The 57,671-nt window shown below is 57.1% G+C and carries 51 protein-coding genes (2 of these 51 running past the window's edge); 21 read left to right on the top strand and 30 right to left on the bottom strand.

Translation table 11 applies throughout. The annotated features are described in order from the left end of the window. A protein-coding gene (gene sulP, locus I9188_RS05335; RefSeq protein WP_209504378.1) for a sulfate permease crosses the window boundary here: on the top strand, positions 1-1,676 show its 3' portion. The gene continues 61 nt to the left of window position 1, outside the view; 1,676 of the gene's 1,737 nt are visible here — the last part of the coding sequence; its start codon lies off the left edge, out of view; its stop codon occupies positions 1,674-1,676. 133 nt (positions 1,677-1,809) lie between these two features. On the opposite strand, the gene I9188_RS05330 is transcribed toward sulP, so the two are convergent. Then, entirely contained in the window at positions 1,810-2,715 is a 906-nt protein-coding gene (locus I9188_RS05330) for a LysR substrate-binding domain-containing protein (protein ID WP_209504911.1), read from the bottom strand. 122 nt (positions 2,716-2,837) lie between these two features. On the opposite strand from I9188_RS05330, the gene I9188_RS05325 reads away from it, so the two are divergent. Together I9188_RS05325 and I9188_RS05320 are read left to right on the top strand one after the other, a co-directional pair. Then, positions 2,838-3,851, top strand: a complete 1,014-nt coding sequence (locus I9188_RS05325; RefSeq protein ID WP_209504377.1) for a D-cysteine desulfhydrase — start codon at positions 2,838-2,840, stop codon at positions 3,849-3,851. A 3-nt stretch (positions 3,852-3,854) separates the two neighbouring features. Beyond that, complete coding sequence (locus I9188_RS05320) at positions 3,855-4,562, top strand: amino acid racemase (protein ID WP_209504376.1); 708 nt, start codon at positions 3,855-3,857, stop codon at positions 4,560-4,562. A gap of 83 nt (positions 4,563-4,645) precedes the next feature. On the opposite strand, the gene I9188_RS05315 is transcribed toward I9188_RS05320, so the two are convergent. The 5 genes from I9188_RS05315 to I9188_RS05295 are packed head-to-tail and all read right to left on the bottom strand — an operon-like array spanning position 4,646 to position 9,445. Beyond that, positions 4,646-6,124, bottom strand: coding sequence for an aldehyde dehydrogenase (locus I9188_RS05315; protein ID WP_209504375.1), 1,479 nt, complete (start codon positions 6,122-6,124; stop codon positions 4,646-4,648). A 9-nt stretch (positions 6,125-6,133) separates the two neighbouring features. Next, entirely contained in the window at positions 6,134-7,168 is a 1,035-nt protein-coding gene (locus tag I9188_RS05310; protein ID WP_209504374.1) for an LLM class flavin-dependent oxidoreductase, read from the bottom strand. 3 nt (positions 7,169-7,171) lie between these two features. Then, a complete protein-coding gene (locus tag I9188_RS05305) occupies positions 7,172-8,089 on the bottom strand; it encodes a flavin reductase family protein (RefSeq protein WP_209504373.1) in 918 nt (305 codons plus the stop codon). After that, positions 8,086-8,874, bottom strand: coding sequence for an alpha/beta hydrolase (locus I9188_RS05300; RefSeq protein ID WP_209504372.1), 789 nt, complete (start codon positions 8,872-8,874; stop codon positions 8,086-8,088). Before I9188_RS05300 ends, I9188_RS05305 begins: the two co-directional genes overlap by 4 nt. Continuing rightward, positions 8,846-9,445 (bottom strand): amino acid synthesis family protein, encoded by a 600-nt coding sequence (locus I9188_RS05295; RefSeq protein WP_209504371.1) that lies wholly within the window; start codon positions 9,443-9,445, stop codon positions 8,846-8,848. Before I9188_RS05295 ends, I9188_RS05300 begins: the two co-directional genes overlap by 29 nt. Before the next feature lie 107 nt (positions 9,446-9,552). Between I9188_RS05295 and I9188_RS05290 the strand changes: the two genes are divergently transcribed. From I9188_RS05290 to I9188_RS05250, 9 genes are all read left to right on the top strand, one after another. After that, entirely contained in the window at positions 9,553-10,425 is an 873-nt protein-coding gene (locus I9188_RS05290; protein WP_209504370.1) for a LysR family transcriptional regulator, read from the top strand. Positions 10,426-10,504: 79 nt separating this feature from the next. Continuing rightward, the gene (locus I9188_RS05285) at positions 10,505-11,548 is read left to right on the top strand and encodes a pyridoxal-phosphate dependent enzyme (RefSeq protein WP_209504369.1); all 1,044 of its coding nucleotides are present in this window, start codon (positions 10,505-10,507) and stop codon (positions 11,546-11,548) included. Further along, positions 11,545-12,690 carry a Xaa-Pro peptidase family protein gene (locus I9188_RS05280; RefSeq protein ID WP_209504368.1) on the top strand — a complete coding sequence of 382 codons (1,146 nt, stop codon included), beginning with the start codon at positions 11,545-11,547 and terminating at the stop codon, positions 12,688-12,690. Before I9188_RS05285 ends, I9188_RS05280 begins: the two co-directional genes overlap by 4 nt. Continuing rightward, complete coding sequence (locus tag I9188_RS05275; protein ID WP_209504367.1) at positions 12,687-13,394, top strand: aspartate/glutamate racemase family protein; 708 nt, start codon at positions 12,687-12,689, stop codon at positions 13,392-13,394. Before I9188_RS05280 ends, I9188_RS05275 begins: the two co-directional genes overlap by 4 nt. A gap of 139 nt (positions 13,395-13,533) precedes the next feature. After that, positions 13,534-14,634 (top strand): ABC transporter ATP-binding protein, encoded by a 1,101-nt coding sequence (locus tag I9188_RS05270; RefSeq protein ID WP_209504366.1) that lies wholly within the window; start codon positions 13,534-13,536, stop codon positions 14,632-14,634. Between the two features lie 103 nt (positions 14,635-14,737). Next, on the top strand, positions 14,738-15,829 hold the full coding sequence (locus I9188_RS05265; protein ID WP_209504365.1) for an extracellular solute-binding protein: 1,092 nt from the start codon (positions 14,738-14,740) through the stop codon (positions 15,827-15,829). 70 nt (positions 15,830-15,899) lie between these two features. Beyond that, the gene (locus I9188_RS05260; RefSeq protein ID WP_209504364.1) at positions 15,900-17,174 is read left to right on the top strand and encodes an ABC transporter permease; all 1,275 of its coding nucleotides are present in this window, start codon (positions 15,900-15,902) and stop codon (positions 17,172-17,174) included. A 5-nt stretch (positions 17,175-17,179) separates the two neighbouring features. Further along, the gene (locus I9188_RS05255) at positions 17,180-18,391 is read left to right on the top strand and encodes an ABC transporter permease (RefSeq protein WP_209504363.1); all 1,212 of its coding nucleotides are present in this window, start codon (positions 17,180-17,182) and stop codon (positions 18,389-18,391) included. Positions 18,392-18,553: 162 nt separating this feature from the next. Beyond that, entirely contained in the window at positions 18,554-19,774 is a 1,221-nt protein-coding gene (locus tag I9188_RS05250; protein WP_209504362.1) for an aminopeptidase P family protein, read from the top strand. A gap of 32 nt (positions 19,775-19,806) precedes the next feature. Here I9188_RS05250 and speB read toward each other — a convergent pair whose 3' ends face one another. From speB to I9188_RS05190, 12 genes are all read right to left on the bottom strand, one after another. Further along, positions 19,807-20,784, bottom strand: a complete 978-nt coding sequence (speB, locus tag I9188_RS05245) for an agmatinase (protein ID WP_209504361.1) — start codon at positions 20,782-20,784, stop codon at positions 19,807-19,809. Positions 20,785-21,082: 298 nt separating this feature from the next. Beyond that, entirely contained in the window at positions 21,083-22,363 is a 1,281-nt protein-coding gene (locus I9188_RS05240) for a flavin-dependent oxidoreductase (RefSeq protein WP_209504360.1), read from the bottom strand. A gap of 69 nt (positions 22,364-22,432) precedes the next feature. Beyond that, entirely contained in the window at positions 22,433-23,962 is a 1,530-nt protein-coding gene (locus tag I9188_RS05235; protein WP_209504359.1) for an acyl-CoA dehydrogenase family protein, read from the bottom strand. A 100-nt stretch (positions 23,963-24,062) separates the two neighbouring features. Beyond that, positions 24,063-24,938, bottom strand: a complete 876-nt coding sequence (locus tag I9188_RS05230; RefSeq protein WP_209504358.1) for an amidohydrolase family protein — start codon at positions 24,936-24,938, stop codon at positions 24,063-24,065. 15 nt (positions 24,939-24,953) lie between these two features. Beyond that, positions 24,954-26,771, bottom strand: coding sequence for a feruloyl-CoA synthase (locus I9188_RS05225; RefSeq protein WP_209504357.1), 1,818 nt, complete (start codon positions 26,769-26,771; stop codon positions 24,954-24,956). A 2-nt stretch (positions 26,772-26,773) separates the two neighbouring features. Beyond that, positions 26,774-27,256 (bottom strand): MarR family transcriptional regulator, encoded by a 483-nt coding sequence (locus I9188_RS05220; RefSeq protein WP_209504356.1) that lies wholly within the window; start codon positions 27,254-27,256, stop codon positions 26,774-26,776. 4 nt (positions 27,257-27,260) lie between these two features. Beyond that, positions 27,261-28,028: a crotonase/enoyl-CoA hydratase family protein gene (locus I9188_RS05215; protein WP_209504355.1), complete on the bottom strand. Its 768-nt coding sequence runs from the start codon at positions 28,026-28,028 to the stop codon at positions 27,261-27,263. Positions 28,029-28,038: 10 nt separating this feature from the next. After that, entirely contained in the window at positions 28,039-28,803 is a 765-nt protein-coding gene (locus tag I9188_RS05210; protein WP_209504354.1) for an SDR family NAD(P)-dependent oxidoreductase, read from the bottom strand. Between the two features lie 91 nt (positions 28,804-28,894). After that, positions 28,895-30,208, bottom strand: a complete 1,314-nt coding sequence (locus tag I9188_RS05205; protein WP_209504353.1) for a TRAP transporter large permease — start codon at positions 30,206-30,208, stop codon at positions 28,895-28,897. After that, complete coding sequence (locus tag I9188_RS05200) at positions 30,205-30,789, bottom strand: TRAP transporter small permease subunit (RefSeq protein ID WP_209504352.1); 585 nt, start codon at positions 30,787-30,789, stop codon at positions 30,205-30,207. Before I9188_RS05200 ends, I9188_RS05205 begins: the two co-directional genes overlap by 4 nt. A 58-nt stretch (positions 30,790-30,847) precedes the next feature. Continuing rightward, positions 30,848-31,828, bottom strand: coding sequence for a TRAP transporter substrate-binding protein (locus I9188_RS05195; protein ID WP_245223700.1), 981 nt, complete (start codon positions 31,826-31,828; stop codon positions 30,848-30,850). Between the two features lie 398 nt (positions 31,829-32,226). Further along, complete coding sequence (locus I9188_RS05190; protein ID WP_209504350.1) at positions 32,227-32,670, bottom strand: MarR family transcriptional regulator; 444 nt, start codon at positions 32,668-32,670, stop codon at positions 32,227-32,229. A 135-nt stretch (positions 32,671-32,805) separates the two neighbouring features. Between I9188_RS05190 and I9188_RS05185 the strand changes: the two genes are divergently transcribed. Then, positions 32,806-34,734, top strand: a complete 1,929-nt coding sequence (locus I9188_RS05185) for an FAD-dependent monooxygenase (RefSeq protein ID WP_209504349.1) — start codon at positions 32,806-32,808, stop codon at positions 34,732-34,734. A 163-nt stretch (positions 34,735-34,897) separates the two neighbouring features. On the opposite strand, the gene I9188_RS05180 is transcribed toward I9188_RS05185, so the two are convergent. Then, positions 34,898-35,908, bottom strand: a complete 1,011-nt coding sequence (locus I9188_RS05180) for an Ldh family oxidoreductase (RefSeq protein WP_209504910.1) — start codon at positions 35,906-35,908, stop codon at positions 34,898-34,900. A gap of 31 nt (positions 35,909-35,939) precedes the next feature. Beyond that, the gene (locus I9188_RS05175) at positions 35,940-38,369 is read right to left on the bottom strand and encodes an FAD-dependent oxidoreductase (protein WP_209504348.1); all 2,430 of its coding nucleotides are present in this window, start codon (positions 38,367-38,369) and stop codon (positions 35,940-35,942) included. Positions 38,370-38,712: 343 nt separating this feature from the next. On the opposite strand from I9188_RS05175, the gene xylB reads away from it, so the two are divergent. From xylB to I9188_RS05160, 3 genes are read left to right on the top strand one after another with little or no spacing between them, the layout of a single operon-like run. Beyond that, positions 38,713-40,170, top strand: coding sequence for a xylulokinase (gene xylB / locus I9188_RS05170; RefSeq protein ID WP_209504909.1), 1,458 nt, complete (start codon positions 38,713-38,715; stop codon positions 40,168-40,170). Beyond that, positions 40,167-41,117, top strand: a complete 951-nt coding sequence (locus tag I9188_RS05165) for an aldose epimerase family protein (protein ID WP_209504347.1) — start codon at positions 40,167-40,169, stop codon at positions 41,115-41,117. Before xylB ends, I9188_RS05165 begins: the two co-directional genes overlap by 4 nt. Continuing rightward, positions 41,114-42,418 (top strand): cytochrome c peroxidase, encoded by a 1,305-nt coding sequence (locus tag I9188_RS05160; protein ID WP_209504346.1) that lies wholly within the window; start codon positions 41,114-41,116, stop codon positions 42,416-42,418. The genes I9188_RS05165 and I9188_RS05160 overlap by 4 nt, the downstream gene beginning before the upstream one ends. Here the strand turns inward: I9188_RS05160 and I9188_RS05155 are convergent, their stop codons facing one another. Both I9188_RS05155 and I9188_RS05150 read right to left on the bottom strand, forming a co-directional pair. Further along, positions 42,419-43,930 carry a CRTAC1 family protein gene (locus tag I9188_RS05155; protein WP_209504345.1) on the bottom strand — a complete coding sequence of 504 codons (1,512 nt, stop codon included), beginning with the start codon at positions 43,928-43,930 and terminating at the stop codon, positions 42,419-42,421. Beyond that, positions 43,920-45,137: an ROK family transcriptional regulator gene (locus I9188_RS05150; RefSeq protein WP_209504344.1), complete on the bottom strand. Its 1,218-nt coding sequence runs from the start codon at positions 45,135-45,137 to the stop codon at positions 43,920-43,922. The genes I9188_RS05155 and I9188_RS05150 overlap by 11 nt, the downstream gene beginning before the upstream one ends. Before the next feature lie 191 nt (positions 45,138-45,328). Between I9188_RS05150 and xylF the strand changes: the two genes are divergently transcribed. From xylF to I9188_RS05125, 5 genes are all read left to right on the top strand, one after another. After that, positions 45,329-46,309, top strand: coding sequence for a D-xylose ABC transporter substrate-binding protein (xylF, locus tag I9188_RS05145; protein WP_245220480.1), 981 nt, complete (start codon positions 45,329-45,331; stop codon positions 46,307-46,309). 76 nt (positions 46,310-46,385) lie between these two features. After that, positions 46,386-47,684, top strand: a complete 1,299-nt coding sequence (locus I9188_RS05140) for a sugar ABC transporter permease (protein ID WP_209504342.1) — start codon at positions 46,386-46,388, stop codon at positions 47,682-47,684. Beyond that, entirely contained in the window at positions 47,684-48,481 is a 798-nt protein-coding gene (locus tag I9188_RS05135; protein WP_209504341.1) for an ATP-binding cassette domain-containing protein, read from the top strand. The genes I9188_RS05140 and I9188_RS05135 overlap by 1 nt, the downstream gene beginning before the upstream one ends. Positions 48,482-48,491: 10 nt before the next feature. Continuing rightward, a complete protein-coding gene (gene xylA, locus I9188_RS05130; protein WP_209504340.1) occupies positions 48,492-49,799 on the top strand; it encodes a xylose isomerase in 1,308 nt (435 codons plus the stop codon). A gap of 199 nt (positions 49,800-49,998) precedes the next feature. After that, on the top strand, positions 49,999-51,354 hold the full coding sequence (locus I9188_RS05125; RefSeq protein WP_209504339.1) for an MATE family efflux transporter: 1,356 nt from the start codon (positions 49,999-50,001) through the stop codon (positions 51,352-51,354). Between the two features lie 9 nt (positions 51,355-51,363). Here I9188_RS05125 and I9188_RS05120 read toward each other — a convergent pair whose 3' ends face one another. The 8 genes from I9188_RS05120 to I9188_RS05085 form a co-directional block, all read right to left on the bottom strand. After that, on the bottom strand, positions 51,364-52,461 hold the full coding sequence (locus I9188_RS05120) for a M56 family metallopeptidase (RefSeq protein WP_209504338.1): 1,098 nt from the start codon (positions 52,459-52,461) through the stop codon (positions 51,364-51,366). Further along, a complete protein-coding gene (locus I9188_RS05115) occupies positions 52,448-52,843 on the bottom strand; it encodes a BlaI/MecI/CopY family transcriptional regulator (RefSeq protein WP_209504337.1) in 396 nt (131 codons plus the stop codon). The genes I9188_RS05120 and I9188_RS05115 overlap by 14 nt, the downstream gene beginning before the upstream one ends. A 65-nt stretch (positions 52,844-52,908) precedes the next feature. Continuing rightward, complete coding sequence (locus tag I9188_RS05110) at positions 52,909-53,313, bottom strand: DUF2160 domain-containing protein (protein ID WP_209504336.1); 405 nt, start codon at positions 53,311-53,313, stop codon at positions 52,909-52,911. Between the two features lie 8 nt (positions 53,314-53,321). After that, positions 53,322-54,119 (bottom strand): carbohydrate ABC transporter permease, encoded by a 798-nt coding sequence (locus I9188_RS05105; protein ID WP_155139158.1) that lies wholly within the window; start codon positions 54,117-54,119, stop codon positions 53,322-53,324. Continuing rightward, entirely contained in the window at positions 54,116-54,979 is an 864-nt protein-coding gene (locus tag I9188_RS05100; RefSeq protein ID WP_209504335.1) for a sugar ABC transporter permease, read from the bottom strand. Before I9188_RS05100 ends, I9188_RS05105 begins: the two co-directional genes overlap by 4 nt. Continuing rightward, positions 54,976-56,052 (bottom strand): ABC transporter ATP-binding protein, encoded by a 1,077-nt coding sequence (locus tag I9188_RS05095; RefSeq protein ID WP_209504334.1) that lies wholly within the window; start codon positions 56,050-56,052, stop codon positions 54,976-54,978. Before I9188_RS05095 ends, I9188_RS05100 begins: the two co-directional genes overlap by 4 nt. Before the next feature lies 1 nt (position 56,053). Continuing rightward, positions 56,054-57,103 carry an ABC transporter ATP-binding protein gene (locus tag I9188_RS05090; RefSeq protein WP_209504333.1) on the bottom strand — a complete coding sequence of 350 codons (1,050 nt, stop codon included), beginning with the start codon at positions 57,101-57,103 and terminating at the stop codon, positions 56,054-56,056. Between the two features lie 62 nt (positions 57,104-57,165). Continuing rightward, positions 57,166-57,671, bottom strand: partial view of an ABC transporter substrate-binding protein gene (locus I9188_RS05085; protein ID WP_209504332.1) — the final stretch only. 1,234 nt of this gene lie beyond the right edge of the window; only the last 506 of its 1,740 coding nucleotides appear in the window; its start codon lies beyond the right edge, outside the window; it ends in the stop codon at positions 57,166-57,168.

Here is a 57,671-nt window from a genome sequence, read left to right as displayed (position 1 = left end):
CCCTCTCGAATGATCTGATCGCGGCTGTGATCGTCACGATCATGCTGATCCCACAGTCCTTGGCCTATGCCTTGCTGGCAGGGCTGCCGCCCGAGGCCGGGATATATGCTTCGATATTGCCGATCATCCTTTATGCGGTTTTTGGCACCAGTCGGGCGTTGGCGGTGGGGCCTGTCGCGGTTGTGTCGCTGCTGACAGCCAGCGCCGTGGGGCAGGTGGCCGAGCAGGGCACGGCCGGATACATGGTGGCGGCACTGACGCTGGCTTTCCTGTCGGGTGGGTTTCTGGTGCTGTTGGGCGTTTTTCGACTGGGCTTTCTGGCCAATTTCCTCAGCCATCCTGTCATCGCAGGCTTTATTACCGCATCGGGTCTCCTGATCGCGACCAGCCAGTTGAAGCATATTTTGGGTGTCGACGCCCATGGGCATACCCTGCCGGGGATGTTAGGTTCAATCTTCGAAAACCTCGGGCAAATCAGTTGGCTGACGGTAATCATCGGCGTGCTGGCCACTGCGTTTCTGTTCTGGGTGCGCAAGAACCTCAAGCCCGCGTTGCGGCGCATGGGGGTGCCGCCCCTGCTGGCTGACGTGCTGACCAAGGCCGGACCAGTGGCTGCCGTGGTGGTGACCACAGTGGTCGTCTGGGGGTTCGGGCTGGATGTGCGGGGCGTCAAGATTGTTGGCGACGTGCCCCAGAACCTTCCGCCGCTGACTTTGCCGGGGCTGTCCTCGGACCTCATCGGTGCATTGCTGGTGCCAGCGATCCTGATCTCGATCATCGGTTTTGTCGAAAGCATCTCGGTTGCGCAGACGCTGGCTGCCAAGAAACGCCAGCGCGTGGACCCCGATCAGGAGTTGATCGGTCTGGGTGCAGCAAACCTGGGCGCGGCGTTTACCGGCGGCTTTCCGGTCACCGGCGGGTTCTCACGCTCGGTGGTGAACTTCGATGCGGGGGCGGAAACTCCAGCGGCAGGCATTTACACCGCTGGTGGTTTGGCGATTGCTGCACTGTTCCTGACACCTCTGGTGTACTTTTTGCCCAAGGCCACGCTGGCCGCGACGATCATTGTTGCGGTGCTGAGCCTCGTGGACCTGTCGATCCTGAAAAAGACATGGGGATATTCGCGCGCCGATTTTACCGCCGTAGCCGCCACCATCGTTCTGACTTTGCTGGCCGGGGTCGAAACTGGCGTGGCCAGCGGCGTGGCAATTTCGATCCTTCTGCATCTCTACAAAACCTCGCGCCCGCATGTGGCCGAGGTCGGGCTTGTGCCGGGTACGCAACACTTCCGCAACATCAATCGCCACAAGGTCGCCACCGAGCCGTCACTGGTGACGCTGCGGGTGGATGAAAGCCTGTATTTCGTGAACGCCCGTTTCCTCGAAGACCTGATCCAGGCGCGAGTGACCGAAGGCTGCGATATCCGCAACGTGGTTTTGATGTTCTCGGCGGTGAACGAGGTCGACTTTTCAGCCCTCGAAAGCCTTGAGGCCATTAACCATCGCCTGCGTGACATGGGCGTTGGTCTGCACCTGTCCGAAGTCAAAGGCCCCGTCATGGACCGTCTGAAACAGTCGCATTTCCTCGACGACCTCAACGGGCAAATCTTTCTGGCTCAGTACGACGCATGGCAGCGGTTGACCGCACCGGACAGAGTAACAGCAGCGGCAGAGTAACCGGAGACGCATTCAGGTCAGAGTCCCGCGGGAAGTGCCGATGCGGGTTTAACAATCGGGTTCAACTTGAATGGGTAGGATGCGGTGGGTGGCACTTATCCACGTTCAGGAAGGGATTTGCTACGACGTCAGATCAATAACGCAACGTAGCGAAATCGAGCGGAAGCGCATCAAAGCTTTGCCAGATTTGCTCACAATACTCGGACTGAGCAACCGCAAAACGAACCATCCTGATTGTCAGTTCCTGTGAAGGAAGCGTGCTGTCAGCGCGTTGAAGCTGACCTGTTGCCAGGGACGCAGCAACCAGAGAATGAGGTAACCAGGCAACGCCAATTCCATTCATGGCATATTGTTGCATCGCAAGTGTCAGGGCTGTTTCAGCTCTGGTCACAAGTGTGGTTTCCTCTGGTAATCGCGGCGCGATTTTCCGAGCGAAAACTTGACCCAAAAACACATCGGGCGGATAGCCTATGACCGGAAGTGCCGCACTGGTGATTTTGTTGCGAACAGAGGGCGCGCAAACGGGAATCAAAGTGTCCGTGCCAAGTGTCTTGGCTTCGAATGCGTCACCAATACTGCTTATTTCGTCGCCCGGAACCGAATACATGATCGCGAAATCGACCTGTTTTGAGATCAGGTTCAAAAGACATTCGTCCTGGTTCCCCGATCGCACGTGAATTGAGATATCGTCATTCTCGGTCAGCGTTTGCACGATCCTTGGCGAAATCGTGGTCGTCAAAGCATGTTGGCACACAAACGACAGTGACTTCCCGGTTTGGTCATTCGCTGTCTTCAGCACATGTCGCAGTTTGTGCAGCCGCGTACTAAGCTCTCTCAGTTCGGGCTCCAATGACTGAATGCCAGGCATAAGTGATACGGGCTTGCGGCGGCGGTCAAACAGGGTGGCTCCGACGCTGTTTTCGATAAGCCGTATCCGCCGGGTGAAGGCCGATTGAGTGAGAAGCCGCTTTTCAGCGGCTCGTGTCAACGAACCGCCATCCAAAACAGCCAAAATGTCATCGATCCATTCCAAGCGCATGGGGTTTAAATAGACCAAGGATATCTAATATGCAATTCATGCAAGTTATGAGTTGAATTTTGAATTAGATACGCGGTTCAAGCGATGATAAATTGCCGAAAGTCAATGTTAGGAGCCTCCACATGCATCTCGCCCGCTTTCCCCGTGTGCACCTTGCCCATCTGCCGACGCCGCTGGAGCCGATGAAGCGACTGTCCAAGGAGCTGGGGGTGGAAATCTGGATCAAACGCGATGACTGCACCGGTATGTCGACCGGTGGCAACAAGACCCGAAAGCTGGAATTCCTGATGGCCGAAGCCGAGGCGCAGGGCGCGGATATGGTCATGACGCAAGGGGCGACACAAACCAACCACGGACGACAGACAGCCGCTTTTGCGGCCAAGCTGGGATTTGATTGCCATATCCTGCTGGAAGATCGCACCGGTTATCAGGACGGAAACTACAACACCAACGGCAATGTCCTGTTGGATCACCTGCACGGTGCAACGACCGAAAAATTTCCCGGCGGGCATGACATGCCGGCCGAGATGGAAAAAGCAGCAGAGAAGAAAAGGGCAGAAGGACGCAACGTCTACGTCATCCCCGGCGGTGGATCAAACCCGACAGGTGCCCTTGGCTATGTGAACGCAGCTTTTGAGCTTTTGGGTCAAGCCAACGACCGTGGTTTGAGAATTGACCGGCTGGTGCACGCGACCGGCTCTTCGGGAACGCAGGCGGGGCTGGTGACCGGCATGTGCGCCATGAACGCGAAGGTGCCGGTTATGGGGATCGGGACCAGGGCGCCCCAGCCTAAACAGGAACAAATGGTTTACGATCTAGCCTGCAAAACAGCCGAGAAGCTGGGATGCGCAGGCGTCGTGAACCGCGAAGACGTGATGGCCAATACCGACTATGTCGGGCAGGGTTATGGCCTGCCAACCGAAAGTGGTATCGAGGCAATCCGAATGTTTGCCGAGTTGGAGGGGATACTTTTGGATCCCTGCTATTCGGCAAAAGGTGCGGCAGGTCTTATTGATCTTGCACGCAAAAGCGAGTTCCAGGACCAGCGTGTCGTATTCCTGCACACCGGCGGTGCAGCGGCCCTGGGAGGGTATGACTTTGTATTCGATCATCAGAACCGCTGGGTCAATATCTGACCAATGACGCGGGCCCCGATCGGTATTCTTGGTGGCATGGGTCCCGAGGCGACTATCCTCCTCCAGCGCAAGCTGGTGGAGGCAGTGCCGGCAAGCGATGATCGCGACCATATCCCGTTGTTGATCGATATGAACCCGCAGGTGCCGTCTCGCATTGCTCACCTGATTGACGGAACGGGCGAGGATCCGGGGCCTGTGCTTGCTGCGATGGCACGTCGTCTTCAAGCTGCCGGGGCTGTGGCATTGGCTATGCCGTGCAACACCGCACATTACTATGCTGCTGCGATTACGGATGCCGCGACTATTCCCTTGTTGAACATGGTGGAATTGGCAGTGGATCGTGCCGCCCGGATGATCGGACCGGGTGGGTGTGTCGGGATGCTGGCGTCGCCCGCGCTGCAGCGCGTAGGTCTTTTCGACACGGCGTTTCAGGCGCGGGGAATGTCAGTTGTCTGGCCAGCAGATGAGGGCAAGATGCTTGCGGCCATCCGCAGGATCAAGGCCGGTGACTCTTACAATGAGGCACGCCAAACTCTGAATACAGTATCTGCGGAACTGATTGGTGCCGGGGCAGATATGCAACTTATCGCGTGTTCAGAGTTTTCGATAATCGCCGACAGTGTCGCCGCGGACGTAATTGCCGTCGATACGATTGACCTGTTGGTTGATGCAATCATCGCGTTTTCCCAAGCAAATCGCACCCACCCTTGATCTGGCTGAAAGTGGGGCAAGTGATAAGGCTGGAAGACAGCGGTTCTGTGCAGTTGCGATCGTTGATCGTCTTGCAGATCACCTCAGCGCATAACAAAGGGGTTCGACATCGGTTTTTCCGATGTATTCAGCCAAACGGTCTTGGTCCGCGTGTAGTCGTGAATGGCCTCTAATCCCGCTTCCCTGCCATAACCGGATTGGTTGAAGCCGCCAAAGGGCGCGATGGGTGAGACGGCGCGGTAGGTGTTGATCCAGCAGATGCCCGATTGCAGGCGGGATGAAACACGGTGAGCACGGGCGACATTTTCGGTGAAGATACCCGAGCCAAGCCCGAATGGCGTGTCATTGGCCAGGTTGATTGCCTCTTCTTCAGTGTCGAAGGGCAGCAAGGACATGACGGGACCGAACATTTCGACCTTCAGGGTCTCTGTCTCGGCACTGGTGCATTCCACCAGCGTTGGGGCCATGAAATGACCAGACCGATCCAGTGGCGCGCCTCCGAAACGAATACGGGCGCCCTGTTCCTTGGCCTTGGCCAGCGTCGCCTGAATTCTGACAATCTGGGCGTTTGTGCACAGCGGGCCAATATGAGTTTCAGGTTCCAATGGATCGCCGATGACAATGCCCGACATCTTTTCTTCGATTTTGGCGATAAGAGATTCCATAATTGGACGATGGATCAGCCCGCGTGATCCTGCGACGCAGCTTTGACCTGAAGCACCGAAATTGCCCGCGATCAGGCCGTTGGCGGCGCCATCCAGATTGGCATCATCGAAAACTATGATTGGGGATTTTCCACCCAACTCCAATGTGGTTACGGCAAAGTTCTCAGCCGAGTTGCGCACCACATGGCGCGCCGTTTCCGGGCCGCCAGTGAACGCGATCCGGTCCACGTCAGGATGCCGGGTGAGAGGGATCGCACAGTTTCCTGCGTCCCCGGTAATGACGGAGACGACGCCGGGTGGGAAACCCGCTTTGTCGATCAAGCGGGCGAACTCCAGCATTGGGGCGGGCGCAATCTCTGACGCCTTCAGCACAACCGAGCACCCCGCGGCAAGAGCTGGCCCAAGCTTGGTAGCTGTCAAAAACATCTGCGCGTTCCAGGGGACAATTGCGACCACCACGCCAATGGGCTCGCGCCGCGTAAAGACATGCATGTCTGGTTTGTCGATCGGCAGAACCGCGCCTTCGATTTTGTCCGCCAGCCCCGCATAGTAGCGATAATAATCGCCGACATATGCCGTTTGGGTCGCGGTTTCCGCCAGCAGCTTGCCACTGTCCTTTGTCTCGATCTCGCCAAGGCGTTCTGCGTTCTGTTCGATCAGTTCTGCAAGGCGGAATAACAGTTTGCCACGTGCGGTTTGCGTCATGTCCCGCCACGCCGGATCATCAAGTGACCGGCGCGCTGCAGAAACGGCGTGCTCTACGTCTTCGGGTGCCGCGCAGGCGAAACTGGCCCATTCCTCACCCGTTGCCGGATTCAACGAGGCCATCACTTGCCCACGTGCGCCTTCGGTCCAAGTGCCGTCGATAAATAGCTGGTAATGTGGCTTCTGGTGCATTGCGGCCCCTCACTGAAACTTTGGCATTACATCGTCGATGAACCGGGCAAGCGATGCGCGTTTGCGTTCGAAGCTCATGCCGCTGTCAATCCAAAACGAGTATTCATCATATCCAAGGTCTTCATAGCGTTTCAGACGCTCTGTCACTCCGTCCGCCGTGCCGATTGTCAGATCACGCGCCAGATTTTCGGGTGTCATCATTGCGTTGGCCGCCATTTCTTCTTCGGTCAGCGCCTGAATCAATCCCTGTCGGACTGGTCGCTTGTTTTGGAACCACGCGCCGAAATAGTTATAAAACTGGGACAAATCCCGCGCTGCCTGATCCAGTTCAGCGTCATCGCGCCCGACATAGGTGTGGTGAAGCAGCATGATCTTGGGGCGCGCTCCATCGTGATTGGCGCAGGCGGTCTCAAAACGGGTCATCAGTGTTTCGATTTCTTCGATGCCTTGCCAGAGCGGGGTGACCTGAATGTTGAATCCGTTCTGAACGCCGAACTCGTGGCTGTTCGGATCCCGCGCGGCAATCCAGATGGGCGGGCCGCCGGGTTGAACCGGCTTTGGGGCCGAACTGGTGGCGGGAAACTGAAAGAACTCACCGTCATGCGCGCAGTCGCCTTCCCACAATTTGGGCAGCAGAGGAGCGATCTCTCGCATTCGCTGACCGGCGGTCCATGCGTCCAGACCGGGCATAAGCCGCTCATATTCATAAGAGTAGGCCCCGCGCGCTATGCCCAGCTCGATCCGGCCGCCGGTCATGAGATCCGCTGCGGCTGTCTCGCCCGCCAGTTTGATCGGATGCCAGAACGGCGCGATTACAGTGCCGGTGCCAAGGCGCACGTTTTTGGTATGATGCGCGATGTCCACCAGCGACATCAGAGGGTTGGGTGCGATGGTGAAATCCATCCCGTGATGTTCACCAGTCCAGACCGCACGCATTCCTGCCTGATCCGCCATTTTGCACAGCTCGATGAACTCTTCATGCAGTTTCTCATGCGACTGTTCGGGGCCCAGCCGTTCCATATGGGCAAAAAGGGAAAACTCCATTCTTCAGGTCCTTTCCGACAGGCTGTGCACATCGCCCCGCTGGGCGTCACCCAGATAAAGCGAGAAATTGCGTGTTCGGCTTTCCAGCGCAAAACGAGCCATCATGGTCGCGATAGGTGCTGACGCGTAAGGCAGGGTCGCCAGGTCTTTGATTGCGATTGCCTGTAGCGTGCCATGCCGGGGCAGGGCGGGCGCAGACGCAAGAATGTAAACATGATGCGTGGTGGCATCGTCATAGACGGAATACGCGACGCCAAGGCGCGCATTGATACCCCTGGCCGTCAGGTTCTGCACAAGGCTGTTTCGCAGGTCCTGCCGATCTGACAGCGAAATTTGCGGCGGGAGGAAACCGGCATCTGTTTTCTCCAGCAAGATGTGCCCGTTCTGTTCGATGATTGCGCCGCAGACCACATTTCGCCCGGACGGTTCCAGCGCGCCACGTTCCAGCCCGAGGCTGAAATACTGCCCGTTCGCATAGCCGAGGCCGGGGGCATCGTTCTGAGAATACGTTTCGACCTGTCCGATCAAAACGCAATGGTCCCCGGCTTCGATAATTTGATGGGTTCGGCAGGAAAACATTGCGACTGCCCCTCTGATCAAAGGGATGCCATGCGTATCCAAGCAGTGATCGACTTTGGCAAATCGATCACCTTTGAACCCGGCAAACGTATTGGATACATCTTCCTGCCCCTCGGCCAGAATGTTCACCGCGAAACGGGCGCAGGTTGCAAATTCGTGATAGGAAGACAGGTTTTTTCCCGGACAGACCAAAAGCAGCGGCGGGTCGAGAGAAACCGAAGTGAACGAATTGGCCGTAAAGCCGAGTGGAGTACCTGCGTCATCGCGCGTCATCACAACCGTCACACCGGTCATGAAGCGACCAAAAGCACGACGAAGGTCACGAGGATCAAGAGCGGTCATGGGCGCAGCTCATTCAGAAAGCTGGAAATGGCGGCGTTGACCTGATCTGCATGCGTCATCGGCATCATATGTGCAGCGCCTTCAATGATTTGCGCGCGTCCGCTCATCGCGGTGTCCGCCATGACACGTGACATCTCCGGGGTCGAACTGGGCTCAAGACTGCCGGTTAGAAAAAGCGCCGGGCAGCTTAGCTTCTCCAACGTATCGCGTCGGGGGCATCGGCTGTGGGCGAAGACGGAATAGGCCGATTTGTACGCAGCCGGGTCCATGGCCGTCAGCCATCTACGGCAGGCATCGCGCTCGGCCGAGGCGACGTCTCCGAACCATCGATGCAATGTGCTGGTGGGATCAGCGATCGACTTGCCATCCAGCTGCGCCGCACGGTCGCGCACGGCCTGTGCCGCATTCGCGTCTCTCTCGAAAACCGCGTTCAATGCGACGACCCCACAAACCCGGTCTGACGTTTTGGCGGCAAGATCCAGCGCGATCATGGCCCCCATCGAATGGCCGGCCAAAACGACCGGACCACTCAGGCAGTCCAGAACACCCCGTGCCGCTTCGGTGTACGCCGAAAGCCTGATGCTCAGGTCAGTTAATGGGCTGTCTCCATGACCGGGCATGTCCGGGGCGGTCAGGCAACCCTCGGAAGCCAGCCCGTCCAATTGTGCGCCCCAGGCTTCAGCCCGCAAGCCAACACCATGCAACAGAATGATATTCTGTCCCGAACCAGTCTGGATGGCCGCCAGCCCACCGATCTCAGACCGCGGCCGGGTTGTCCAGGTCATGGCCCAAATCCTTGAGATCCTGATAACGGTCACCGATACGGTGGTGCGGTCTGCCCGAGGTTGCTGCGCCCAATACGACCACAACTTCGTCATCGCGCGGTGCGTCAGAAATCGAGAACTGAATTGTCAGGTAGTGCGACCGCCGCCCAGCATCGTTTTTATCCATCAACGGCACCATGATCGGCGCGTTTGCCGGACCACGTGTGTTGGTGAACGCCAGATAGGATTTCGCGCCGACGGCCTCACGGTAGTGATTGCCAAAGCGCAACGTGTGAATAAGACCCGAAGCGTGCTCGACCTCACCATTCAGCCCGACCACAGCGGCTTTGCCATAGGCTTCGATTGCCTCACCACTCCCGGCCAGTTTGATCATGCGTTTCGTCATCATCTCGCCCAGAACAGGGCCGTAGGCTTGAATCTCGGGTTTAAGGTCTTCCACAAACCGGCCCGCCCAAGGGTTGTGAACCACTGCGGCCACGGCAAACATGCGCCACGGGGTCTTGGCGGCTCGGAAGCCCTCGACAAGGACCTCCTCATCGTAGGTGACGATCTTGCGTATTTCCGGTTGCATGAAAATTCTCCTGTCGCGCTCGCAATCGTTAAAAACGGACGGGGTTTTTGACAAATGATTGAATTATGTGCTTTGCCATTAAAAAGACTAATGGATAGCTTGATCAAATGGGCAAATCTCTTCCACCGCTGACATGGATCCGATCCTTCGAAGCAGCAGCACGAACCCTTAGCTTTACGGCGGCTGCCGAAGAGATTGGGTTGACGCAATCGGCGGTCAGTCAACAGGTGAAATCGCTTGAGATGCGTTTGGGAACAGCCCTTTTTGTGCGGCGCCCCAGAAGCTTGGCGCTGACGGATGCGGGGCGCAAACTATTGCCCGAGGTTGGCAGCGCGCTTGAAGCGCTTGCCGCGGCTGCCGGGCGCGTGGACGCCAGCGCGTCCGGAGACATCTTGACCGTCGCAACGTCTGTTAGCATCGCCCAGTGGGTTATTGCCCCATATCTGTCAGATTTTACCAGACGCCATCCTGAAGTTCGCGTTCGGCTTCTCAGTGCGATCTGGCCCGACGATTTCCACGCATCCCACGCTGATGTTCAGGTTCGGTTCGGGTCAAAGAAACAGGTGGGGCAGGGCGCGGTGCGCCTGATGCCTGATCGGCTGGTTCCCGTGAAATCCCCGACGGTCGCGGGAGATGTGTTTGACCTGCCTCTGATCGAGGCTGTCGGGACATCAAGCGGATGGGGCACGTGGTTTGAAAAACAGGGCTTACGCCGCCAACCTGGCGTTTTTGTCGATACATTTGGGATGGCTCTGCAACTGGCCGTTCATGGCAGCGGTGTCGCTTTGGTCAGCGAATTACTGACGACCCACGCGATTGCCGCTGGTCTGGTCGAACGCGCGCATGCGTGTTCGGTTGACAGCAACGAAGGGTACTACCTTTCGTCCAACGCCGCCAACCCGGCTGCCCGTTTGTTTCACGACTGGCTGGTGGCGTTGGTTGCAGAACAAGCCCCAAAGGTCGCCGACGTCTCTGACTGACGTCAGACATTGGCAGACATTGGTTGACAGGGCTCCACCGATGGGATCACGTCAACGGGCCTAAACTCAGGGGAGAAGTATGCAGGTCATCACCAATCCACATCGCGCGGGCCAAAAGCTTGCACCATCTGCACCCTATCCTTCGACCGATGCAGCCCGGGTTGCGGATTTGCTTGCTCAGTGTCCTGTCGCGAAAGAAACACCGATGGTGGATGCCGGGAAACTTGCCCCTGTATCCCAGCTTTGGGTGAAGGATGAACGGGCGCGTATGAACCTTGGTTCGTTCAAAGCTTTAGGTGCAGCATACGTAATTGCGCGTCATGCGGCCGAGCGGTCAAGCGAACCGGATGAACAAACACTGGCTGGCACAACCTATGTGACCGCCAGCGCGGGAAACCACGGCATGAGTGTTGCGGCGGGTGCCAGAATTTTCGGCGCGAAGGCTGTCGTCTACATTTCTGAAACGGTGCCCGAAACCTTTGCGGAACGTCTGAAAGGCCAAAAAGCCGAGGTTGTTCGAAGTGGTGCTGACTATGCTGCCAGTATGGAGGCAGCGAGAACGGCTGCTGACGAAAACGGATGGATATTGCTGTCGGACAGTTCGTGGGATGGATATTTTGACCTGCCATGGACTCTCATGGAAGGGTATTTGCAAATGGCGGCAGAGGCTGTCAGGCAGTGCCCCAAGGTTCCGACGCATATTCTGTTGCAGGCAGGCGTGGGTGGTTTGGCTGGAGCTGTTGCGGCTTATGCGCGAAAAACCTGGGGCGACGCACCGAAGATCGTTGTGGTTGAACCCGAAGCGGCACCTGCGTTGCAGGCCAGCATAGCTGCCGGAGAATGTGTTTTCGCGGATGGCCCGGACAGCATCATGGGGCGTCTGGATTGCAAGGAACCGTCGTTGATCGCGTTAAACGGATTGGCCCGCGATGCAGACCTGTTCCTGACCCTTTCAGATGACGATGTGGCAGCAAAGCTTGACGCGATGGCTAAGATCGGGCTGGCCACCACGGCATCCGGTGGGGCAGGCCTTGCGGCGGTGATGAACGAAACCGCACGGAATGCCATGGGGATCGCCGAACACTCACGCGTGTTATGCTTTCTGTCGGAGATCGCGGAATGAGAGGGTTCGATCAGGCAGAGTTCGAGGTGCGCACCAAACGCGCGCAGGAGCTGATGCGAGCCGCGGATTTGTCGGCGCTGCTGCTGACGACGGAAACTGACGTACGTTATTTTACCGGCTATCTGACCCGATTTTGGGAAAGCCCAACCCGACCATGGTTTCTGGTTGTGCCGGTCACGGGCAAACCGGTGGCTGTGATCCCTTCGATCGGAGCCGCGCTCATGGGACAGACCTGGATCGATGACATCCGAACCTGGAGCGCGCCCGATTTGCAGGACGACGGTATCTCGCTTCTGGCCGATGTCCTGGCCGAACTGACGCCGGTTTCGGGCAATGTCGGTATGCCGGACGGACATGAGACACATGTGCGGATGCCCATGGCGGACATTGAACACTTGCGCGGCGCTCTCGGTGCGCGTCGCATCACCGGAGATCAGGGTATCTTGCGCCGGTTGCGCATGATCAAATCCGAGGCTGAAATTGCCAAGATCCAAACAGCCTGTGATATTGCCGGACGCGCCTTCGTCCGCGTGCCCGAGATGGCCCGCGCCGGGGTGCCTCTGGACACGGTTTTTCGCCGCTTCCAGATCCTCTGCCTTGAGGAAGGGGCCGATTGGGTGCCGTATCTTGCAGGCGGGGCAGAGCAGGGTGGCTACAGTGATGTAATATCACCTGCAACTTCGGTGCTGTTGGAAACTGGCGACGTGCTTATGCTGGATACAGGGCTGGTTTGGGATGGGTATTTCAGTGATTTTGATCGCAATTGGTCTGTAGGCCCTGCCCGGCCCGAGGTGAGATCAGCGCACGCCCGACTGGTAGAAGCCTCAGATGCCGCGTTCGAGATCGCCCGACCCGGTGCAACTGCCTCGGATTTGTTTCATGCCATGAACACGGTACTTACCAAAGACGCCGAAGGCACAGATGCAGGGCGGTTGGGTCATGGGTTGGGGATGTCACTGACAGAGTGGCCTTCCCTTATTCCGGCAGACCAGACCGTGCTGGAACCCGGCATGGTTTTGACGTTGGAACCGGGCATTGCCGTTGGTACAAAAATACTTGTCCATGAAGAAAACATTGTCATCACCGAAGGTGCCCCACGTTTTCTAAGCCCACGCATCGGGCCGGAGGTGATCGCAATATGACCCGGATCCATTACGCCCTTGATGAAGACGATCCCGAGGCCAGCCCGCTTGGTCTGATCGTGTTGCAGACCGATGAAACGTTGGAGCCTGAGTTCAGCTCGTATTTTTCGGACCGCAAATATCCAATCTACGTGACGCGTATTCCCAGCGGGATCGAGGTGACGACTGAAAGCCTTGCGGAAATGGAGCGGGCACTGCCAGCTGCCGCCGGATTGCTGCCCAGTGCGCGATCTTATCGCGTTGTCGGGTATGGGTGCACGTCTGCAAGCTCGGTTATCGGGTCCGACCGTGTGGCAGAACTTGTCAAGCAGACCTGTCAGGCTGCCGAGGTTACAAACCCTTTGCGTGCTGCTTTGGCCTGTGCGCGACACTTGGATGTTTCGAAATTCGCGCTGCTGTCGCCCTATATTGAAGAAGTAAACCTACCCCTGCGCCGGGCATTTGCCCAAGGCGGAGTGGAGATGGATGTTTTTGGGACATTCGGGGAATCAGAAGAGGCTAAAGTTGTTCGGATTTCGGTGCAATCCGTCATCGACGCCGCCACGAAACTGGGCTCGGACCCGTCGGTTGATGCGGTTTTTCTGAGTTGCACAAACCTTCGCACGCAAAAGGCTATTCCCGAGATACGCGCACGGATTGGCAAGCCAGTTTTGTCGAGTAATCAAAGTCTTGCGTGGCACATGCGTGTTCTGAACGAGACCTGATGAAATATTATGTCCGGATATTGTACAACAAAACCGGAATTCATTGTTGCAATGTGAACATCGCTTGGTCTTAACTGTCGGATACAGATCAATGAAATCCGCAGAAGACGGGTAATCATTTGACGTAACAGGGGGTCTTGTGGCCGATACAACGAACGACGCCGCGTTTGTCGAATTCCAACGCGTACAGAAGTCTTATGACGGCGAGAACCTCGTCGTAAAAGACCTAAACCTTGCAATGCCCAAAGGTGAGTTTCTGACAATGCTTGGGCCGTCAGGCTCGGGCAAGACGACTTGCCTTATGATGCTCGCCGGATTTGAAACTGCCACACATGGCGAAATCCTTCTGGGCGGCAAGCCCATCAACAATATCCCGCCTCACAAGCGCGGTATTGGAATGGTTTTTCAGAATTACGCTTTGTTCCCGCATATGACGGTGGCCGAAAACCTCTCGTTTCCACTGGAAGTCCGTAAACTGGGCAAGTCGGAGCGGGATGAAAAGGTCAAGCGCGCACTGGACATGGTTCAGATGGGTGCCTTTGGTGGTCGACGTCCCGCTCAGCTTTCGGGGGGACAACAACAGCGGATAGCTCTGGCACGTGCCTTGGTATTCGAACCCGAGCTGGTCTTGATGGACGAGCCATTGGGGGCACTGGACAAGCAGCTTCGTGAACATATGCAGTTCGAAATCACGCGTCTGGCCCATGAGCTTGGGATCACAACAGTCTACGTGACCCACGACCAGACCGAAGCACTCACCATGTCGGATCGTGTGGCCGTCTTCGACGATGGCCGCATTCAACAGCTGGCGCCGCCTGATCAGCTTTATGAAGAGCCGGAAAACAGTTTCGTCGCGCAATTCATCGGTGAAAACAATACGTTGGAAGGCGTTGTTAAATCAATCGATGGCAACACTTGCGTCGTACGCCTGGATGATGGCTCGGAAATCGACGCTGTTCCGATCAATGTCCACAAGGCAGGCGACCGGACCAAAGTCTCGATCCGCCCCGAACGTGTGGAGTTCAACAAAGACCGCCTGCGCGCTGACGCGCATACTTTGAAAGCAAGGGTCGAAGAGTTCATTTACATGGGCGACGTATTCCGGTTCCGCATGTCCGTTGCCGGAAACAACGAATTCATCGCCAAAACTCGAAATGCGCCTGATGCCGTACGCCTGACCCCCGGTCAAGAGATCGATATTGGCTGGCTGGCACAGGATTGTCGTGCGCTCGACGCATAGACCAAACCGCGCGGGACAAGTGCGGTTAAGCTGAGGGACCGGCCGGTGAAAACCCGTGCATCGGCTGACCACCACATAAAACGGGATGAACTGGGAGTAACACATGAAACCAACCAAGATCATGCTCACTGCGGCTGCAATTGCGACGGCTGCGGGCACTGTTTCAGCCGAGGAGATGACCATCGTTTCCTGGGGCGGTGCCTATTCAAAGTCGCAGTTGAAGGCGTATCACGAGCCCTATTCGGAAAAGACCGGTATCACCATTCTGAACGATGACAGCTCGGCCGAAGCCGTTGCCAAACTGCGCGCAATGAACGAAGCGGGCAACATCACATGGGATGTGGTAGATGTTGTGGCAGCTGACGCGATCCGGCTTTGCGACGAAGGTCTGGCCCTCGAGATCGATTTCGACAGCCAATTGGCAGCAGCTCCGGATGGCACGCCCGCCTCTGAGGATTTCGGCGACCTGCTGGTCAGCGACTGCTTTATCCCGCAGATCGTCTATTCGACTACGTTCGGCTATCGTACCGATCTGGTAGGTGACACCCCACCAACCGACATCTGTGCGGTGTTCGATCTGGAATCCTACCCGGGTAAACGCTCGCTTGAGAAACGCCCTATCAACAACATGGAATGGGCGCTGCTGTGTGACGGTGTCGCCAAGGATGATGTCTATGACGTTCTGGCAACGTCGGAAGGTCAGGATCAGGCCTTGGCCAAGCTGGACACCATCAAAGACAGCGTTGTCTGGTGGTCTGCTGGTGCGGACACGCCGCAACTTCTGGCTGACGGTGAAGTTGTTATGGGTTCGACCTATAATGGTCGTCTGTTCAGCGTGATCGAAGAGCAGAAACAGCCGGTCGCAATGCTGTGGGACGCGCAGGTGTTCGATCTGGACGGCTGGATCATTCCTGCCGGTCTGAGCGATGAGCGCAAGCAGCGCGCGCTCGATTATATCATGTTTGCAACCGACACCCAGCGTCTGGCGGATCAGGCCAAGTACATCTCGTACGGTCCGGCCCGCGCCTCGTCAGCTCCGCTGGTAGGTCAGCACGCCGATCTGGGGATCGACATGGCCCCGCATATGCCGACCGATCCGGAAAATGCCAAGAACACGTTCTTGTATAACTACGAGTTCTGGGCGGATTACCGTGACGACATCGACGCCAAATTCCAGGCGTGGCTGGCGCAATAAACGTCTGATTTCATGACACAGTCGGGGGCGGTGCGCCGCCCCTGAACCAAGACAGATCCAAGGGGCTCCAATGACTGACGCAAGCCAAAACGCCGGACCCATGCTGGCAGCGGATGGAACACCGCTCAAGCTATCGCTGGCACGCTCGTTGCGGCGGCAAAAGCTGCGTGCCTTGCTGTTGATCGCTCCTTTGCTTCTGTTCGTTCTGTTTTCCTTTATTGTTCCAATAGCTGCGATGCTATTCCGTTCAGTAGAAAACAATATCGTCTCCGACACTCTACCTCTTACCGTCGAGGCGCTTCAAAACTGGGATGAACAATCTGGAGAATTGCCGGGCGAGGGCGTGTATGATGCCTTTGTGCGGGACATGATTGTTGCGATTGACAATAAAGAGCACACACGGCTTGGTTCGCGTTTGAACTACGAAGAAACCGGTATGTCTTCGATGTTCCGCAAGTCAGGTCGTCAGATCAAGAAACTGGATCCTGAAACGGATGGCCCGTTCAAAGAGCAACTAATAGATATTCACGACGGATGGGGCGATACACAAACGTGGCGCGTGATCAAAACCCATTCGCCGAAGATCACCAACGGGTATTTTCTGAATGCGGTAGATATGCGCAGAACCCCCGACGGCGCGCAGGCACAACCCGAAGACAAGCAAATCCTTGTTAAGCTGTTCGGTCGAACGCTGTTTATGTCTCTGGTAATAACGGGTGCCTGTATCCTGTTGGCTTATCCGGTCAGCTATTTGCTGGCGACGTTGCCGATGCGTGTCTCAAATCTGCTGATGATCCTTGTGCTTCTGCCGTTCTGGACGTCACTGCTGGTGCGGACGTCGGCGTGGAAGGTGATGTTGCAACAGCAAGGCGTGATCAACGAAACGCTGGTCTGGCTGGGGTTGGTGGCTGACGATGCACGACTGGTGATCATCAATAACCAGATCGGTACGATCACTGCGATGACACATATCCTGCTGCCATTCATGATCCTGCCCATGTATTCGGTGATGCAGACTATTCCGGAATCTTACACACGTGCCGCGAAATCCATGGGCGCGACCAACTGGACAACGTTCTGGCGCATCTACTTCCCGCAATCCATTCCGGGTATCGGCGCGGGTTCAATCCTCGTGTTCATTTTGGCGATTGGCTACTACATCACACCTGAAATCGTGGGCGGTACAAAAGGTGTCTTCATCTCGAACCGGATCGCCTATCACATCTCGTCCTCACTGAACTGGGGACTGGCGGCGGCGCTGGGAACGATACTTCTGGCGGTCGTTCTGCTGCTCTACTGGGTCTACGACAAGATCGTGGGCATTGATAACGTGAAGCTGGGATAATCGACATGGCCGCACTTACTCCGATATCCCGCAAACCTTTGTCCATGGTTCTGCCAAGTGTCGCGCTGGCAGGCGCCTTCGCCGGTGTCTTTGTCGGCGCGGGTAACGGCTCGGTTCTTTTGGGCATCATTGGCGGCGCTGTCCTGATTTCTGCGCTCGCTTGGGTCTACATCACCGTTTTGAAGAACGAGAAGATGGCCCGCTGGATCAACATCATTGGTTTTGGCATCGCGGGCTTATTGATGTCGGGCCCAATGGGCGGAGTACTTGGCCTGCTGGGCGGCTGGTTCTTCGCCTGGTTTACTTATTGGTTGTACGAAGGGCGATACCGGCGCAAGCTATTGCCATACCTGACCGCGCAGCAGGTGTTTTACCACTACCTGTTCCGGGTGATCTGCGGTGCGATCTTCGTTTTCCTGATCACACCGATCCTTGTGGTTCTGCCGCTGTCGTTCAATGCGCAGGATTTCTTTACCTTCACGCCCGAGATGTTGCGACTGGACCCTGAAGGGTATTCACTCAAGCACTACCGTGATTTCTTTACCAACAACGAATGGCAACGCAGCTTCAAGAACTCGCTGATCATTGCCCCGATTGCCACAATCATCTCGGTTTCGCTTGGCACTCTGGCTGCCATTGGCCTCAGCCAGAGCCACGTCCCCGGCCGCCGTGCTATCATGGGCATCCTAATTTCGCCGATGATCGTTCCGCTGATTATATCGGCCACTGGCATGTTCTTTTTCTACAGCGATATCGGACGGTTCCTTGAAGGGACGCTGGGCATGAACAAGAACTTTGTGGGCTATCTGAAAGTCATCCTGGCGCACGCCGTTTTGGGTATCCCGTTCGTGATCATCACTGTGACCGCCACGCTTGTGAGCTTTGATCGTTCGCTGACGAGGGCGGCTGCGAATATGGGGGCAGGGCCGGTGCGGACCTTCTTCAAGATCCAGATGCCGCTGATTCTGCCGGGTGTGATCTCGGGTGGCCTGTTCGCCTTCATCACCTCGTTCGACGAAGTTGTGGTGGTTCTGTTCGTTGGCTCAGCCAGTCAGAAGACTCTGCCGTGGCAGATGTTCACGGGCCTGCGGGAACAGATCAGCCCGACCATTCTGGCGGTTGCGACGATCCTGGTGGTTCTGTCGATTGCGCTGCTGACTACGGTTGAGTTGCTGCGGCGCCGGTCCGAACGTTTGCGGGGGCTTTCACCCGCTTGACGGAGCATTCTGTCTGATCTAACGATTCACGTGTTCATCTCCGCTGCGATGGCGTCGCGGCGTCTAAGGGGATGATCGGCTCTCGGACCCCGAGACCGCCTGTCCTGAACGCCGGGACATGTGGCCGGGATTTGTCGCCCGGCAAAGATGAGAGACCAAGTGATGACCGACACAACGAAACGCCCCGAATTCTTTACCTGCCACAATGGTGACAAAGCGCCTTTGCCGTTCAGCAAGGGGGAGTATGATCGCCGTCTCAGCAAGCTTCGCAGCATCATGGCCGCACGTGATATTCCTGCGATTCTGCTGACATCGATGCAGAATATCGCCTACTACTCGGGCTTTCTGTATTGTTCCTTTGGCCGTCCGTATGGCTGCGTGGTCACCCAAGAGGCCTGCACCACCGTTTCGGCCAACATCGACGCCGGGCAACCGTGGCGCCGGTCGGTCGAAGACAACGTGATTTATACTGACTGGAAGCGCGACAACTATTGGCGTGCGGTTGCAAGCCTGATCGGCAATGCTAAGCGGATCGGCATTGAAGGTGACCACATGACGCTGGCCGCCCGCGACACCGCCCTGCGGATGCTGGGTACCCCCGAACTGGTTGACATCGCGCCGGATACAATGACCGCGCGCATGGTCAAATCCGCCGAAGAGATTGAATTGATCAAGGGTGGGGCACGCACCGCGGACGTTGGCGGGGCGGCAATCCATGCGGCCATCCGTGAAGGCGCAACTGAGATCGAGATTGCCATGGCGGGCCGTGACGCAATGGAAGAGGAAATCGCGCGCGCCTATCCAGATGCCGAATATCGCGACACCTGGGTTTGGTTCCAGTCCGGGCTGAACACCGATGGCGCGCATAACCCGGTGACAAAACGCGCCCTGCAAAAAGGCGATATCCTGTCGCTGAACACTTTCCCGATGATCTCGGGCTATTACACTGCGCTGGAACGTACCCTGTTTCTGGGCGAGCCGGACGCTGACAGCTTGCGCCTCTGGAAAGCCAATGTGGCGGCCCATGAACTGGGTCTGAGCCTGATCAAACCCGGTGCGACCTGTTCAGGCATCACCGCCGAGATCAACCGTTTCTTTGCCGATGAGGGGCTGCTGCAATACCGCTCGTTCGGGTATGGCCATTCTTTCGGCATCCTCAGCCATTATTACGGGCGCGAGGCCGGTCTGGAACTGCGCGAGGATATCGACACCGTGCTGGAACCTGGCATGGTCGTTTCAATCGAGCCCATGCTGTGGATCCCCGAAGGGCAACCCGGTGCAGGGGGCTACCGCGAGCATGATATTCTGGTGGTGGGCGAAGACGGCGCCGAGAACATCACCGGCTTCCCATATGGGCCTGGCCACAACATCATCGATGCCTGATACAAAGAGGGGGGGAGCAAACGCTCCCCCCTTCATTTCTCGCGACCGGCGCGTTCGTGAAAGATAAAACCCAGGAAATTCAACAATAGCTGCGCGGCCAGTATCTGCGTGCTTTCGCTGGGGTCATAGGCTGGCGCCACTTCGACAAGGTCAATGCCGACGACATTGCCGCGCCTAGCGAGGCCCTGAAGGATTTCCAGTACGTCATAATACAGAAACCCCCCATGGCTGGGCGTCCCCGTCCCTGCCGCGATAGAGGGGCAAAAGGCGTCGATATCTATTGTCACATAGTACCGAGCACCTTCAGGAATTCGCTCAAGAACAGCCTCGGTTCCCAGCTTTCTCACCTGACGCACGGACAAGATGTCTGATCCACGTGCGCGCGCGTCCTCGTATCCTTCCTTGGCGGTTGACGAGACGTTTCGAATACCCAACTGGGTCATCCCCGAGACATAGTCTTTCTCGATTGCCCGCCGCATGGGGTTGCCGTGGCCATTGGTGACACCGTGACGCTCGTCCACGAAATCCAGATGCGCATCAATTTGAACCACGTGGATCGGGCCGTTTTGTGCACAATCATCTTCAAACGCGGAAATGCAGGGAATGTTGACAGAGTGATCGCCGCCGATCACAAGCGGCAGCGCCCCGGCGGCAAGAATTTTGCGAACACCATAGGCGATGTTTTCGTGGCTGGCCTCGGTCATTGTGTGGACGATATCAGCATCCCCCAAGTCCACGATACGCACGGAACTGTCCAGATAGGTTGCATCGTCTTCGTGGTCATATGCTCCAGCATGTCCAAAACTGAACAGGGTCGAAGCCTCGCGCACGGCCCGAGGGCCGAACCTTGCCCCAGCGCGCCATTGGGTGCCGAAATCAAAGGGGGCACCAAGAACACAAACATCCGCATCAATATTGTCCCAATCCTCGACATACGGCGATTTTCCAAAGGTCGATATCCCAACGAAAGGTAGGTTCAGTCGTCCTGACGCATATCCATGATCCTGCATTATCAATCCTTTCAGTGGCCTTGCCGCCCTGTGTGCAATTGAACATGAGAAGGCGGTGCAATGAAATTGGTTTTCTTCGTCCAATACATGTCTGACGTTCAGGCAGATCTGATCCGGTGCGTTCCTTCCGTTTAGCTGTTGGTCGTTTCGCCACAAACGAGATTTCGGTGGGACGCGCTGGGGTACCGCATAATTATTCACGGAAGCGCGCGATTTTGCGGGCGATACACAGGTCCGGCGAAGCGGTGTTTTCACGGGCGCAGGTGTTCAATCCCCGACGGCTTATACATCATGCCTGCTACGCCAGCTGCGAGCCGGGCGCAATCGTTGGCGGTGCGCTGTTCAGGGCGTCGCGCGCAAAACCGGCGGCAGCCTTGTACTTGGCCATGAAACTGGCCCTTTCAGCCAAGGGAATGACCGTTTCAATATCGTCGAACACACCGCCACAGCGGTCATTGACCAAATTCAACAGGCCAAAGGGCCCGGCGCCCCGATTGCGAAGGACAAGGTCTGACACCGGACTGCACAGCGTGTCATCATAAGCCGCCAGCGCGGTTGGGCTCACGCCATGCTTGAGCAAGCTGGCCCCCAATAAGCGGGCGTCCATGATCGCCTGGCTGGCCCCATTTGAACCGGTAGGGTACATCGGGTGCGCGGCGTCTCCGATCAGGGCAACCGGCCCGTCAACCCACGTTTCAACCGGATCGCGGTCGATCATCGGGTTTTCATATGTCACATCCGCACCGCGGATCAGGGCAGGAACATCCAGCCAGTCATAGGTCCATCCGTCAAAATGATGCGCGAAATCCTTGGCCTCGACCTGCCGGAACCACCCGGTTGCTGCATGCGCGGTCGGGTCATCGTAAGTGACTTCGGCAATCCAGTTTATCAGCGCCAAGCCGGTTCCGGGGTCGGGGTGCGAGATTGGATAGATCACCATACGTTTCTTATGCGTGCCCAGTCCGACGAATGAGGAACCCGTGCGCACGGGCTTTTCCAATGTTGTGCCGCGCCACATGACGGCTCCGCCCCAATGGATCGGAGGTTGGCTTGGATGCATTTGGGCGCGGATGGCTGAATGGATACCATCGGCGCCGATCAGAATGGCACCGGTTTCGCAGATGGCCCCCTTATCAGTTTGCAGCCGCACTGTAACCGTCCCGTCCGCATTGGTCTGGTACCCCGTGGCCCGAGACCCAAGGCGCACGGCATCCGGGTCTGCGCGTTCGATAAACCGCTGGTAAAGCGCCATGTGAAACGCGCCGCGATGCACTGCGTATTGCGGCCAGTTGTAACCGGCGAAAGTTCCGCGCGGTTCCGAGTAAACCTCGTGACCATTCAACCCGACAAGCGCCCATTCCTGCGCAGGGACGCCGAACCCGTCTAGATCCTGAGCCGTGAAACCCAGATCGTACAACTCGCGCACGGCGTTGGGTTGCAGGTTTATTCCGACACCCAGCGGGCGCAGTTGCCGAACGCTTTCAAAGACGGTGCAGTCGATGCCAATCTGATGCAGTGTCAGTGCCAGCGACAACCCGGCAATTCCACCGCCCGCGATAAGCACTTTTGGATCTGTCATGTTGTGTGCCTTTCAGTCCGATTGGTGGCGGGAATTGGTTGTCGATAATCGGCGCGTGTGGATCAACCCTCAACCACAAATGCGTTTGATCCGTTCCGGGGATGGATGAAGGCTTGCGGCATTGCGCAGCCGCGCCCGCAAGCAAGTCAGAGCGGTATCAATCGTCGCTTGCATGAACCCATGCGCCATCGCCGCGCTGTCACCCTGTTTCAGCTTTCTGCGAGCGGATTGCCAAGTATCCAGTGCGTCCGAGATCGCATTGCATGTCCAATGCTCGGCTTCTTGCGAAACAAATTCGGCAAAGGCGTCGCCCGCAGGACCTGTGGCAAGACGTGTTGCCAGCATGCGCGCGTGTATGCCGTTGGCCCCTTCGTAAATCGAGGTAATTCGGGCATCACGATAGGTCTGCTCTAGCCGGTATTCGCGCAAATAGCCATAGCCGCCCAGTACCTGCATACCCAATTCGGCGGCCTTGATACCGGCTTCGGTGCAATAGACCTTGGCAACCGGGGTCAGAAAATCAACCAGGTCAGGTGACGTAGCCCGTTCCAAGGTGACAAATGCAAGATGTGCAAGACTGCGGCTACTCATTGCCAGCCAGTCGATTTGATCCAGCATGCGGCGGATGTCGGCATGTTGATCCAGTGTTGTCGGTTGGCCGTCGGCATTGCGTCCCTGCACCCTTTCACTGGCATAATCACTGGCAATGTCATAGGCCCGTGCGGCGTGCGCGACGCCCTGTAGGGCGACATCAAGCCGGGCGTGGTTCATCATGGTGAACATGGCCATCAGGCCTTCACCCTCGGTTCCGATCAATTCGGCTTTGGCCCCATCAAATGCCAGCTGGCACGTGGGTGAGGCATGCAGGCCCATCTTTTCCTCGATGCGCGTTACGGTAACGTGGTTGCGGCTGCCGTCAGTGCAGGTGCTGGGGCATAGAAACAGCGATAAACCTCTGGCGCCGCCATCGGACGTGCGGGCAAGCACAAGATGCAGGATGTGATCGCTCATGTCCTGGTCACCGCCAGAGATAAAGATTTTTTCGCCCGTGATCTTCCAGCCATCCTCAGCAGGTTCCGCCCGGCAGCGCACGCGTGAAAGGTCAGACCCGGCCCCGGGTTCAGTCAGGCACATGGTGGCCAGAGTTTCACCCGAGGCCAGAGAGGGAACGTACCGGGATTGCTGATCTTTCATGCCAAAGCGCAACAAGGTACGCACCGCGCCCGGAACCAACCCCGTAACCATCTGAAGGCTGTGGTTTGCGCCCGAAAACACTTCGGAAGTGATGGCCAGTATCAGGGCACCAAGCCCTTGCCCTCCATATTCTTCAGGCACGGTGAGAGAGGGCCAGCCCTGTTCCGAATACGCTGCATAAACTTGGGCAAAGCCAGCGGGCATGGAAACACGACCGTTTTCCAGCGAGCATCCCTGCCTGTCTCCCGGCTCGTCCAGCGGGGCAATTTCACCTTGCGCGAAGGCCGCAAAATGTTCGCCGATCTCACCAGCCAGGTCAGCGTCCCAGTCTGGAAGCTCGGTAGCCCGGGCTACGTGGTTCAACGTGAATAAGATGTCCGCAAGCGGGGCTTCGAATGGCTTCATGGTCATATTACCCGACAGCTGGTGATTTCGGCGGTCACGACGCGGCCCGGTTCTGGCGGTTTGGCACTGTCGACGTTCAAAGTGACTGGGTAAGGCAGCATTACGGGGTCAATCCCAGCAGGCGCGCGGCATTGCCTTTGATGATGTCCGGGCGCAGTTCGTCCTTGATATTGATCTTCTCGAAATCCGACAGCCAGCGTTCAGGAGTGATCATTGGCCAGTCGGACCCAAACAGGACCTTTTTCCTGAGGATCGAGTTGCAGTATTTCACCAGAATCTCGGGGAAGTACTTTGGTGACCAGCCGGACAGGTCGATATAGACGTTGGGCTTGTGCTGCGCCACGGACAGAGCTTCTTCCTGCCAGGGAAATGACGGATGGGCGAGGATAATCTTCATATCCGGAAAATCGACGGCGACGTCATCCATGAACATCGGGTTCGAGTATTTAAGCCGCATTCCGTTACCGCCGCGCATGCCCGAACCGACACCGGTTTGGCCTGTGTGAAACAGGGCGATGCAGCCTTCCTCCGCGATTGCCTCGTAAAGGTCATAAGCCATACGGTCATTGGGGTAGAACCCCTGCATCGTCGGATGAAACTTGAACCCTTTGAAACCAAATTCGCGGATCAGGCGGCGCGCCTCGCGTGCACCCATCTTGCCCTTGTGCGGATCGATTGACGCAAACGGGATGAGCACATCGTCATTTTCCGCCGCCAATGCGGCAACTTCTTCGTTCTTGTAGCGCCGATAGCCGGTCTCCCGCTCGGCATCGACCGGGAAGATCACCGCAGCTATGTTTTGCTCGCGATAGTGCTGTGCAGTTTCGGGAACCGTGGGCGGGTGGCTCCACGGGGCGCCAAAGTAATTGGCCATGGTTGCCTGCAGGTCGTCATAGCCATCGTCCGAGTGGCACCCGCAGGGTTCTTCAGCGTGGGTGTGAATGTCGATCGCGCGAACCTTGGTGATATCGACCATCTGTTCGTTCCTTTCTCAGATCTTTACGATTGCCGGGTCGGCGTCGTCATAAAGGCGCTCAAGTAAATTTTGCCGGCGTGTCAGTATCTTGCGGAAATTGAGGTTCCCCTTGGCTGTCATTTCGCCCTCGGGCATCGAGGCGGGCTCGCTAAGAACAATGGCACGCCCGACCCGTGTGGAACTGCCCGATACCTCGCGTGCGCGCTCTGCCAGACGGCGGTGGATTTCACCTTGCAGCAGTTTGCAGCGGTAGGCGCCACTGTCGTCGCTCAGGTCAAATCCTTCCCGCTTCAGCTCGGCGACATCGGGAAAGACCATGACGCCGATCTCATTTCTGTCGGCACCTGTAATGACCAGATCTGAGGCAAGAGGCGCAAGGCAGGTCAACAAGTCCATCCGCAATTGCGCGGCACGCACCCATGTTCCGGTCAGCAACTTGAAATCTTCAGAAATCCGGCCGTCGAATTTCATACCTTTATTCACATCCTGCGGGTCGATGAACCGCATGGCGTCGCCGGTAATGAAAAACCCTTCTTCATCGAAAACACTGGCCGTCTTTTCGGGTTCGTTGAAATAGCCAGGCATCACGTTTGGCCCTTTGATGCGCATTTCGCACCGCATGTCTTCATCCGGTATCAGCTTGAGTGTCACGCCGTTTATCGGAACGCCAACAACCCCGGAACGATCAATGGGCTCGGACTGCATCATTGTGGCGGGCGCTGTTTCGGTCAGTCCCCAGGACGAGGTCATCAGCGGTATCTCACCTTTGACATCCAGCGCCATCTGTTCAAATCCAGACCAGATATCCTGTGGCAGTGACGCTCCCGCATAAAAGATCAGATCAAGTTCTTCGAAGAACCGCCGACGCAGATCGCCATCCCGCTGCAATGCGCCCAGCAGCATGCCGTAACCTACGGGAACATTGAAGCTGAGCGTGCCGGTGACCATAGACAGATTTTCCAGCGTCCGCTCAAACAAACCAGCTACCGGTTTGCCGTCGTCGATGTAGAAGCTTCCGCCGTTGGCGAGCATCATGTTGAAGTTATGTGATCCGCCAAAGACGTGGTTCCATGGAAGCCAATCGACCACACGGGGCGGACGTGTGCGCAGAAATGGTAACGCGTCGGCCAGCATGGTCTGGTTCACGCACATCATGCGTTGGGTCGTGATGACACCCTTCGGGGCCGAGGTTGACCCGCTGGTCATTAAGATCTTGGCGACGGAATCGGGGCCAACCTGTTCATAGGCGGCCTTCAGATTGACACTGGCATCGCCTTTGAGAAGTTCGTCGAATGCTGTGACCTGGCTGTTCCCGCCCTTTCGGCTGGCTACGATTTCGACGCCTTGAAGCGCATCCAGTTCCAGCGCCTCTCGGTATTGATCCGCATCTACGACATAGGCCATCTTCGGGCGCACCAGTTCGATGGCATGGCGCAGGCGGCCATGCGCACCGTGGATCAAGGCGTATTGTTCGGCCACGGGCGCAGTCGGTACGCCAATGTACTGAGCAGCAAGGCTCAGCAGGCCGTGATCCACGCCGTTACCGCTCATGATCAGGATCGGTGTTTCAGACCCCATCCCTCGCGCCAATAGCGAGCTTGCGATGGCCCGCACCTTTTCAAGCGTGGCCGCATAGCTTTCCTTGCGCCAGCCCGCGCCGCTGCGTTCAGCAATGCACGTGCGGTCAGGCGCGTCCGAGGCCCAGGCGTGCAGCCAGACACCGGTTTTGTCGACGACAGGACCAAGAGTGTGGTTCGATTTCAGCAGGATGGAACCGTCGGCCCGATCTTCGCGCGAAACAGAATGTACCAGGTATTCCGATGTGCGTTGCATGATCAGCCCCTTTTCCTCGCTTTTTCGATTGTCCTGAGGGCATCGAATACGGTGGTGATGGTTGCGTCATCCAAACCGGCCAGCAGCTTGCCTTCGTGGACGGTTACTGCGGCGACTGCCTTTTCATATAATTGCCTGCCCGCCAGTGTCGTCCTGAGGGCATAGGCGCGCCGGTCGGTGGGTACCCGGTCGCGGACGATCAGTTCCCTGCGCTCCAGCTCGTCAATGATGACGACAAGGTTTGGGCGCTCGATATCCATTGCGTCAGCCAGTTGGGACTGCCGCAAACCGGGGTTATCGACGATGAGAACCAGTGCCGTATACGTCAGCATTCGCAGATCAAAGGGCCGCAGAGTTGTTGTCAGGTCTTCCTGCACCACATTGAAGGCCCGTTTCATGCGATAACCGACAAAGCCCCGCAGCGTGGCATCGCTGATCGTGTTTGGCGCGCTGTCTTCTGGCGTGTGTTCATGTTTCCTTTTCATGTGTTCACCTGAAGTTCGGGGTGCGCTTTTCAAGAAAGGCACTCAGCCCCTCCTGCGCATCCGGTGTTGTTTGCGACAGGGCCGCGGCCAGCGATTCAGTAAACAGCCCGTCGTTTTGCGACATTTCATTGATCCGCGCGACCGCCTGAATCATCAGATAGTTTGACAGTGGCGCGTTTCGGGAAATCTTACCTGCCAGCTTTTGGGCCAGCGCCAAAGCCTCGCCTTCACCCACGCTATAATGTGCCAGCCCCAGCGATACCCCTTCGTCGGCACCATATTTGCGGCCGGTCAACATCATCTCGGTCATCCGATCGGCCCCCAGCAGGCGACCGACCCGCGCGGTCGCACCGCCGCCAACAAATATTCCGCGCCGACCTTCGGGAAGCTGAAAGATCGTTGACGGTTCAGCGATGCGAACATGTGTTGCCGCGGCAAGTTCCAGCCCGCCGCCGATCACGGCACCAAACATGGCCGAGACAACCGCAAGCCCGCCCAACTGGATCTTGTCCATGACACTGTGCCAGTGGCGGGAATGATGCAGGTTTTCCTCGGCCGAACGATGAACATGCTCGGACAGGTCCAATCCGGAACAATAGTGCCCTTCAGTTCCGGTCAGGATCACCACACGTACATTTTTGGGTGGTGCAGAAAAGAAATCATCAAGCGCGCCCAACAGTTCCTCGCACATCGCGTTCCGCTTGTCGGGGCGGTTCATGGTCAGGGTCGCGATGGATCCGTTGACCTCAATGTTCAGGATTTGGCTGTCCATGGGGAACTCCTTACCGGGGCGGCAGACGAACGGCGCCGTCAAGTCGAATAGTGGTGCCATTCAAAAACGGGTTTTCAACGATCTGTTCGGCGAGCATTGCGAACTCGCGCGCTTCGCCAAGGCGGGCCGGGAAGGGAATGTTCTCAGTGATCTTGGCAGTGACCTCTTCCGGCAAGCCTTCCATCATTGGCGTGTGGAACAGGCCAGGTGCGATGGCCATCACCCGAATACCTGACTGTGCGAGTTCCCGTGCGGCAGGCAGGCACATCGAGGCGATTGCCCCTTTGGACGCGGCATATGCGGCTTGACCCAATTGACCGTCCTGCCACGCAACCGACGCCGTGTTGATGATCACACCGCGTTCACCGTCAGCCAGCGGGTCCAGCTTGGCCATGTGTCTCGCTGCGTGGCTCATCACGTTGTAGGTGCCAAAAAGATTTACGCGCAGAGTTTTCTCGAACACGTTGAATGACAGCTTGCCTTCGCGCCCGACGATCCTGGCCGCCATGCCGACGCCTGCACAACTGACGGCGATTCTGGGTGCCGACCCGAAATGGGTTATTGCCTTCCCAAACGCGGCACTCACGGCGGCCTCGTCACTGACATCGGCTTGCAGGGCAAGGCCACCAATTTCGTCAGCGACTGCCATCGCACCTTCAGCATTGAAATCCAAAACGGCAACGTTTGCTCCGCTGGCGGCGAAATGCCTTGCCGTTGCAGCGCCCAGTCCGCTTCCGCCACCGGTTACCAGGGCGATACATCCACTTAACTGCATGATGCTCTCTCCAGTTTGGTATGTTCAATCATTGTTGTGCCTCATATCTATTTTCGGATGAGCCCGCCTCGGACCGCTGATGGTGATTTAGCTAGGGGATCAGGAACAGAGTAATGGCCGGAAACAGCACCAGGATCATGACCCGAATGATGTCAGAGGTGACGAACCACATCACCGCCTTGTAAGTTTGGGTCATTGGAGTTGAACGATCCATAGCGTTGATAATGAACAGATTCATCCCGACAGGGGGGGTGATCAGCCCGACCTCGACAACGATCAGAACCAGAATACCGAACCAGATGGCCACATGTTCGGGGCTCATGCCGAAATCCAGTGCGCTGATGACCGGAAAGAAGATCGGGATTGTCAGCAGGATCATTGACAGGCTGTCCATCAGACATCCGAAGATCAGATAGAACACCAGGATCAGGCACAACACCATCCACGGGCTGAGCCCAAGCCCAACGACCCAGCCAGACAGTTCTTGCGGTACCTGAGTGAGCGCGAGGAAACTGTTATACAGCCCTGCGCCCAACACGATAAAGAAGATCATCGCCGTGCTTGAGGCCGTGGCAATGATGCTTTCGACGAAGACCTGCCAGTTCAGATTGCCCGAGATCAGAGCGATCAACCCGGTTCCCGCCGCCCCCACGGCTGCGCCTTCGGTTGGGGTGAACCAGCCAAGATAGATGCCACCGACAACAAGGCCAAAAACCAGCAGGACAGGCCAGACATCCAGCAGTGCCCGAACGCGTTCAGGATATGGGATCGCTTCGCGGGTGCCTGCGGCGTCAGGATACATGCGCACATAGATCGAAATCGTGATGATATAGCCGAGCGCTGCCAGAATGCCGGGGACAAAGGCCGCGAGAAACAGCTTGGCGATATTCTGTTCCGTCAGGATCGCATAGATCACAAGGATTACCGAAGGCGGAATCAAAATGCCCAATGTGCCGCCAGCAGCAAGCGTTGCGGTTGAAAACCCGCCGGAATAGCCGTAACGGCGCAGTTCGGGTAGCGCGACACGGCTCATCGTCGCGGCGGTGGCAAGGGAGGACCCGCAGATTGCGCCAAATCCGGCACAAGCGCCGACTGCCGCCATGGCGACGCCTCCTTTGCGGTGGCCCAGCCAGCTTTCAGCCGCTTTGAACAAGGCCGAAGACATGCCCGACAATGTCGCGAACTGCCCCATCAGCAAGAACATCGGAATGATCGTCAACGAATAGCTGGAAAAGGTTGAGTAGGTTTCGGTTTTGAGCTTGGCCATGAACATGCTGGTGCCACCCATGGCAAAATACAGCCCGCCAATCCCGCACAGCAACATGGCAAGGCCAATCGGTGCTCGCAGGAAAATCATGATCAGAAGTACGGGAAAGGACACGTAGCCCAGTTCGAGCATGGTCAATGTGCGGCCTCCCCGCGATAGGGCAGGATATGACGCCCTGTGACAAGCTCGATGACCTGCGCGACAGCGCAATAGACAGCAACAAGTGATGCGACAAGGGCGGCAACAAAGCTCAGCCCATAGGCCCACCAAACCGGAAATTGCAGCAGAAAGGTCGTTTCACCATAGTCCAGCTTGTTTTGCATGCCGACAAACAAGCGCCACGTGATCAATAGGATAACAAGCGACAGGATGATTTCCCAGAACGTGATGATCACTTTGTTCGCCTTTGCCGGAAGGGCGTTGGTAAATACGTCGACCGTGGCGTGAGAGCCGTAGAGCTGACAGATCGGCAGGAACGAGAATATGGCGAATGCAACGCCGGCCTCGACCAGTTCAAAATCGCCATTCACCGGCCCGACGCCGGATGCAATCAGCGCATTTGCCGCCGCTTCCGACAGTGACGTCAGAATGTCCGAATGGCCCAGCGTGTTCAGGCCGCGCCCCAGCACGCTGACACAGGTCAGCAGGACCAGCGCAGTCAGAACCACACCGCCGAGAACGGCCATGAAGCGCGCGATGCGCTCTACCAGTTTCTGCATGATCAGCTCCAAAGGGATTGCTCTCCCGGCGGGAAATAGCGCCGGAAGAGCGACCGGATCAGTTGCCCGAGTATTGCGAAATCAGTTCGAGCGCGCGGGCGCGCAAGCCGGTTCCGTCCAGACCTTTTTCATCCATCTCGGCGATCCAGGCGTCAGTGGTCGGCTGCGAAGCTGCCTTCCACTCTGCAACCTGTTCCGGGCTCAGCGTGATGATGTTGTTGCCGCGTTCCATCGCCTGCTTGTGTGGTCCGTCATCATCGGCCTGCATCTGCTTGCCTGCGAAGGCCGAGAATTCAGCGCCCGAGTTGGCGTCGATGACGGCCTTCAGATCATCCGGCAGTGCATCCCAGCGGTCCTTGTTCATCGCGAAGATGAAGGTGGTGGTGTATAGCGTGTCATCGCCAAAAGTCGTGTGGTTTCCGACCAGTTCGTTGACCTTCAGGGCGCCGGTTACTTCCCAGGGAATCACAGTGGCGTCGATCACGCCTTTGGACAGCGCTTCAGGTACCGCAGGAACAGGCATGCCAACCGGGGTTGCCCCAAGCGAGCTGAAAAGGCCGTTGGTTACGCGTGTCGGTGCGCGCAGTTTTACGCCATTCAGATCCTCGATGCTTTCGATCGGCTCCTTTGAATGGATCAGACCGGGCCCGTGCACCCAGAGCCCGAGAACTTTGAACTGCTTGAAGTCATCGTCCATCATGGTTTCTTCGGCCAGATCCCAATAGGCGCGTGAGACGGCTTCGGCATTGGTCATAGTGAACGGAAGTTCGAACACTTCGGTTCGGGGAAAGCGGCCCGGCGTATATCCGGACACCGTCCAGACAATGTCGGCCACACCATCAATGGCCTGGTCGATCAGTTCGGGGGGTTTGCCCCCCAACTGCATGGACGGAAACCTTTGAATTTCGATCCGGCCATCCGAATCCGCTTCGACCTTGTCGGCCCAAACATCCAGAACGTTCTTGGGTACGTTGGCTTGTGCCGGCAGGAATTGGTGCATCCGCAGTGTCACTTCGGCCGCGATGGCAGTGGTTGACATGGCGCTAAAAGCTATCGCCGCCACTGCAGATTTGAGTATGGTTCTGCGCAAGTTGGTCATGGTCTCCTCCCTAGATGACCTATGAGTATCATCCCCTGTTCATGATTGCTCATATTAGTTATGTTTTATAACGATTTTGATCCACTTTTTTAGTGTTTGGTTTCAGGTCCTTTTCGGAAAGCAGAATGCTCACACATGTGAACCTTTTCGTCGAAACGCTACGCATCAGACAGGTCATGCGCAGACGCCAAGTTATCTTCTCAGGATTACATTGCCCTCGGTTGGCTCAAAGGTAAATTGAGATTTCTTAGATTTTAGTTTCTGTTTTTGGAAACTAAACTGCTAAAACAGTGGATTTGCTTTCCTTGTTTCAATTGAGCTAGCGTCCGCGATGGAATTCAAGGCCGTGTGTTGTCGTCGGTGACAGCTACAACTGCCTTGCCTGCGAGTTTCAGGAAAGTTTCGCGTTCATTCGGAGTAAGTCCTCCGAGGATCTCGTTTTGCAGATCAATTACGACTGGCATAGCTGCCGCTAGGATGTCTTTACCTTTTTCGGATAAGGTGACCTCTCTCGCGCGTCTGTCACGTTGACTGACCGAGCGTTTGACGTAGTTTTTCTGCTCTAGTCGGTCGATAACCCCGCCGATTGTTGCGCGGTCATAGGCGATTTTCGCCGCGACTGTGGCCTGATCAATGCCGGGTTCGGCGCGAATTGTTTCAAGCGCTGCGAACTGAACGGATGTGAGGTCGATCCCGGCCTCCTGCATCCGGACCGAGAAAACGTGGGTTGAAATCTGATTAAGTCTGCGGATGAGGTGGCCCGCCATTCCGTAAATACTCATTCAAAACCTCCGAAATCACTTTACGCCGTCACTTTTCCAGAACTACCGCGGCAATTAGTGAGTGTACATATCTTTGTTGACAGGAAATAGTAAGTATAGTTATTAAAATTGCGTGAACCTGCGGAGGAGGGGACAATGCAATATTACGTTGATGGATTTCGTCCGGGTGATCCGGATATCAAACCGGCTGCGTTCGGTCACCACATCCACCCCGCAACTATCCCCGAAAAGGTTGATGTTCTGATCGCGGGTTGTGGACCGGCCGGGCTTTGCCTTGCAGCGCAACTGGCCGGGTTCGCCGAAATTTCGACAATGATCGTGGATCAAAAGCCGGGTCCGATGGAGAAAGGCCAGGCGGATGGCGTCAACGTCCGCTCGATGGAGATGTTTCAGGCGTTTGGTTTCGCTGAGAAAGTGAAGCGTGAAGCATATTGGGTCAACCAAACGGCATTCTGGACGCCCGATCCCACAAGCCCGGGCCACATCCGCCGGGCGGGCACGGTGCAGGACGTGGCCGACGATCAATCCGAGATGCCACATACCTTGATGAATCAGGCCCGGATTCATGAGCTGTTTCTGGACGTGATGAGAAACGCTCCAACGCGGCTGCAACCCCATTACGGGCTTCGTGTCAGCGATTTGACGATTGATACCGGTTCCACGGATCATCCCGTCACGGCAGAGCTTGAACGCTTGGGCGATGATGGCGGCGTGGTTGAACGGCTTACAGTACGTGCGAACTATGTCGTAGGCTGTGACGGTGCACGCAGCAATGTGCGCAGGGCAATCGGGGGTAAGCTTCAAGGCGACGCCGCACACCAGGCGTGGGGCGTTATGGACATATTGGCGAATTCCGATTTTCCCGATTTGCGGCGGAAATGCCTTGTTCAATCGGCTTCGGAAGGAAACGTTCTGATCCTTCCTCGCGAGGGCGGATACTTGTTCCGAATGTATGTCGAGCTTGACAAGCTGAACCCGGATGAGCGGGTCGCCAACCGCAATCTGACGGCTGACCATATCATCGCTGCCGCGAACCGGATCATGCGTCCTTACTCCATCGACGTAAAAGAAGTCGTTTGGTGGTCGGTCTACGAGATTGGCCACAGGTTGACCGACAAGTTCGACGATGTCCCGCAGCACGAAATTGCGACACGCGCCTCGCGCGTGTTCACGGCGGGCGACGCCTGCCACACGCATAGTCCCAAGGCAGGTCAGGGGATGAACGTGTCGATGGGCGATACTTTCAACCTGGGCTGGAAACTGGTGCATGTGCTGACGGGAAGGTCAAAGCCTGATCTTCTTCACAGCTACTCGGCCGAGCGTTTGCAAGAGGCCAAAAGACTGGTCGAAACCGACCATAAATGGGCCCGGATCATGAGTGCACCACCGGGCGAGTCAGAGCTAGACGGCACTGATATGCCCCGATTTCAAAAACAGTTTATCGAAAATCTGGAATTCACCGGCGGGCTATCCGTTCACTATGGGCCTTCGGACTTGGTCGCCGAACCGGTTCACCAGCATCTGGCGCGTGGGCTGGTCATAGGCAAGCGATTTCATTCCGCACCAGTTGTCCGGCTTGCGGATGCTATGCCTATGCAATTGGGGCATGTAGCCGAAGCGGATGCGCGCTGGAGGCTCTATGCCTTCGCAGGACTGGGAGACACAGGTGCGCAAGGCGGACCGATCCATCAGCTTTGCAAGGCTTTGCAAAGCGATCCGAACTCTCCTCTGCGACGGTTTACGCGCCCTGACGAAGACATCGACGGTTTGATAGACCTACGGGCCATCTTTCCGCAGGATTTCAAATCGCTGAATTATGAGGATATGCAGTCTCTTTTGAAACCCGAGAAGGGCAGGTACCGCCTGCGCGACTTCGAGAAGGTTTTTTGTGTTGATCACAAGAGGCGCGAAGACATCTACGAAATGCGCGGAATTGACCGGATAAAGGGCTGTATGGTCGTCGTCAGGCCGGACCAATATGTGGCGCATATCCTGCCATTAGAGTGTCACGCTGACCTGTTTGACTTCTTCTCCAGGCTGTTTGTTTCGGGCAGCGGTCGATAAGTACGACGTCTCGGGCCGCAACGGACAGCCGTTCCGAGGGGAGAACGGTTTGTCGCATCCGTGATTGGCTCGGCAAGATTGCCTCCTGGGCAAAGCAGGATTGGCGCCTGAAGCCGCCCTTGTCGCGGGAAGACCCTTTGCCAGAAAGCTGAGCGCGGGTATTTCAGGACGCGTTTAACGCGGCCAGAACCTCGGTGCTCACCACAACACCGTCAGCCTCGGCCGCCGCCCGTTTGGCCAGACGACCATCACCCGGAACACGGGCGTTCCCGTTGCCGACAATCTCTGCGCAAATGCGCGCGATATATTGATTGAAGGCCGCGTTGCCGAACCGCGTCGGATCAATCGCTATCAGTGTCGCACCGCCTTTGATGTTAAGGGCTCCGAACGTCTCGCGTTCTTGATTGTCCACGGAAAGGGTTCCACCAGCCAGGGCGGCACCCAACACCTCAACCATGAAGGCGATTGCGGCACCCTTGTGCTCGCCAAAAGGTAACAGGCTGCGGGTTTCCAGGATTGCGTTCGGGTCCGTACTGGGTAGGCCGTCCGGGTCCAGCCCGGCGGGGCGGGGCAGGTCGTGCCCCTCGGCTGCGGCCATGCGGATATCCATCAAAGCAACCATAGAAGATGCCTGATCCCAGACTATCGGTGCACCATCCTCGCGCGGGCAGGCAAAAGACATCGGGTTGGTACCAAATACCGGGCGCACCCCGCCTTGCGGCACCACCATGGACAATGAGTTGATCACGGCGAAAGCCACCAGACCCGCTTCGGCCACCGGTTCGGTGTCAAACCGCAACGCGCCCAGATGGTGGCAATTTGCGCAGGTGAACGCGGCAATGCCGTATTCCTGCGCCATTTCGATCAACATGTCGCGGGCTTCTGCTGCGGCGACCTGATAATATCCGTTATCGGCATCACCGCGCAGAACGCCCGGGGCAGCCTTTTCTATCTTGGGTTTCGCATTGCCGTTTGCATAGCCCGAGGTGAAGCTTTGGACATAGACCGGCAGCATACGCAATCCGTGACTGCGCGGTCCGTCCCGCTCGGACCGGGTAACAATGTCGGCCAGAATATCGCTGCCCTGTGCGTTTACACCAGCAGAAGCTAGTACGGATTTCGCCAGCGCCCGAACCTCGGCAAGAGAAAGCGTTTTGGTCGATTGTTCGGTCATCATTTCAAATCCAGTCTTTTTACTTCAGGGGTTAGGCACGCGCACGCGCGTTGGTGGGATCAACGGCGCAAGTATCGATCACCTCGGCATCGCGCATTTCGTTATGGACCAACACCTGCATCCTTGTACCCGGCGCGGTCATATCGTTTGGTACAAGTGCCATCGCTATGTCGTGGTTGCAATAATAAGAGAACCCACCCGACGTAACGCGCCCGATCAGTTCACCGTTTGCATAAACACCCTCATCGAACATCACCGAAGTTTCGCCAAAGGGAAGTTTCAACGTGACCAGCCGTTTGTGATTGCCCTCGCTTCTCTGCTTCTCCAGCGCCGCTTTTCCGATGAACTCGCGCCCCTCGGTGACGACAAACCGATCAAGGCTGGCCTCATACGGTGTCATGTCCTTGCAAATCTCGCGGTTGATGGCGCGATAGGATTTTTCAAGGCGCATGGACTCCAAAGCCTCAAGACCGAAGGGTTTTACACCGGCTTTCAAAAGCAGGTCGACAAGATGGCGGTTATACCCGACAGGATGGTGCAGTTCCCAACCCAGCTCACCTGTGTAAGATACCCGAAGCAGGTGTACGTCTTTGGCATAGCCCACTTCACCCTTTTGCGCAGAGAGCCAGGGAAAAGCAGCATTCGACAAATCGTTGTCGGTCAATGGTTGCAAAATCTCGCGCGCCTTGGGACCGGCCAGAGCGATCACACCCAACTGTTCCGAAACGTCTTCAAGGATAACCGATTGATCTTGTGGTAACAGACGTTGCAGCTGATCCCAGTTATAGGCGCGCCAATTCGGGGTCGAGACCAGATAGAAATCATTCTCGGCATAGCGGACAACTGTGTATTCCGCATCCATGCCACCTTTTGGGTTCAACAAGAGCGACAGGCTCATCCGACCCACTTTGGGCAATTTGTTTGCCATCAGACTGTCCAGCCACCGCGCTGCGCCGGGTCCGCGTACAGTAAACTTGGTCATCGGCGACATCTCGATGAACCCGGCCTCTTCGCGGGTGGTGTGCACTTCCTCCTGAACGCGTTCCATGTGGTTGGTGCGGCGGAAAGAATGTTCGGGGATCGCCTCTTGCGGCGATTTGGCGAACCAGCGCGGGAATTCATAGCCGTTGAAGTTGGTCCAGACTGCGCCATGCGCCGTCAGCAGATCGTAAGACCCCACGGTTTTCATTGGGCGCGCGTCCGGGAAATCTTCGCCGGGGATATGCGCGTTCATATGTGTGCCCCAGGTTTCGCGAACCTTATCCATGGTCCAGCGTTTGGAGGCGTAGTCAGAGAAACGACGCGGGTCCAGTTCCGACATGTCCATGCCCGGATCCCCATCGACGATCCAGCGGGCCAGCCGTTCGCCCACGGTGCCGCCCCACAGAATGCCACCGGGCATCCCTTCGGCCAGCCACAGGTTTTTGTGCCCCGGAGCTGGCCCGGCAAGTGGCAATTCGTCCGGCGTCATTTGGAAGGGGCCGCGCGTGTTGGCCTTGATGCCCACCTCGCCAAGAACTGGCACCCGTTCGATTGCCCGTTCCCATTGGTTTTCCACGGCATCGAAATCCTCGGGCAAGAGGTCTGCGCCAAAGTCAGGTGGCACGCGGTCTTCGGCAAACAGCTTCAGGTCCTTGGTGAATTCATAGGGCCCGAACTGAATGCCGCCCACATCTTCGCGCAGGTATGCGCCGTAATCCTCATCCCGCAAGATCGGGAACTCGGGCAGCCCCTGCGCGCGACGTTCCTTGAGCAGCGGAACGGTTTCCGTGGTCCAGTATTGGTGAACGATGGGAATGCAGGGCAAGTCCAGCCCAACGCGCCGGGCATTTTCGCGGGCATAGTTGCCGGTGGCAAAAACCAGGTGCTCGCACGTGATCTCTCCCTGATTGGTGGTCACTTTCCAATGACCGCTTTCCAGCTTTTCATACGCCCGTGCTTCGGTGTTTTGAAAGACCTTGGCACCTGCGTCCCGCGCCAGCTTTGCCATTGCCATGGTGATGTCGGCCGGGTTCACATAGCCGTCCTCGGTATGCAGAATACCGCCACGAATATGCTCGGACTGGCTCAGAAGGGGATGAACATCGGCAATTTCCGCCGGCGTCAACAGTTTGCAGGGCACACCGGCGGCCTCGGCAATCGAGATATATGACTGGAATTCATCCCAACGTTCCTGGGTGTTGGCAACGCGCAGCTGACCCACTTTGCGCAAGCCTACCGATGCACCCATCTTCTGTTCGACTTCGGAATAGATGCGGATGGTTTCCATCGTCATCTTCGACACGTTATGGGACCGCACGAAGGTGACCAGCAGACCTGCGGCATGCCAGGTCGAGCCTGAGGTCAGCGTGGTCCGTTCCAGCATCACCGCATCGCTACAGCCGTGCTGTGTCAGCCCATACAGAATGGACGCGCCCACACATCCGCCGCCAACGACAACAACTTTGGCATGTGACTTCATTTGCCGATTTCCTTCTTGCGACTGATCATGGTGTCAGACGCTCTGCCTGCCCGAAATCAGTAAGATGAGAACGTTCCGAAGTTTTTACGGAAACATGGCGCCAGACAATCGCAAAAAATTTCTCCTGCGGCTTAGTTCAGGTCACCTCTTACCGGGCCCCTTCGTATTGGTCGCTGTCTGGTTCCCGGTCATTCAGTGCCGTCCAGACCGGCATCAATTTTTATGTGCCTTGTCTTGTTTCACCCTGTTATGTTAGCGCAAACTGTGCCAGTGAAACCTGATGCCTTTGCAAAACTGGGTTTCTGTTGCCTACAGTATTGCGGCTTACAAGTGGGAGGAACAGGTGTATCTCGGTCTTGATTTGGGGACGTCAGGTCTTCGGGGAATTGTGGTCAGTGAAGACGGCGACGTCGTTGCCGAGGCCGAAGCGAACGTGAACACATCGACACCGCATCCGGGCTGGTCAGAGCAGGAACCTGCGGATTGGGTTGAAGCGTGTCAAAAGGTCGTTGCCCAGTTGCGCGGGCAAAACGGCGCTGCGTTTTCGGCAGTGCGGGGCATTGGTCTGAGCGGACATATGCATGGCGCAACGCTTCTGGACCGACAGGGTCGCGTCTTGAGGCCCTGTATCCTTTGGAACGACACAAGGTCTGCCCGTGAAGCTGCCGAACTGGATGCGCTTTCCGCGATGCGATCGATCACCGGAAACATCGTTTTTCCCGGCTTCACTGCGCCCAAACTGGAATGGGTGCGCAGGCATGAACCTGACGTTTTTGAAAAGACTGCCAAAGTCTTGCTCCCCAAAGATTATTTGCGCTTCTGGCTGACCGGAGAATACATCAGCGACATGTCCGACAGCGCGGGTACCGCGTGGTTGGACGTCGGATGCCGCGAATGGTCGGAAACAGCGCTTGAACTCAGCCACATGCGTCGGGAACAGATGCCCGAACTGGTCGAAGGCAGCGCCGCCGGGGGCGAGCTGAGGGCGGAGATTTTGCAGCACTGGGGCCTGACCGGACCCGTTGTTGTTGCCGGCGGGGCAGGCGACAACGCGGCGGCGGCCTGTGGTATTGGAAGCATCGCCGAAGGCAGCGGTTTTCTATCGCTGGGAACGTCGGGTGTGCTGCTGGTTGCCAAGGACAGTTACGCGCCCGCACCGGAAACGGCGGTTCATTGCTTCTGCCACGCGGTGCCGGAGCGCTGGATTCAAATGGGCGTCATCCTGTCGGCGACCAACAGCCTGAACTGGCTGTCCCGGAACCTCGGCCAATCCGTTGGTGCACTCGCATCGGCGTTGCCGGATACCGTCACCGGGCCGTCGAAGACATTGTTCCTGCCATACCTGTCGGGGGAACGTACCCCTCATAATGACAGCGCCATCCGGGGGGCATTCATGGGGCTGGATATTGCGTCAGACCCAGCGGATCTTGCACAGTCCGTGATGGAAGGTGTCTCGTTCGCGCTGCGTGATTGCCTTGAAGCCCTCAGGAGCACGGGAACAAAGCCTGAAAGCCTGATGGTCGTCGGCGGGGGTGCACGATCCCGGTTCTGGGTCGAGACGCTGGCAACTGTTCTGAACACTCCGCTTGCCTTGCCCAAAGGCAGTGAATTCGGAGCCGCCATCGGAGCGGCGCGCCTTGCTGCCTGTTCAGTAATTGGTGCAGACCCGGCGGAGCTCATGACATCGCCAGAAACCTCAGAAATTGTTCAGCCGCGCGCGGGGTTATTCGACGCCTATGAGGCTGAATATCAAAGATACCGCCGGTTCTATGCCGCTCTATCCCCCCTGTCTGCGCCATGATGAAGGGCGCCACTTCCGTACCCATCGAACAGGTTGTTCTGGAAGATGGCGCGATGTCGGTTTCCCTGCTGAGCTATGGGGCGATCACACAAGGGTGGTGGATCGGTGAAACGCCCCTGATCCTGGGCTATCCAAACCCGCAGGAATATCTGACCGACCCTTATTATATAGGCGCAATCGTGGGTCGCGTCGCCAATCGGATCGGTGGCGCAAAGTTTAAAATACAGGATGCCGCTTATCACCTGTCAGCGAATGAGGGGGAAAACACGCTGCATGGCGGTGTGGTCGGGCTGTCACGCAGCCACTGGATTATCAGGAAGACCAAGCAGAACCGTGCAGTTCTGTACTTGACGTCACCTGACGGTGCTGACGGTTTTCCCGGAGAAATCAGGTTCGAGATTCATGTCGAGCTGGCTTTTCCACGGCTGACTTATACGATCACCGCATGGCCGGACCGACCTACGCCGATCAGCATCGCGCAGCACAATTACTATACTCTGGGGTGCCAAAACGGTATTCTTGACAGCCGTTTGACCCTGAATTCCAAGCGGTTACTGCAACTGGACGACAACTCCATTCCGACAGGCGTCGTGAATGAGCTTGAAACGCAAGCGCTGGATTTCTCATCCCCGCGCGTTATCGGTGATGAAGGGCGCGGCCTTGACCACTACTTCGTGTTTGAAAAGGCGGGCAATTTCGATCGACCGGTTGCCACAGTCGAAACACCGTCAGGTTTGCGCATGAATGTCTACTCTGATCAGCCCGGCGCGCAGGTCTATTCCGCCGCGCATCTGTCTGATCCATTCACGCCATGCGCAGGGCTTTGCATTGAACCTTCCGGTTACACGGACGCTGTGAACCACCCCTCGTTTCCGTCTGTTATCCATTCACCGGACCGACCGTATAAACAAGTTCTGACGTTGGAAATCGCAGAGGATCAGGTATGAAAGTTGCGATATCGGTATATGCTCTGGCCCTTTGCGTGACACTATCAGGGGCGCAGGCGCAGGCGCAGGACCTCGGGCCGCTGCCGCAATTTGTAGAACCGGATCTTGCCAAGGTCGAACTGGGGCAGTTGTTGTTTTACGACCCGATCCTGTCGGGGAACAAAAACATCAGCTGTGCCACTTGCCATCATCCGAAACTGGGAACGTCAGACGCTCTGTCTCTGGGTATCGGCGAAGGCGGTGTGGGGCTGGGGGCAGCGCGCAGGCTTGATCAGGAAAACATGCCCGAGCAGCGTATTCCCCGAAATGCACCTGGGCTGTGGAACCTTGGGGCGCTGGAATTCACCACCTTCTTTCATGACGGGCGTCTTGAGGTCGACCCGTCCCAGCTTAACGGGTTCAGGACACCCTTGGGCACGGATATGAGGCCGGGCTTCCAATCTGCACTGGCCGCGCAAGCGATGTTCCCGGTCTTGTCGGCTGACGAAATGGCCGGCCACTATTCGGAAAACGAAGTGAGCAAAGCCGTACGTCTCGGTTTGCTGACCCAAAAGGGTGGCGCATGGGACCTTATCGCGGCGCGTGTTGCCGCAATCCCGGAATACAGGACGCGCTTTGACCAGCTCGCACCCGGAGAAGAGATCACTTTTACCGCAATCGCCAATATCATTGCGGATTTCATCGCCTTTGAATGGCGCGCTGACAACAGCCTGTTTGATCGCGCGATGCAGGGGAAACAGGAGCTGCCCGAGCAGGCGCAAATGGGGCTTGACCTTTTTTACGGCAAGGCCGGGTGCAGCACCTGCCATTCCGGCTGGTTCCAGACGGATCATGGATTTCATACTATAGCCATGCCGCAAATCGGACCGGGAAAAGCCGCCCGGTTCGAGAACCATGTTCGCGATGACGGGCGATTGCGTGTGACGGGCAATGCGGATGACGCCTTCAAATTTCGCACGCCATCCTTGCGCAATGTGACTCTGACGGCACCTTATGGTCACAACGGAGCCTACGCGCGGCTTGAAGATGTTGTCCGTCATCATCTGGATCCGGTCGCAGCTTTGCGCAGCTACTCGGTCGAAAAAGCGGCGTTGCCAGAGTTTCCGGGCGCGGAAGATCAAAAAGCCTTGCTCGACCCCACGCTGACCGAGGCGATTGCGGCGTCGAATGATCTGCCCCCAATCAGCCTGAGTGATGATGAGGTAAACGCCATTCTGAGTTTTCTCAGCACATTGGAAGACCCGGCAGCCAGGCTGGGTGTGCCCGCGCGCGTGCCCAGCGGTTTGCCCGTAGATCAATGATCAGCGGTCGATGCGAAGCACTTGATTGCTTCTGAAGGTCTGCCAATCACCAACTGTACCGTCCGGCCAGATAACCCGCAGCTCCAGTTCGTCCGTGTTGCCCAGACCAAAGTGGTGAAGCCCAGAGATGCCACTTGCGTGACCACCGCCAATGGTCACTTCCCGCGTTTGGACTCTGTCGGAGGTTTTGACTTCGATGAAGCTGCCGACAGCTGCGCGGTTGGGACGATCCTGGCCAAGATCAACCTGAACCCAGTTTCCAAGCTGTTGTTCGTTCTGAAATATCTCAAGCTCTGACCCGCGATTGACCACCACCAGATCAAGTGATCCATCCCCATTCAGGTCGGCCAGGGCCCCACCGCGGGACTTGCCCATGGAGGCGACACCCGCCGCTGAGGCAGCTTCGAAAAACTGGCCATTTGCAGATTGCAGCAACAGGTTGTTGGGGTCGGTTTGCGCCGCATCGGGCATCTGTTCGACATTGCCCTTGGCGACAAATATGTCGTCGCGGCCGTCGTTATTGACGTCGCCGAACTGCGCATGCCAGCCGGTTGAGGGGCGACCATCGCCACCAACATGCGGCCTGTGCGCCGTTGTCCCCCGGTCATAAGTCGCGTCGCGCCATGTCGGTCCCTCGGCCGTGGGATCAAAGATCTGAAACTTCTGGTCCCCCATCGAGGTCAGGTAAACATCAGGAAAGCCGTCCCCTGATACATCCCTTGATGCAATCCCCATGCCCCAGATCGAATAGGACAGCCATCCATCTTCCGGCGCGTAAAGGCGTGGCGTGTCTTCCATAGCCCAAAGCTGCTCTTGCCCGCCGCGTACATAGTAATGGCGGTCGTTACTGACACGCAGGTCCGCGCGCCCGCTGCGCGCCCAGTCGGAAAACAGAATGGACAAGGAACAATGGCCCGGTACCAGGTGGAAAGGTGGGCCATAGACCGTCCCTTCGGGGCGATACAAAAGCGTCGGCCCGCAGGCTTCAAACGGGCCATCGGGGTTGGTTCGGTCGACATATGTTCCAAAAGCCAGTGTCGGCAGGGTTTGACCGCTTTCCCAGGTGGCGGAAAAACCGGTGGTCCAGTGTTCCTGAGACTGGAATTTCAACGAGGTGAACGGTTCGAATGCGCAATTCGCCTTGCCACGTAACAAAACGTCTTCGCCAACGCGTAAAACCGCCAAGTCCACAAACCCGTCCCCGTCGATATCCAGTGGGTAGGCGCCGGTCACGCCGGTCAGGGACAGTGCGCTTGGCGTTTCTGACCGAAAACTGACATTGGGTCCTGATGTGTTGACAAACAATTGCGCCGGATTGGTTCCCCCTGCGGCAAACAGCTCGGGCCGATCATCGCCGTTGCAATCGAAAACGGCGATGCCTCCGCCGACGAAGTGCTCCCATCCTCCGTCGTAAACATGGCTCGGGACGTCGATACTGTGAAACTGCGGCAGGCTGATGTCAGCCATGGCGGTGGAAGCTGTCGCTAGCAGGATCGTCAGTTCAACTTGCATTTTCCGCCAGTTCCCTGACTTTCAGGATCGAGACTTGTTCGATCCCATAGGCCGCTGCCCCTTTTGCCCACATTGAATCCCCCCAATGGTTTACGTTGATTTCAGGCAGTGGCGCGTCAACGCTGACAACACCGTTATTGATGCGGGTCATCACTGCGTCGGAATGCAGGTATTCAAAGCTGCCTCGGGTGCCGGACAGAATGATGCATTCCGGATCGAACAGATTGATCAGGTTGGAAAGCCCCATTCCAAACATCTGGCCAGCGCGGGACAGAACTGAAATGGACCGGGCATCACCGGATTGGGCGGCTGCGTGAATATCAGCAAGAGTGTGCGGGTCAGTAGCCCGGCTAGCAATGGTTGCCTCGCGGATCAGAGCATATTCCCCAACATAAGCTTCAAGGCATCCGCGTTGCCCACACTGACATAACGCGCCATCCAGCTGAACTTTGACATGCCCGAATTCCGCGCCGCAGCCGCGCTCGCCGCGATATAGTTTGCCATCCAACACAATGCCCAAACCAATGCCGTGTTCTATCGTGACAACCAGAAAGTTCTTCAGCCCTTTGCCAAGCCCGAAAAGCTGTTCGGCCTTTGCAACCAGATTGGCGTCATTCTCGATAAACGCAGGGCAAGGGAGCACTTGGGACAGAAGCGGGCTCAGATCCACATTGCGCACTGTCAGCGAAGATGACCAATGTACAAAATTCCGCTCTGCGTCGACCAGCCCGGCAATTCCGATGCAGACGCCGGAAACCTCTGTCAGGGACCTGCTTGCAGAGGTGCAGGCCTGTTCCAGCGCCGCGTATATCTTTTTTGCAAAAGCCTCCGGGGCCATCCGGGCCTCTTCCAGCGGGTGAGTGTAAGAGGTGATCTCGGTGCCTTCAAAATCGACCAGGATGACTGAAATCTGGTGCCGGGCCACTTTCACACCGGCAATCAGGTGACATCCGCCATGCAGTTTCAGCAACACACGTGGTCTGCCGCGGCGCGCGGACTTAGACGGTGTTTCGCCTTCGATTTCCTGAATCAGACCAGCTGAAAGCAGATCTGACGTTGCCGTTGTCACTGTCGCCGGGCTGGTCTCAAGCGCGCTTGCAATGTCGATCCGCGATATCGCCCCGGTCGACCGGATTTGTTCCAGCACGCGCAAACGGGTGATGTTTCGTTGATCCGTAGCGTTTGAAGAAACCTTGCTTTTCAGCATCCTGCCCTCGCGAATCTGATGATTTCCCAAGCGTAAGCGGTTTTTCTTCTTTCGGGTAGCATAAATATTTTACTGACTGAAATAAATATGCTACTCAGAATTGTGAGAGCCACGAATCATGAAGCGATGGCTCGATAAACCGGGAGGAAATCATGAAACGAATTCTCAGCGCTTCTGCTGTGGCCGTCCTGATGGGGACGGTTGCGTTTGCAGAAACCACGGTCGGTGTCAGCTGGTCGAACTTCCAGGAAGAGCGCTGGAAAACCGACGAAGCGGCAATCAAAGCCGCGCTTGAGGCGGGCGGTGCCGAATATATTTCGGCAGATGCGCAATCGTCGTCGGCCAAGCAGTTGTCGGATATTGAAAGTCTGATCGCCCAGGGCGTTGATGCGCTGATCATTCTGGCGCAGGATTCCCAGGCTATCGGTCCAGCTGTTCAGGCAGCGGCCGACGAAGGTATCCCAGTCATCGCGTATGACCGTCTGATCGAAGATGATCGGGCCTTCTACCTGACCTTTGACAATGTCGAAGTCGGTCGTATGCAGGCGCGCGCGGTGTTCGACGCCATGCCCAAGGGCAACTATGTGATGATCAAGGGCTCGCCCACCGACCCGAACGCGGATTTCCTGCGCGGTGGTCAGCAGGAGATCATTCAGGGCGCTGTTGACAGTGGTGACATTGTGATCGTGGGCGAAGCCTATACCGATGGCTGGCTGCCTGCGAACGCGCAGCGCAACATGGAACAGATACTGACCGCCAACGAAAACAAAGTCGATGCTGTGGTCGCGTCAAATGACGGAACCGCAGGCGGTGTAGTTGCTGCACTGACCGCGCAAGGTATGGACGGTATTCCGGTGTCGGGTCAGGATGGCGACCATGCGGCGCTGAACCGGGTGGCCAAAGGCACACAAACCGTCTCGGTCTGGAAAGACGCACGCGAACTGGGCAAAGCCGCAGGTGAAATCGCGGTCGCGCTGAGTGGTGGAACGGCTGCGGCAGACGTCGAAGGTGCGATCAGCTGGACTTCGCCCGGTGGCACCGAGATGAACTCGGTCTTCCTGGCGCCTGTGCCGATCACCAAAGACAACCTGTCCGTTGTAGTCGATGCTGGCTGGATTCCGCTGGAAGACCTGTGCCAGGGCGTCGAAAACGGTCCTGCACCCTGCAACTAAGTCAAGTCTCCAAACCATAACGTCTCTGGCCCGCAAGGCCGGGCCAGAGACCATAGCTGAACATGAAAGATCGGATATGACCGAAACTTCGTCTCAGCCGGTACCCCAAAAAGCAAAGGCTAACCTGTTCCAGCAACTGGAACTGGACATGCGGCTATTGGGCATGATCGGCGCCTTCATCATCCTGTGCATCGGCTTCAACATCGTAACGGATGGCCGTTTTCTGACGCCCAGAAACCTGTTCAACCTGTCGATCCAGACCGTCTCGGTCGCGATCATGGCTTGTGGCATGGTGTTCATTATCGTGATGCGCCATATTGATCTTTCGGTCGGCGCGCTGCTGGCGACCACATCTGCCGTCATGGCGATGACCCAGACCGAGCTTCTGCCGAACGTGTTGGGCATGGGTTTGAACCACCCGGCGACTTGGGCTATCACCCTGATTGTCGGCCTTGCAGTTGGAACCTTGATCGGTGCATTCCACGGTTGGATGGTAGGCTATCTGACCATACCGGCCTTTATCGTGACGCTTGGCGGTTTTCTGGTCTGGCGCAACGTCGCTTGGTACATGACCGATGGCCAGACAATCGGCCCGCTGGACAGCACGTTCCTGATATTTGGCGGAACCAACGGGACCTTGGGTACAACCGTCAGCCTTCTGTTCGGCCTTGCCGCCACCGCTATTGCGGTCTGGGCGTTGTGGAGCGGTCGCCGCTCCAAGGCTGCCCATGGGTTCCCTGTGAAACCGGTTTGGGCTGAAACTACTTTGGCGGGGATCGTTGGCATCGCCATTATGGGATATGTCTTGATCGTCAACAGTTACTCGATCCCCACCCGCAGGCTGGAACGTATGTTCGAAGCGCGGGGTGAGACCATGCCTGAAGGGCTTGTTGTGGGTTATGGTATCCCGATCTCGGTTCTGATCCTGATCCTTGTTGCGGTAACCTTGACTGTTGTGGCCCGCAAAACCCGATTTGGCCGCTATATCTTTGCCACGGGGGGCAACCCGGATGCGGCGGAACTGTCGGGCATCAACACCCGCATGATGACCGTCAAGATCTTTGCCCTGATGGGGTTTCTGTGTGCGCTGTCCGCGGTCGTGGCCTCGGCCCGTCTGGCCAACCACTCGAACGATATCGGCACATTGGATGAGTTGCGCGTGATTGCTGCGGCCGTGATCGGAGGCACCGCCTTGTCCGGCGGTATTGGTACGATCTACGGCGCGATCCTAGGCGCGCTGATCATGCAGGCGCTGCAATCGGGCATGGCCATGGTTGGCGTGGACGCACCCTTTCAGAACATTGTCGTGGGCACCGTTCTGGTTTTGGCCGTCTATATCGACATCGTCTATCGCAAACGTCTGGGAGCGAAATGATGCAAGCACAAGAAACACAGAACCAAACTTCGGGCCGTGGGTCCGGCCAGCCTCCGCTTGTCGAAATGCGCGATATCTCGATTTCGTTCGGCGGCATCAAGGCGGTGGACCGTGTCTCGGTCGACTTGTACCCGGGCGAGGTTGTGGGCCTTCTGGGCCACAACGGGGCCGGTAAATCTACTCTGATCAAGGTGCTTTCGGGAGCCTATCAGAAGGACCACGGAGAGATCCTGATCGACGGCAAGAAGGTTGAGATCAACAACCCCCGCGATGCGCGTGCAAACAATATCGAGACGATCTATCAGACGCTGGCCTTGGCGGACAATCTGGATGCAAGTTCGAACCTTTTCCTGGGGCGGGAGATGGTCACGCCCTTCGGGCTGGTCAACGATGCCGCGATGGAGGCCGAATGCCGCAAGATCATGGCACAGTTGAACCCGAACTTTCAGAAGTTCAATGACCCGGTCTCGGCGCTATCCGGCGGTCAGCGGCAGTCGGTGGCCATAGCGCGTGCGGTGTACTTCAACGCGCGTATCCTGATCATGGACGAGCCCACAGCCGCGCTTGGCCCGCACGAAACACAGATGGTGGCGGACCTGATCCAACAGCTCAAGGCGCAGGGGATCGGGATTTTCCTGATCGACCACGACGTGCATGCAGTGATGGAGTTGTGCGACCGGGCTTCGGTCATGAAAAACGGGCAACTGGTTGGCACTGTCGACATCGCCGATGTCACGGATGACGATCTGTTGTCGATGATCATTTTGGGCAAGAAGCCCGGCGAAAAGACGGAATGAGGTAAACGAGATGACGAGCGGTTTCTTTCAGGGGATCGAGCAGGTCCAGTTCGAGGGCGAGAACAGTAAGAACCCGCTCGCATTCCGTCACTACAACCCGGACGAGATCGTGATGGGTAAGCGCATGGAGGATCACCTGCGTTTTGCCGTGGCGTGGTGGCACTCGTTTGCCTGGGAAGGCGGGGATCCGTTTGGTGGCTCGACTTTTGAACGTCCATGGCATCCGCAAGATGACATGGGCCGCGCTAAAATGAAGGCCGATGTTGCCTTTGAGATGTTCGAGATCATTGGTCAGCCCTATTTCTGCTGGCATGATGCCGATATCCGCCCTGAGCAGGGGAACTTCGCCGAAAATCTGCGCACGTTGAACGAGATCACCGATTATATCGGTGAAAAGATGCAGGAATCCGGCACCAAGCTTCTGTGGGGTACGGCCAATATGTTCAGCCACCGTCGCTGGATGGGCGGTGCCAGCACCAACCCCGACCCTGATGTCTTTGCATTTGCCGCCGCCACAGTGAAATCCTGCATTGATGCCACCCACAAACTGGGGGGCGAGAACTATGTGCTTTGGGGCGGGCGCGAGGGCTACGAGACGCTGCTCAATACCGACATGAAGGCTGAACTGGATCATATGGGCCGGTTCCTGAACATGGTGGTCGAGTACAAGCACAAGATCGGCTTCAAAGGCACGATCCTTGTAGAACCCAAACCGCAGGAGCCGTCCAAGCATCAATATGATTTCGATGCGGCAACCTGCATCGGTTTCCTGCGCAAGTACGGCCTTGAGGATGAGGTCAAGCTGAACCTGGAACAAGGGCACGCAATCCTGGCAGGACACAGTTTTGAACATGAGATCGCTGTTGCCGCGGCCGAAGGGATGCTGGGCTCCATCGACATGAACCGAAACGATTACCAGTCCGGGTGGGATACGGATCAGTTCCCCAACAACACGCCCGAGGTTGCGTTGGCTTATTACCACATTCTGAAAGCGGGCGGTTTTACTACGGGTGGTACCAATTTCGACGCCAAGCTTCGCAGGCAATCCATCGACGCCGAAGACCTGATCGCTGCGCATGTGGGCGGGATGGATATCTGTGCCCGGGGCCTGAAATCGGCGGCTGCGATGTTTGAAGATGGTGGGTTGGAGCAGGCGTTGGCCGACCGGTATGCAGGCTGGAAAACGCCCAAGGCTCAGGCGATGCTGAGTTCCGGCCTCGACGAGATCGCGGCGCGGGTGCTTGCCGAAGACCTCAATCCTCAGCCTCGTTCAGGGCGTCAGGAAGTGCTAGAGAATTACGTGAACCGCTTTGTGTAATTCCGGTCGGTTCAGCCAGAACTCAAAATAATCGATGTACAAAGCCCCGGAAACGCGTGAGTTTACTTAGGCGTTGCCCGGGGCTTTCCCTTGTTGAACGCAGTGGCATCATGGGCCCCGTCCGGGTCGCGCAGATGGGACGACCAGAGTATTGGTAGAAAAATCGGCAGGTAAGGCAATCTTTCTAAGCGGCAGTTTGATGCTGCATGTGACACGCATGTCGCTGACCACCAGCATCGGATTGATGGCGATCTTTGCTGTCGATTTTGTCGATATGGTCTTTATCTCGATGCTGGGCAACGACGCGCTGGCGGCAGCGGTAGGTTATGCCGGGACGCTGCTGTTCTTCACCAACGCGATCAACATAGGTCTGTCGATTTCTGCCGGGGCGCTGGTCGCGCGTGAGTTGGGCGGCGGGCGGGCCGAACAGGCAAGGCAATACGCATCCAGTGTCGCCGTTTTGGGGCTGATCGTCGGGTTGGTTACCTCTGTTCTGGTGCTGCTGAACGTCAGCTTTCTGCTGTCGCTGCTTGGCGCAGAAGGCGAGGTTTTGAGGCTGGCGACGCGCTATGTTTCTATCATTCTGCCGACCATGTGGGTGATGTCGATTGCGATGGCGGCGATGGCTGTGCTGCGCGCCCACGGCGATGCGCGACGATCAATGATGGCAACGATTTACGGCGGCGTTGTGAATGCAGTTCTTGACCCGATTTTGATCTTTGCGGTCGGGCTGGGGCTGGATGGGGCCGCAATCGCCTCGGTCCTGGCGCGGCTATGCATGTTGGGCGCAGCATTGTGGCCCGCACTGCGGGTGCATCAGGGATTTGCACGACCATCGCTGAAACAGGTGGCACAGGATTTTCGGCCCGTGCGGGCCATCGCAATCCCTGCCGTTCTGACGAACGTCGCCACACCGATCGGGAATGCCATCGTTGTTCGGGAAATTGCGCAGTTCGGAACGGATGCGGTTGCAGGCATGGCGGTGATTGGACGTCTCTTGCCAGTGGCGTTTTCGGTCATCTTTGCGCTGTCGGGGGCAATAGGACCAATCATCGGGCAGAATTTCGGGGCAGAAAAATTTGATCGCGTGCGCGCTGCGTTTCTGGCCGGGATTAAGTTCACCGCAATTTACGTTCTTTGCATGTCGGCCATTCTGTTTTTGCTCCGGTCCCCAATTGCGAATTTGTTCGCAGCGCAGGGGGAAACGCGCGTACTGATTTACCTGTTCTGCGGTCCGCTGGCATTGGCTTCTTTCTTCAACGGTGTGATTTTTGTGACAAATGCCAGTTTCAACAATCTAGGCCGTCCGGTCTATTCCACGTGGATAAACTGGGGCCGTCACACCATTGGCACATGGGTGTTTGCCAAGATTGGCTCACAACTCGCCGGGGCGTCGGGCGTTCTGTTGGGGCAGGCTTTTGGGGGCGTCATCTTTGCTGTCATAGGATGGGTTCTTGTCGCGCGCGTTGTTGCACGGCTGGAACGCGTGCAATCGCCCGAGCCTTTTACCGATCAGGGGCGACTTCACTCGCTGTTCGGGCGTCGCGGTTGGTAAGCGATCAGGTCAGTTCCCCTGATTGCGCGCCTCCAGCCGTTCCAGGTTGACCACCGTCGACAGCATCAGGCGGTCATGGCTCCAATCCCTCGTCTGCTGGATTGAGGCCGATCCCAGAGCCAAAAGCGCACCAAAGACCAGTGTCATTCCCAGGAATAATGCCGGTAGGGCAGGGACCGATGGCTGAACATCGGTCAGTGCGATTACACGTTGCCGCAACACGCGCTTTGCCTTGCCGCCTGTCACAAAGGCAACATTCAGAACGCGTGGGCTGTTGGTTGATATTGTCCGGGCGCAATAGTTCAGCAGGCATGCCGTGTATTCCCGTGCGTCAATCCGTTTGCGCGCAACAACCGACTGGTCACAGGCCAACTCGCGCAGCCGACCGAACTGATACTTGAGCATCAGGTAGGCCGGGTTCCAGAACAATAGTGGCCGCAGCAGTTCAAAGCCCAGTTCCCATTCAACGTCACCAGTACGGATATGCTGAAACTCGTGAGCGAGTGCAAAACGCAACTCGCGCGGGGTGTCCAGCAGATGGCTCGGCAGAACGACGTGGCGGCGGCGAAGTCCTCGCACGGCAAAGGGCACAGTGATGCGATCGGACAGTAGAATATCCACCTTGGCGGACCGCCGCCAAAGAAAACTGGAATTGACAGTCTGACGGATCGTCAATGCATCCCGCAAAGCACGCGCGGCGTACATGGCTGCGATGCAGGCAAGTATGGCGGCAACAAGGGTGATCACGGGCTGCTGCCCGGACAATGCCAGATCAACCCATCTTTCGCGGGTGTTCAGCAATGCTTCGAACTGCGTGGCAGGCATTGCGATGTCGCCGCGCAGATAGGCTGCAACAGCGATATCGCCAAGGGCCACGGCACTGCCCGGCCATGCGTAAGTCGCCAGCGACGAAACGCCAACGGCCAGAAACGGACTGGCAAGGACACAGATGCACAGGGTCTTAAGCGCCCGCAACTGTGCGACATAGCCGTTGCGCAGGGCGGTGCGGCTTAGGGCTGTGCGAGTCATCAGCCAGATGACCGCCGAAAAGGCCAGCACGATGTTAAGTTCGATAAATGCGTCGAGAACCGGTCTAACCGCTGTCATTTTGCAGTCTCCTCTCTACCAGTGCTCGAATTTCCTCCAGGTCGGCTTCGCTCAGCCCCGCGTCGTCGACCAGCCGCGCCACCAGTGTGGCGGGGGTGTCGTCGAAAAGCGTGCGCGACAGATTTTGCAGCGAACGGGCCTGATATCTGTCCTTTTCCAGAAGAGGTGTGTAGATCAGGGTTTTTCCAGATTTGTGACTCTCCACAAAACCCTTCTCATCCAGAATGCGCAGGATCGTGGCCCCGGATGTATAGGCCAGGTTGCGTTCTGACGGCAGGCGGTCCAGGACATCACGCACCGAGCCTTGCCCGAGCGCCCAGAGCTCGTTCATGAACTCCAGTTCGACCTCGGTCAGCAGATTTGTTGTCTTTTTCTTTCGCATCGGTCTCGGTGTCGTCATCGTTATTATGCCTGACAGACAAGCATCCTTTCGCGATTTCTCAAAGTCTAAACTTTCCAGAACACAAAAACGCCCCAGCCAATGGACAGGAATAGTGGTGTCCAGACTGGTTGCCCAATCAATCCAAGCCACGCCAGGAAAATATATGCGGACCCCAGAAGGGTGATGAACAGGCGATCCCCCAGCGTGGTCGTCAGCCCCAGAACCCCGCGTCGCTCGATCCCGTCGCGGAATTTGAAGCCTTCCAGCAAGCCAATGCATGCAATGGCCGAGAAGATACCGACAAACACGGCCAGCGTGGCAGGTGTCCATGCCATCCAGAAATCGGGCCAAAGGGGGTCCGTCCACGAGAACCCTTTTTCGGCCTCTTGTCCGACATTGCCCCATCCGGCCTTGGCCTGGGCAAAGGCTGCTGAGGGCAGGAAGGGCAGGGTGAGAAGCAGTTTTCGCATATTGAACCTCACACACGTCCCATCGCGAAGCCACGCGCGATGTAGTTGCGAACAAACCAGATGACGATGGCACCGGGGATGATGGTCAGGGTGCCCGCGGCGGCCAGCAGCCCCAATTCGTACCCGGCACTGGATGCTGTGCGGGTCATCACGGCAGCGATGGGTTTGGCCTCAACCGCGGTCAGGGTCTTGGCCAGCAGCATTTCTACCCATGAGAACATGAAGCAGAAGAACGCCGCGACACCGACACCTGCCTTGATGTTGGGCAGAAAGATCGTCACGAAGAAACGCGGGAACGAATATCCATCCACATAGGCGGTTTCATCCAGCTCCTTTGGGATGCCACGCATGAAGCCTTCCAGAATCCACACCGCCAGTGGCACGTTGAACAGCGTATGGGCCAAAGCCACGGCCAGATACGTGTCGAAAAGGTGGATCGACGAATAAAGCTGGAAGAATGGCAGGGCGAACACGGCCGCCGGAGCCATACGGTTGGTCAACAGCCAGAAGAACAGCTGCTTGTCACCGAGGAACCGATAGCGTGAGAACGCATAAGCCGCAGGCAGGGCAACGCAGACGGAAAGCACTGTGTTCAGAGTCACATAGGTAATCGAGTTGATGTAACCCCAGTACCAGGTTGGGTCTGTGAAGATGGTGATATAGTTTTCCAGCGTAAAAGTCTGGGGAAACAGGGAAAAGCCCGACAGGATCTCGTTCGTTGTCTTGAAGGACATCGCCACCAGCCAATAGATCGGCAGCATCAGGAACGCGATATAGAGGATCGGGATGATGGACCGCTTTTTCATTCTGCGTCGTCCTTTGTCATCAGAGTGTAGAAGAGCCACGACACCAGCAGAGTGATGGCGAAGTAGATCAGGCTCATCGCTGCCGCCGGGCCAAGGTCGAACTGTCCCAGCGCGATTTTCACAAGGTCAATCGACAGCAGGGTGGTCGAGTTGCCGGGACCACCCCCGGTCAGAACAAAGGGCTCGGTATAGATGTTGAAGCTGTCCATAAACCGCAGCAAAATCGCGATGGTCAGAACCGTCTTCATCTTGGGCAACTGGATGTATCGAAACACAGACCATGGGCTGGCGCCGTCGATCTTGGCGGCCTGATAATAGGCGTCCGGGATCGATACGAGGCCCGCATAGCACAGCAGCACAACCAGCGAGGTCCAGTGCCAGACGTCCATGACGATAACGGTTATCCAGGCCGACAGCGGCTGTTGCGTCATGTCATAGTTGATACCCAGCACGTCATTCAGAAAATATCCCAGCAATCCGATCTTGGGCAGGGTGAAGATGTTCCACATCGAGCCAACCACATTCCAAGGGATCAGCATCGGCAAGGCCATCAGCACCAGACAGACCGGCACCCAGAACCCTTTGCGCGGCATCGACAGGGCGACGATGATGCCCAAGGGCACCTCGATCAGCAGGATCAGGAAGGTAAACAGGAATTGCCGTCCAAGTGCTGCCTGAAAACGGTCGGATCGCAGGATCTGTTCGAACCAGCCCAAACCTTCCCAGAAAAACTGGTTGTTGCCGAAGGTTTCCTGCACCGAGTAGTTGACCACCGTCATCATGGGCACCAGCGCGTTGAACGCCACCAGCGCAAGAACGGGCAGGACAAAGAACCATGCCTTTTGGTTTTCCGTTCTCATTGCGCCCGCTCCTGAGTTGCAATCCAGCCGTCGCGGTAGACGCGGGATTGTTCGGGTTTGAATTGCAAAAAGACCTGTGATCCCGGTTCCGGTACACCGTGTTCGGTCACGACCTTGAGGGCGGTGTTGCCGACCACTGCGCTGACCACATAGTGGCGGCCGATATCGGCGACCTTGGTCACATGCGCCGGAATGCCAGTGTCGCCGAAACCTACATATTCCGGGCGGATACCCAGATCGGTGCGTCCGCCGTTACCATGTGTGGGACCTTCCAGCTTGACCTCGTGCCCTTCAAAAACGGCGCGGTCGCCTTTGGCTTCACATGGAAGGACATTCATACCCGGCGAGCCGATGAAATGGCCGACAAATGTGTGCTGGGGCCGTTCAAACAGTTCGACAGGTGTTCCGATCTGAACCACTTCGCCGTCTTGCATTACCACCACCTCGTCGGCGAAGGTCAACGCCTCGGTCTGGTCATGTGTCACGTAGATCATGGTGGCCTGCACGCGCTGATGCAGCTCTTTCAGCTTGGACCGCAGTTTCCATTTCAGGTGCGGGTCGATCACGGTCAGCGGTTCGTCGAACATCACCGCATTCACATCGTCGCGAACAAGGCCGCGACCCATCGAGATCTTCTGCTTGTTGTCCGGGCTCAGGCCTGATGCGCGGGTGTTCAGCATATCCGTGACGTCCAGCATCTCGGCGATTTCCAGAACACGGCGCTTGATGGTTTCGGCGTCTACACCCCGGTTCTTCAACGGGAAGGCCAGATTCTCGCCCACGGTCATCGTGTCGTAGATCACCGGAAACTGGAAGACCTGCGCGATGTTGCGTTGGTCCGGGGGCAGGGCGGTGACGTCCTGATCATCGAACAGAATCCGGCCTTCCGAGGGGGTGAGAAGACCGGATATGATGTTCAGCAGCGTGGACTTGCCACAACCTGACGGCCCCAACAGCGCATAGGCCCCGCCATCGCGCCATGTCACGTCGATTTCCTTCAGGGCATAGTCCTCGGGGCCTTTTGGCGATGGCATATAGCTGTGTCGAAGGTTTGAAAGCTTGATCTGTGCCATGTCAGGCCACCCTTTTGCCGTCTTGGCTGAAGTACCGGCAATGCGCCGGGTTCATGTAGAAACTGTGATCTTCGCCGACCTGATAAGGATGCACGCCAGCGGCGAGTGAAACCCAGGCTTCGTCACCATGCTGGAAATGCGCGCTGGAATCCGAACCTGACAGTTCGGTCACGATCACACGTCCGGTCAGTTCGACATCGGCGTCAGACGTACGGAATGGCGTCACGCGATGAGGGCGAACGGCGATCATATATTCCCCGTCGGCCATGCCCGAGGCTGCCCAGCCGACATTGCCTGCCAATTGCGCCCGGGCGCTGGAAACAGTGATACGGGCCACATTGATAGGCGGGTCCGAGAATACACGCGCCGCGGCGATGTTTTCCGGATTGCGATAGATTTCGGTGGTTGGGCCGAACTGGGTCACGCGGCCGTCTTCCATCAGCGCGGTGTAGCCTCCCAGCAGCAATGCCTCTTCAGGTTCCGAGGTGGCGTAGACAACGACGGCCCCGCGACCAGCGAACAGATCGGGCAGTTGTTCGCGCAACTCTTCGCGCAGTTTATAATCAAGGTTCGCCAGCGGCTCATCCAGGAAGACGGCGCGGCTTTCTTTTGCGATGGCACGCGCCAGCGCGGTTCGTTGTTGTTGCCCGCCCGACAGCTCGTGTGGGCGGCGGTGCAGCATGGGGCGCAGTTGCAGCAGATCGGCGGCCTCTTCCACGCGGCCATCGATCTCCGATTTAGCCAAGCCAGCCACGCGCAGGGGCGAGGCGATATTGTCGAATACAGTCATATGCGGGTAGTTCACGAAGAACTGGTGCACCAGGCTGATCTGCCGCTTTTGCGTGTTCAACCGTGTCACGTCCTGCCCGTCCATCAGGACCTTGCCTGAGGCGATCGGGTCCAACCCGGCCATCATTTTGATCAGTGACGTTTTTCCGGAACCTGTCGCGCCCAATAGCACGTTGAAATGGCCGGTTTGCAGCGTCAGGTTGGTTGGCTTGATATGGATGACGTTGCCGACCCGTTTGGTCGCGTCTTGAAGTTCAATCATCTGGGAAACTCGCGGGGCATTCAGGGGTAGGCCGGGCTTAAGCCCGGCCTACGATGTTGCTTTTACTGGGATTGCCAGCGCTTAACCAGTTCGTCATAGTTGACGGTCTGGCCCTGCGGCTTTTCGTTCTCCAGCTTGGCCTTGGGCGAACCCGCTTTTTCCAGCCAGAAAGATGGGTCCTGCGGCTCGTTCAGGCGTGGACCGCAGCCGCCGTAGACACCGGCGCTTTCATCCGCGGCCTGCATACGTGCCATGGTGATGTCCATCTCTTCGGCCAGACGATCCATCGCCTCTTGCGGTGTAAAGGCACCCGAGTTCACGTCACCGATCTGCTGCCACCAGATCTGGGCCAGCTTCGGATAGTCCGGCACGTTGATGCCGGTCGGCGACCATGCCACACGGTCAGGCGAGCGGTAGAACTCGACCAGACCACCCAGCTTGGGCGCGCGTTCGGTGAACGACTCGTGGTTGACCGAGCTGTCGCGGATGAAGGTCAGACCCACATGGGACTTCTTCACATCGACAGTCTTCGAGGTCACGAACTGAGCATAGAGCCAGGCTGCCTGCG

It is taken from the genome of Ruegeria sp. HKCCSA071 (assembly GCF_017872555.1).
GTDB lineage: Bacteria > Pseudomonadota > Alphaproteobacteria > Rhodobacterales > Rhodobacteraceae > Ruegeria.
Note: the sequence above shows the minus strand (reverse complement) of the source record. Positions and strands in the feature narration are given on the sequence as shown.

Bases quoted from the DNA above. Each gene is read 5' to 3' on its own strand.
- I9188_RS05180 (WP_209504910.1), bottom strand. From the start codon at position 35,908: ATGACCGAACAATCGACCAAAACGCTTTCTCTTGCCGAGGTTCGGGCG.
- xylF (WP_245220480.1), top strand. From the start codon at position 45,329: ATGGGGACGGTTGCGTTTGCAGAAACCACGGTCGGTGTCAGCTGGTCG.
- I9188_RS05215 (WP_209504355.1), bottom strand. From the start codon at position 28,028: ATGGACAGCCAAATCCTGAACATTGAGGTCAACGGATCCATCGCGACC.
- I9188_RS05300 (WP_209504372.1), bottom strand. From the start codon at position 8,874: ATGACCTGGACAACCCGGCCGCGGTCTGAGATCGGTGGGCTGGCGGCC.
- I9188_RS05155 (WP_209504345.1), bottom strand. From the start codon at position 43,930: ATGCAAGTTGAACTGACGATCCTGCTAGCGACAGCTTCCACCGCCATG.
- I9188_RS05120 (WP_209504338.1), bottom strand. From the start codon at position 52,461: ATGACAGCGGTTAGACCGGTTCTCGACGCATTTATCGAACTTAACATC.
- I9188_RS05250 (WP_209504362.1), top strand. From the start codon at position 18,554: ATGACCGACACAACGAAACGCCCCGAATTCTTTACCTGCCACAATGGT.
- I9188_RS05285 (WP_209504369.1), top strand. From the start codon at position 10,505: ATGCAGGTCATCACCAATCCACATCGCGCGGGCCAAAAGCTTGCACCA.
- I9188_RS05150 (WP_209504344.1), bottom strand. From the start codon at position 45,137: ATGCTGAAAAGCAAGGTTTCTTCAAACGCTACGGATCAACGAAACATC.
- I9188_RS05320 (WP_209504376.1), top strand. From the start codon at position 3,855: ATGACGCGGGCCCCGATCGGTATTCTTGGTGGCATGGGTCCCGAGGCG.
- I9188_RS05235 (WP_209504359.1), bottom strand. From the start codon at position 23,962: ATGAAGCCATTCGAAGCCCCGCTTGCGGACATCTTATTCACGTTGAAC.
- I9188_RS05165 (WP_209504347.1), top strand. From the start codon at position 40,167: ATGATGAAGGGCGCCACTTCCGTACCCATCGAACAGGTTGTTCTGGAA.
- I9188_RS05210 (WP_209504354.1), bottom strand. From the start codon at position 28,803: ATGCAGTTAAGTGGATGTATCGCCCTGGTAACCGGTGGCGGAAGCGGA.
- I9188_RS05330 (WP_209504911.1), bottom strand. From the start codon at position 2,715: ATGCGCTTGGAATGGATCGATGACATTTTGGCTGTTTTGGATGGCGGT.
- I9188_RS05290 (WP_209504370.1), top strand. From the start codon at position 9,553: ATGGGCAAATCTCTTCCACCGCTGACATGGATCCGATCCTTCGAAGCA.
- I9188_RS05090 (WP_209504333.1), bottom strand. From the start codon at position 57,103: ATGATTGAACTTCAAGACGCGACCAAACGGGTCGGCAACGTCATCCAT.
- I9188_RS05305 (WP_209504373.1), bottom strand. From the start codon at position 8,089: ATGACCGCTCTTGATCCTCGTGACCTTCGTCGTGCTTTTGGTCGCTTC.
- I9188_RS05175 (WP_209504348.1), bottom strand. From the start codon at position 38,369: ATGAAGTCACATGCCAAAGTTGTTGTCGTTGGCGGCGGATGTGTGGGC.
- I9188_RS05160 (WP_209504346.1), top strand. From the start codon at position 41,114: ATGAAAGTTGCGATATCGGTATATGCTCTGGCCCTTTGCGTGACACTA.
- I9188_RS05185 (WP_209504349.1), top strand. From the start codon at position 32,806: ATGCAATATTACGTTGATGGATTTCGTCCGGGTGATCCGGATATCAAA.
- I9188_RS05125 (WP_209504339.1), top strand. From the start codon at position 49,999: ATGCTGCATGTGACACGCATGTCGCTGACCACCAGCATCGGATTGATG.
- I9188_RS05140 (WP_209504342.1), top strand. From the start codon at position 46,386: ATGACCGAAACTTCGTCTCAGCCGGTACCCCAAAAAGCAAAGGCTAAC.
- speB (WP_209504361.1), bottom strand. From the start codon at position 20,784: ATGCAGGATCATGGATATGCGTCAGGACGACTGAACCTACCTTTCGTT.
- I9188_RS05260 (WP_209504364.1), top strand. From the start codon at position 15,900: ATGACTGACGCAAGCCAAAACGCCGGACCCATGCTGGCAGCGGATGGA.
- I9188_RS05105 (WP_155139158.1), bottom strand. From the start codon at position 54,119: ATGAAAAAGCGGTCCATCATCCCGATCCTCTATATCGCGTTCCTGATG.
- I9188_RS05225 (WP_209504357.1), bottom strand. From the start codon at position 26,771: ATGCAACGCACATCGGAATACCTGGTACATTCTGTTTCGCGCGAAGAT.
- I9188_RS05190 (WP_209504350.1), bottom strand. From the start codon at position 32,670: ATGAGTATTTACGGAATGGCGGGCCACCTCATCCGCAGACTTAATCAG.
- I9188_RS05095 (WP_209504334.1), bottom strand. From the start codon at position 56,052: ATGGCACAGATCAAGCTTTCAAACCTTCGACACAGCTATATGCCATCG.
- I9188_RS05295 (WP_209504371.1), bottom strand. From the start codon at position 9,445: ATGCAACCGGAAATACGCAAGATCGTCACCTACGATGAGGAGGTCCTT.
- I9188_RS05310 (WP_209504374.1), bottom strand. From the start codon at position 7,168: ATGGAGTTTTCCCTTTTTGCCCATATGGAACGGCTGGGCCCCGAACAG.
- I9188_RS05230 (WP_209504358.1), bottom strand. From the start codon at position 24,938: ATGGTCGATATCACCAAGGTTCGCGCGATCGACATTCACACCCACGCT.
- I9188_RS05135 (WP_209504341.1), top strand. From the start codon at position 47,684: ATGCAAGCACAAGAAACACAGAACCAAACTTCGGGCCGTGGGTCCGGC.
- xylA (WP_209504340.1), top strand. From the start codon at position 48,492: ATGACGAGCGGTTTCTTTCAGGGGATCGAGCAGGTCCAGTTCGAGGGC.
- I9188_RS05255 (WP_209504363.1), top strand. From the start codon at position 17,180: ATGGCCGCACTTACTCCGATATCCCGCAAACCTTTGTCCATGGTTCTG.
- I9188_RS05240 (WP_209504360.1), bottom strand. From the start codon at position 22,363: ATGACAGATCCAAAAGTGCTTATCGCGGGCGGTGGAATTGCCGGGTTG.
- I9188_RS05200 (WP_209504352.1), bottom strand. From the start codon at position 30,789: ATGCAGAAACTGGTAGAGCGCATCGCGCGCTTCATGGCCGTTCTCGGC.
- I9188_RS05315 (WP_209504375.1), bottom strand. From the start codon at position 6,124: ATGCACCAGAAGCCACATTACCAGCTATTTATCGACGGCACTTGGACC.
- I9188_RS05195 (WP_245223700.1), bottom strand. From the start codon at position 31,828: ATGTCAACCACTGCCATCGCGGCCGAAGTGACACTGCGGATGCACCAA.
- I9188_RS05280 (WP_209504368.1), top strand. From the start codon at position 11,545: ATGAGAGGGTTCGATCAGGCAGAGTTCGAGGTGCGCACCAAACGCGCG.
- I9188_RS05265 (WP_209504365.1), top strand. From the start codon at position 14,738: ATGAAACCAACCAAGATCATGCTCACTGCGGCTGCAATTGCGACGGCT.
- I9188_RS05220 (WP_209504356.1), bottom strand. From the start codon at position 27,256: ATGAAAAGGAAACATGAACACACGCCAGAAGACAGCGCGCCAAACACG.
- I9188_RS05325 (WP_209504377.1), top strand. From the start codon at position 2,838: ATGCATCTCGCCCGCTTTCCCCGTGTGCACCTTGCCCATCTGCCGACG.
- I9188_RS05115 (WP_209504337.1), bottom strand. From the start codon at position 52,843: ATGCGAAAGAAAAAGACAACAAATCTGCTGACCGAGGTCGAACTGGAG.
- I9188_RS05275 (WP_209504367.1), top strand. From the start codon at position 12,687: ATGACCCGGATCCATTACGCCCTTGATGAAGACGATCCCGAGGCCAGC.
- I9188_RS05110 (WP_209504336.1), bottom strand. From the start codon at position 53,313: ATGCGAAAACTGCTTCTCACCCTGCCCTTCCTGCCCTCAGCAGCCTTT.
- I9188_RS05100 (WP_209504335.1), bottom strand. From the start codon at position 54,979: ATGAGAACGGAAAACCAAAAGGCATGGTTCTTTGTCCTGCCCGTTCTT.